Annotated in this window: 50 protein-coding genes (1 of these 50 cut by a window edge); 20 read left to right on the top strand and 30 right to left on the bottom strand. The window is 66.5% G+C overall.

Annotation, left to right across the window (positions count from 1 at the left end; genetic code table 11):
- From ABQ137_RS18600 to ABQ137_RS18580, 5 genes are all read right to left on the bottom strand, one after another.
- Nucleotides 1–189, bottom strand: partial view of a response regulator transcription factor gene (locus ABQ137_RS18600; protein WP_016902656.1) — the beginning only. The gene continues 477 nt to the left of window position 1, outside the view; 189 of the gene's 666 nt are visible here — the first part of the coding sequence; the start codon lies at nt 187–189; its stop codon lies beyond the left edge, outside the window.
- Between the two features lie 146 nt (nt 190–335).
- On the bottom strand, nt 336–1,223 hold the full coding sequence (locus ABQ137_RS18595) for a TIGR01777 family oxidoreductase (protein WP_054591253.1): 888 nt from the start codon (nt 1,221–1,223) through the stop codon (nt 336–338).
- A 211-nt stretch (nt 1,224–1,434) separates the two neighbouring features.
- A complete protein-coding gene (locus ABQ137_RS18590; RefSeq protein WP_349783346.1) occupies nt 1,435–2,028 on the bottom strand; it encodes a DUF4142 domain-containing protein in 594 nt (197 codons plus the stop codon).
- A 94-nt stretch (nt 2,029–2,122) separates the two neighbouring features.
- Nucleotides 2,123–2,389, bottom strand: a complete 267-nt coding sequence (locus ABQ137_RS18585; RefSeq protein WP_184551812.1) for a hypothetical protein — start codon at nt 2,387–2,389, stop codon at nt 2,123–2,125.
- Between the two features lie 42 nt (nt 2,390–2,431).
- Nucleotides 2,432–2,713 (bottom strand): hypothetical protein, encoded by a 282-nt coding sequence (locus ABQ137_RS18580; RefSeq protein ID WP_003486531.1) that lies wholly within the window; start codon nt 2,711–2,713, stop codon nt 2,432–2,434.
- 683 nt (nt 2,714–3,396) lie between these two features.
- On the opposite strand from ABQ137_RS18580, the gene ABQ137_RS18575 reads away from it, so the two are divergent.
- Nucleotides 3,397–4,497 carry a DUF3182 family protein gene (locus ABQ137_RS18575; protein ID WP_349783345.1) on the top strand — a complete coding sequence of 367 codons (1,101 nt, stop codon included), beginning with the start codon at nt 3,397–3,399 and terminating at the stop codon, nt 4,495–4,497.
- Nucleotides 4,497–5,363, top strand: a complete 867-nt coding sequence (locus ABQ137_RS18570) for an alpha/beta hydrolase family protein (protein WP_046344865.1) — start codon at nt 4,497–4,499, stop codon at nt 5,361–5,363. Before ABQ137_RS18575 ends, ABQ137_RS18570 begins: the two co-directional genes overlap by 1 nt.
- Before the next feature lie 118 nt (nt 5,364–5,481).
- Here the strand turns inward: ABQ137_RS18570 and ABQ137_RS18565 are convergent, their stop codons facing one another.
- Both ABQ137_RS18565 and fabR read right to left on the bottom strand, forming a co-directional pair.
- Entirely contained in the window at nt 5,482–6,294 is an 813-nt protein-coding gene (locus ABQ137_RS18565; RefSeq protein ID WP_102251070.1) for a hypothetical protein, read from the bottom strand.
- Between the two features lie 618 nt (nt 6,295–6,912).
- On the bottom strand, nt 6,913–7,560 hold the full coding sequence (fabR, locus tag ABQ137_RS18560) for an HTH-type transcriptional repressor FabR (protein WP_016902665.1): 648 nt from the start codon (nt 7,558–7,560) through the stop codon (nt 6,913–6,915).
- 93 nt (nt 7,561–7,653) lie between these two features.
- Here fabR and ABQ137_RS18555 point away from each other — a divergent pair, with 93 nt between their 5' ends.
- Nucleotides 7,654–8,730: a ferredoxin reductase gene (locus tag ABQ137_RS18555; protein ID WP_349783344.1), complete on the top strand. Its 1,077-nt coding sequence runs from the start codon at nt 7,654–7,656 to the stop codon at nt 8,728–8,730.
- A 9-nt stretch (nt 8,731–8,739) separates the two neighbouring features.
- Nucleotides 8,740–9,864 (top strand): fatty acid desaturase family protein, encoded by a 1,125-nt coding sequence (locus tag ABQ137_RS18550; RefSeq protein WP_024939708.1) that lies wholly within the window; start codon nt 8,740–8,742, stop codon nt 9,862–9,864.
- 314 nt (nt 9,865–10,178) lie between these two features.
- On the opposite strand, the gene ABQ137_RS18545 is transcribed toward ABQ137_RS18550, so the two are convergent.
- Nucleotides 10,179–11,738: an EAL domain-containing protein gene (locus ABQ137_RS18545; RefSeq protein WP_349783343.1), complete on the bottom strand. Its 1,560-nt coding sequence runs from the start codon at nt 11,736–11,738 to the stop codon at nt 10,179–10,181.
- A 383-nt stretch (nt 11,739–12,121) separates the two neighbouring features.
- Here ABQ137_RS18545 and ABQ137_RS18540 point away from each other — a divergent pair, with 383 nt between their 5' ends.
- Nucleotides 12,122–12,298: a hypothetical protein gene (locus tag ABQ137_RS18540; RefSeq protein ID WP_046344854.1), complete on the top strand. Its 177-nt coding sequence runs from the start codon at nt 12,122–12,124 to the stop codon at nt 12,296–12,298.
- A gap of 622 nt (nt 12,299–12,920) precedes the next feature.
- On the opposite strand, the gene ABQ137_RS18535 is transcribed toward ABQ137_RS18540, so the two are convergent.
- The 3 genes from ABQ137_RS18535 to ubiK form a co-directional block, all read right to left on the bottom strand.
- On the bottom strand, nt 12,921–13,430 hold the full coding sequence (locus ABQ137_RS18535) for a lipocalin family protein (protein ID WP_046344852.1): 510 nt from the start codon (nt 13,428–13,430) through the stop codon (nt 12,921–12,923).
- Nucleotides 13,431–13,705: 275 nt separating this feature from the next.
- Complete coding sequence (locus ABQ137_RS18530) at nt 13,706–15,226, bottom strand: YifB family Mg chelatase-like AAA ATPase (RefSeq protein WP_349783342.1); 1,521 nt, start codon at nt 15,224–15,226, stop codon at nt 13,706–13,708.
- Between the two features lie 15 nt (nt 15,227–15,241).
- Nucleotides 15,242–15,520, bottom strand: a complete 279-nt coding sequence (gene ubiK / locus ABQ137_RS18525; protein WP_016904462.1) for a ubiquinone biosynthesis accessory factor UbiK — start codon at nt 15,518–15,520, stop codon at nt 15,242–15,244.
- A gap of 191 nt (nt 15,521–15,711) precedes the next feature.
- Between ubiK and ABQ137_RS18520 the strand changes: the two genes are divergently transcribed.
- Complete coding sequence (locus ABQ137_RS18520) at nt 15,712–16,050, top strand: P-II family nitrogen regulator (protein ID WP_016904463.1); 339 nt, start codon at nt 15,712–15,714, stop codon at nt 16,048–16,050.
- A 442-nt stretch (nt 16,051–16,492) separates the two neighbouring features.
- A complete protein-coding gene (locus ABQ137_RS18515) occupies nt 16,493–18,475 on the top strand; it encodes a glycoside hydrolase family 84 protein (protein WP_349783341.1) in 1,983 nt (660 codons plus the stop codon).
- 351 nt (nt 18,476–18,826) lie between these two features.
- Here ABQ137_RS18515 and ABQ137_RS18510 read toward each other — a convergent pair whose 3' ends face one another.
- Nucleotides 18,827–19,501, bottom strand: coding sequence for an RIO1 family regulatory kinase/ATPase domain-containing protein (locus ABQ137_RS18510; protein WP_046344826.1), 675 nt, complete (start codon nt 19,499–19,501; stop codon nt 18,827–18,829).
- Between the two features lie 563 nt (nt 19,502–20,064).
- On the opposite strand from ABQ137_RS18510, the gene ABQ137_RS18505 reads away from it, so the two are divergent.
- Entirely contained in the window at nt 20,065–20,874 is an 810-nt protein-coding gene (locus ABQ137_RS18505) for an outer membrane beta-barrel protein (protein ID WP_102582064.1), read from the top strand.
- Between the two features lie 196 nt (nt 20,875–21,070).
- Nucleotides 21,071–21,682 carry a PH domain-containing protein gene (locus tag ABQ137_RS18500; RefSeq protein WP_046344822.1) on the top strand — a complete coding sequence of 204 codons (612 nt, stop codon included), beginning with the start codon at nt 21,071–21,073 and terminating at the stop codon, nt 21,680–21,682.
- 94 nt (nt 21,683–21,776) lie between these two features.
- On the opposite strand, the gene speE is transcribed toward ABQ137_RS18500, so the two are convergent.
- Nucleotides 21,777–22,634, bottom strand: a complete 858-nt coding sequence (gene speE, locus ABQ137_RS18495; RefSeq protein ID WP_024939717.1) for a polyamine aminopropyltransferase — start codon at nt 22,632–22,634, stop codon at nt 21,777–21,779.
- Nucleotides 22,635–22,868: 234 nt separating this feature from the next.
- On the opposite strand from speE, the gene speA reads away from it, so the two are divergent.
- The 4 genes from speA to ABQ137_RS18475 all read left to right on the top strand — a co-directional run bounded on the left by speA (nt 22,869) and on the right by ABQ137_RS18475 (nt 32,378).
- Nucleotides 22,869–24,755, top strand: a complete 1,887-nt coding sequence (speA, locus tag ABQ137_RS18490) for an arginine decarboxylase (protein ID WP_046344820.1) — start codon at nt 22,869–22,871, stop codon at nt 24,753–24,755.
- An 892-nt stretch (nt 24,756–25,647) separates the two neighbouring features.
- Complete coding sequence (locus ABQ137_RS18485) at nt 25,648–29,631, top strand: non-ribosomal peptide synthetase (protein WP_349783340.1); 3,984 nt, start codon at nt 25,648–25,650, stop codon at nt 29,629–29,631.
- Nucleotides 29,624–30,961, top strand: coding sequence for a glycosyltransferase (locus ABQ137_RS18480; protein ID WP_349783339.1), 1,338 nt, complete (start codon nt 29,624–29,626; stop codon nt 30,959–30,961). Before ABQ137_RS18485 ends, ABQ137_RS18480 begins: the two co-directional genes overlap by 8 nt.
- A 289-nt stretch (nt 30,962–31,250) precedes the next feature.
- The gene (locus ABQ137_RS18475; RefSeq protein ID WP_349783338.1) at nt 31,251–32,378 is read left to right on the top strand and encodes an acyltransferase family protein; all 1,128 of its coding nucleotides are present in this window, start codon (nt 31,251–31,253) and stop codon (nt 32,376–32,378) included.
- Between the two features lie 165 nt (nt 32,379–32,543).
- Here ABQ137_RS18475 and ABQ137_RS18470 read toward each other — a convergent pair whose 3' ends face one another.
- The 5 genes from ABQ137_RS18470 to radC all read right to left on the bottom strand — a co-directional run bounded on the left by ABQ137_RS18470 (nt 32,544) and on the right by radC (nt 37,273).
- Nucleotides 32,544–33,299, bottom strand: coding sequence for an SDR family NAD(P)-dependent oxidoreductase (locus ABQ137_RS18470; protein ID WP_349783337.1), 756 nt, complete (start codon nt 33,297–33,299; stop codon nt 32,544–32,546).
- A 40-nt stretch (nt 33,300–33,339) separates the two neighbouring features.
- The gene (locus ABQ137_RS18465; protein WP_349783336.1) at nt 33,340–33,888 is read right to left on the bottom strand and encodes a hypothetical protein; all 549 of its coding nucleotides are present in this window, start codon (nt 33,886–33,888) and stop codon (nt 33,340–33,342) included.
- A 5-nt stretch (nt 33,889–33,893) separates the two neighbouring features.
- Nucleotides 33,894–34,775, bottom strand: a complete 882-nt coding sequence (locus ABQ137_RS18460; RefSeq protein ID WP_039524849.1) for an SPOR domain-containing protein — start codon at nt 34,773–34,775, stop codon at nt 33,894–33,896.
- Between the two features lie 45 nt (nt 34,776–34,820).
- Nucleotides 34,821–36,509, bottom strand: coding sequence for an arginine--tRNA ligase (gene argS, locus ABQ137_RS18455; RefSeq protein WP_349783335.1), 1,689 nt, complete (start codon nt 36,507–36,509; stop codon nt 34,821–34,823).
- A gap of 86 nt (nt 36,510–36,595) precedes the next feature.
- On the bottom strand, nt 36,596–37,273 hold the full coding sequence (radC, locus tag ABQ137_RS18450) for a RadC family protein (RefSeq protein ID WP_049818219.1): 678 nt from the start codon (nt 37,271–37,273) through the stop codon (nt 36,596–36,598).
- A gap of 96 nt (nt 37,274–37,369) precedes the next feature.
- Between radC and coaBC the strand changes: the two genes are divergently transcribed.
- Genes coaBC through ABQ137_RS18435 form a run of 3 tightly spaced genes read left to right on the top strand, consistent with a single transcriptional unit; the run spans nt 37,370 to nt 41,461 of the window.
- A complete protein-coding gene (gene coaBC, locus ABQ137_RS18445; RefSeq protein ID WP_024940449.1) occupies nt 37,370–38,638 on the top strand; it encodes a bifunctional phosphopantothenoylcysteine decarboxylase/phosphopantothenate--cysteine ligase CoaBC in 1,269 nt (422 codons plus the stop codon).
- Nucleotides 38,635–39,102 (top strand): dUTP diphosphatase, encoded by a 468-nt coding sequence (gene dut, locus ABQ137_RS18440; RefSeq protein WP_016901966.1) that lies wholly within the window; start codon nt 38,635–38,637, stop codon nt 39,100–39,102. The genes coaBC and dut overlap by 4 nt, the downstream gene beginning before the upstream one ends.
- Nucleotides 39,103–39,115: 13 nt before the next feature.
- Nucleotides 39,116–41,461 (top strand): phosphomannomutase/phosphoglucomutase, encoded by a 2,346-nt coding sequence (locus ABQ137_RS18435; RefSeq protein WP_349783334.1) that lies wholly within the window; start codon nt 39,116–39,118, stop codon nt 41,459–41,461.
- A 325-nt stretch (nt 41,462–41,786) separates the two neighbouring features.
- Here the strand turns inward: ABQ137_RS18435 and ABQ137_RS18430 are convergent, their stop codons facing one another.
- The 10 genes from ABQ137_RS18430 to pyrE form a co-directional block, all read right to left on the bottom strand.
- The gene (locus ABQ137_RS18430; RefSeq protein WP_503021237.1) at nt 41,787–42,320 is read right to left on the bottom strand and encodes a hypothetical protein; all 534 of its coding nucleotides are present in this window, start codon (nt 42,318–42,320) and stop codon (nt 41,787–41,789) included.
- Nucleotides 42,321–42,578: 258 nt separating this feature from the next.
- Nucleotides 42,579–42,920: a lipid-A-disaccharide synthase N-terminal domain-containing protein gene (locus tag ABQ137_RS18425; protein WP_016901963.1), complete on the bottom strand. Its 342-nt coding sequence runs from the start codon at nt 42,918–42,920 to the stop codon at nt 42,579–42,581.
- The gene (locus ABQ137_RS18420) at nt 42,920–43,642 is read right to left on the bottom strand and encodes a glycosyltransferase family 2 protein (protein ID WP_024940453.1); all 723 of its coding nucleotides are present in this window, start codon (nt 43,640–43,642) and stop codon (nt 42,920–42,922) included. The genes ABQ137_RS18425 and ABQ137_RS18420 overlap by 1 nt, the downstream gene beginning before the upstream one ends.
- Nucleotides 43,643–43,730: 88 nt before the next feature.
- Nucleotides 43,731–44,696 carry an SDR family NAD(P)-dependent oxidoreductase gene (locus tag ABQ137_RS18415; protein WP_349783332.1) on the bottom strand — a complete coding sequence of 322 codons (966 nt, stop codon included), beginning with the start codon at nt 44,694–44,696 and terminating at the stop codon, nt 43,731–43,733.
- Nucleotides 44,697–44,740: 44 nt separating this feature from the next.
- Nucleotides 44,741–45,466 carry a suppressor of fused domain protein gene (locus ABQ137_RS18410; protein WP_228912382.1) on the bottom strand — a complete coding sequence of 242 codons (726 nt, stop codon included), beginning with the start codon at nt 45,464–45,466 and terminating at the stop codon, nt 44,741–44,743.
- Between the two features lie 43 nt (nt 45,467–45,509).
- Nucleotides 45,510–45,818 (bottom strand): helix-hairpin-helix domain-containing protein, encoded by a 309-nt coding sequence (locus tag ABQ137_RS18405; protein ID WP_024940456.1) that lies wholly within the window; start codon nt 45,816–45,818, stop codon nt 45,510–45,512.
- Between the two features lie 33 nt (nt 45,819–45,851).
- On the bottom strand, nt 45,852–46,781 hold the full coding sequence (locus tag ABQ137_RS18400; protein ID WP_024940457.1) for a ParB/RepB/Spo0J family partition protein: 930 nt from the start codon (nt 46,779–46,781) through the stop codon (nt 45,852–45,854).
- Entirely contained in the window at nt 46,781–47,578 is a 798-nt protein-coding gene (locus ABQ137_RS18395; protein WP_016901957.1) for a ParA family protein, read from the bottom strand. Before ABQ137_RS18395 ends, ABQ137_RS18400 begins: the two co-directional genes overlap by 1 nt.
- Nucleotides 47,579–47,693: 115 nt before the next feature.
- The gene (locus ABQ137_RS18390; protein WP_102251044.1) at nt 47,694–48,359 is read right to left on the bottom strand and encodes a hypothetical protein; all 666 of its coding nucleotides are present in this window, start codon (nt 48,357–48,359) and stop codon (nt 47,694–47,696) included.
- A gap of 22 nt (nt 48,360–48,381) precedes the next feature.
- The gene (pyrE, locus tag ABQ137_RS18385; RefSeq protein WP_024940459.1) at nt 48,382–49,041 is read right to left on the bottom strand and encodes an orotate phosphoribosyltransferase; all 660 of its coding nucleotides are present in this window, start codon (nt 49,039–49,041) and stop codon (nt 48,382–48,384) included.
- 127 nt (nt 49,042–49,168) lie between these two features.
- Between pyrE and ABQ137_RS18380 the strand changes: the two genes are divergently transcribed.
- The 3 genes from ABQ137_RS18380 to ABQ137_RS18370 all read left to right on the top strand — a co-directional run bounded on the left by ABQ137_RS18380 (nt 49,169) and on the right by ABQ137_RS18370 (nt 51,792).
- Nucleotides 49,169–49,969 carry an exodeoxyribonuclease III gene (locus ABQ137_RS18380; RefSeq protein WP_349783331.1) on the top strand — a complete coding sequence of 267 codons (801 nt, stop codon included), beginning with the start codon at nt 49,169–49,171 and terminating at the stop codon, nt 49,967–49,969.
- A 241-nt stretch (nt 49,970–50,210) separates the two neighbouring features.
- Entirely contained in the window at nt 50,211–51,506 is a 1,296-nt protein-coding gene (locus ABQ137_RS18375) for an AmpG family muropeptide MFS transporter (RefSeq protein ID WP_016901953.1), read from the top strand.
- 58 nt (nt 51,507–51,564) lie between these two features.
- The gene (locus ABQ137_RS18370; protein WP_016901952.1) at nt 51,565–51,792 is read left to right on the top strand and encodes a hypothetical protein; all 228 of its coding nucleotides are present in this window, start codon (nt 51,565–51,567) and stop codon (nt 51,790–51,792) included.
- 91 nt (nt 51,793–51,883) lie between these two features.
- Here ABQ137_RS18370 and ABQ137_RS18365 read toward each other — a convergent pair whose 3' ends face one another.
- Nucleotides 51,884–53,026, bottom strand: a complete 1,143-nt coding sequence (locus ABQ137_RS18365) for an anhydro-N-acetylmuramic acid kinase (RefSeq protein ID WP_349783330.1) — start codon at nt 53,024–53,026, stop codon at nt 51,884–51,886.
- A gap of 280 nt (nt 53,027–53,306) precedes the next feature.
- On the bottom strand, nt 53,307–54,725 hold the full coding sequence (locus ABQ137_RS18360) for a M23 family metallopeptidase (RefSeq protein ID WP_024940463.1): 1,419 nt from the start codon (nt 54,723–54,725) through the stop codon (nt 53,307–53,309).
- Between the two features lie 170 nt (nt 54,726–54,895).
- On the opposite strand from ABQ137_RS18360, the gene tyrS reads away from it, so the two are divergent.
- On the top strand, nt 54,896–56,107 hold the full coding sequence (tyrS, locus tag ABQ137_RS18355; RefSeq protein WP_054591282.1) for a tyrosine--tRNA ligase: 1,212 nt from the start codon (nt 54,896–54,898) through the stop codon (nt 56,105–56,107).
- Nucleotides 56,108–56,515: the final 408 nt, after the last annotated feature.

The following is a 56,515-nucleotide window of genomic DNA, read 5'->3' as shown; positions in this document are numbered from 1 at the left end:
GATCACCGTCAGCCCGGACTCGCCCGGCAGGCCGATATCCAGCAGCACCGCGGTGTAGCGGTGGTCCACCAGCACGGTCTTGGCGGCATTGGCGCTGCCGACGTGGTCGATGGTCCAGGACTGCTGGCGCACGCCATCGCAGATCGCGTTGGCCAGCATGGTGTCGTCTTCGACAAGCAGCAGGTGCATAGGTATTCCGCCGGGCCCAGGGCCAGTCCGAGATCGGCAGCACTGTCGGAGATGGTCGTTAGGCAAATATTAGTGCATGGCCCTCCGAGCCGTTACAGGCGGCCGGCAGCCCTGCCATTGCGCAGGGCCCCAGGGCCACGCAGGCGCTAGCGCTGCAGGATGGCGCGCAACGCCGCTTCCAGATGGACATACTGGAAGCGGAAGCCGGCATCCAGCGCGCGTTGCGGCAGCACGCGCTGGCTGATCAGCAGCAGCTCGGCCATCTCGCCGAAGCCCAGCCGCAGCAGGCCGGCTGGCAGCGCCAGCAGTGTCGGACGATGCAGCACGTGGGCCAGGGTGCGCGCGAACTCGGCATTGGTGACCGGGGTCGGTGCGGTGGCGTTGTAGGCGCCGGGCTGGCCGTGTTCCAGCAACCACAGCAGCAAAGCCACCATGTCGGCGCGATGGATCCAGCTCATCCAGTGGCGGCCATCGCCGAACGGGCCGCCGCCGCCGAAGCGGAACGCCGGCAGCATGCGGGCCAGGGCGCCGCCGTCGCGGTCGAGCACGATGCCGGTGCGGACCCAGCTCACGCGCGGGCCGAGTGCGCCGATCTTTGCCGCTTCGGCTTCCCAGTCGCGGCACAGCTGCGCAGAGAAATCGTTGCCGGCGTGGTCCGCCTCGGTCAGGACGCTGTCGCCCCGCTCGCCGTAATAGCCCACCGCCGAGCCGGAAATCAGCACCGCCGGGCGCCGTTCGGCCGGCTGCTGCGCGATCCAGGCATGCAGCTGGCCGGTGATGCCCAGGCGCGACGCGCGGAAGCGCTGCTTGCGCGCATCGGTCCAGCGGCCGGCCGCCAGCGGCTCGCCCGCCAGATTGATGACCGCATCGGCCTGCACCCCGTCCAGCGTGTCCACCACGGTCATGCCGGGCAGGCGACGCGCTGCGCGCCGCAGGTCGCGGGTCAGCACGCTGACCTGGTGCCCGGCCTGCACCAGTGCTGGACACAAGGCTTGGCCGATGAACCCGGTGCCGCCGGTGATGAGCAACTGCATGGGACATTCCTGCGCCGAATCGATGCGGCACGATAGGCCAGCGCTGCCTGCTGCAAAGTGAAGTCGCTGCTGCACCCGCTGCGATGGCCGCGTGCGGCACCAGGACGGCGGCCGGGCTCAGCGCGCGTCCACCAATAAAGACCGGCAAGGCCCAAACGCCAACGCGCCGGACAGGCCGGCGCGTTGGGTGCTTGCAGACGCTGCAACGGGCTCAGCGCGAGGAGGACACCGCGTGGGCACGCTCGAAGTGCGCCGACACCACGCGCCGGCTTTCTTCCAGATGCTGCTTGACCGGCGCGCTTTCGGCGGCGGGCAGCAGTTCGGCGTCGATGATCTTGATGGTGTCGCCGTGGTCGCTGACCATCGTGCGCAGGAAGGCATTGCGGTAGGCGTCCTTGCCATCGGGCAGGGTCGCTGTCTTTGCCAGTGCGTCCACCGCTGCCTTGCCCTTGGCGCGCATTGCATCGGCGCGCGGGCTGTCGGTGGCACCCAGTGCCTTGCTCTTTTCCAGGTTGGCTTCGTGGTCGTGCAGCAACTGCTTGGCGAAGGTGTCGGTCGCACCGCCCAGATCCTGGGAGATGGCCTGCTTGGCCAGCGCGATCTCGTTTTCATCCAGCGCCGCCAGCACGCCGAGCACGGCGGGATCGCCCTTGGCCAGTTCGGCAGCGCCGGTGCCGCTGACCGGTGCGGCAATCGGTTCGGGCGATACTGCCGGCGCAGTCCGCGAGGCATCGCCGCCGGGGCGATCGCAAGCGGTCAGGAAGAGCACGGCAAGGAGCGATGTCGCGACAAGAAGGGATTTCATGGAGGTCCTAAAAGAATGCGGCCAATACTGCCGACGGTGAAATGCAAAGGAGCCGCTACGCGGCTCCGGTGATGCGTGGATCGGCGCCTGTCGGTCAGGCCAGCTGCGCCTGGGCGGTTGTGCCAAGGCCCAACGATCTGGCTGGCGGACGCACGCTGTCCTGTGCGGTGCGGCACACGCGCGCCATGCGTGCGGTGCGCTCACGAATCAGCGCGTGTTCGCTGGCCGGGGCACTGCCCAGCAAGCTGGCGACATGGAAGCCTAGGATGTCCTCCGCGCGGTCGCCCTGGTCGCTGACGATGTGCGGAACCAACCGCTCCAATCGTTCCAGCTCCTGCTGCACTTGATACGGGGTTTTCATGATGCTCTCCAATGAGTAACGGTCTTGCTCAATACATACTGCTCAACTATTGCGTGCACCCAGCCGCTGCCAGCAGTCGGTGGCCAATTGCTCGTAATTGGACTGGGTGCTGGATGAAATGAAGTGATGTTCCAGGCGGTCGCGAAACAGGCGCAGACGTTCCTGATCGCTCGAACGCGGTGCCTGCAGGTAGATATCGCAGGCCATTTTCACCACCGGGGACAATTCGCTGAACTTGCCTGCACCCAGGTTGCCCTGCGCGTGCCGCGCCTGCCAATGCGCGATTTCGGCTTGTACATCGATGACGGATGGGTCTCTGCTCATGACTTCGCGTGGTCCGGGTTAAACAAACTTGACATGCAGGGTAACTGCGGCTGTGTCAACGAATGATCATCGAACCCGACTATTCAACGCACTGCAGTGGTGCGTGCTTAACTGGTCAGCTTGCAGTTGCGCCTCTACACGCTACGTATGCAGGCAATGTCTCGCGAGAACTGCAGTTGTGATCGAAGCCGTAGCGTCGTGCTGAGCAATAGCCAGCAATCGATTGCATTGGCTGCAATGTCGGCAATCGAGGTGTGAGGCTTGCCATCGCGCATCGGCTGGTAGCTGCGTTGGTGAGCGAGAAAACCCCTGCGCAATGCCGCAATTTACGGAAGATTCTGAATCGTTCCACACTTGTGTAACGTCTGATGCTTAGGATGTGGGATGACTTTAGGGAGATGAGAGTACTCAGGATGCAGGACAGCGAAAGCAGCCGTAAGCCGCAAGCCGCCAGCGGTACCTCCGAAGCACGCGTGTGGTGGCATGCCTTGGTGGAGCTACGAGGGGGACGTGTCGCCATCAGCTTGATCGTCGTCCTTGTGATCGTATTCGCGTTCTATCTGACGCTGAAATAAGCCGGTTCTCCCGGGCATCGCGTAGCGATACATCAATGCCTGCGTGCGTCTCAACTGTTTGAACAAGCCAGCAACGGCACTCGGCTCGATGCTGCGAGGGGAGACGTGATGGCGCACAAGCAGTACTGCCAGGTCGTGGGGCATGTCACGCGTCCGGTGCCCGAGGACGGCCAAGAGCGTGCCACGCATGCCTGGGTCTGCGGTGAAATCGCACGGTTGCTGGGCGTTCGCGGCGCAGGGCACGCCAGTGACTTCAAGCATGCTGTCCCTGAGACCGTGTTTCATGTGCCCGATGAGACCTTGACCTCGGAACAGGCGCATGGACTCGGTATCGATGATGCGGCGGATTTGCTAGGCGGCATCGTGCCGCATGCCTTCCTGGCGACCAAGGTGATCGGCCACCCGCTCATTGCCGACCATGCAGCCAGCATCACCGGATGGAACAAGGCACTGGCCACCGCGCTGATCCCGGCAACATTGGCGGGCTATACGGTGTTTTCGCGCATCGATGCCCTGCGTGCATTGGAGCTCCTGCTTCCGGATGGCGGTGTGCGACTGAAGCTGCCGACCGGCGTGGGTGGCAACGGCCAATGGCGTATCGCCGGTGCAGCGCACCTCGCGCAGGTGCTGGACAGCCTGCCGGAGCATTATTTGCGCACGCATGGCGCGGTGCTGGAGCGCAACATCCTGCAGCCCGTGACGCATAGCGTGGGCGAGCTCTGCCTTGCGGGTGTCCAGATTGCGTATTACGGCACGCAATGCAGCGTGCGCAACATGCAGGATGAAGAGGTCTACGGCGGCTCGTCGCTGCATGTGTATCGCGGATCGCTCGAGGCACTGGCCGCGACCGCGCTTCCGTCGCTGCAACAGCGGGTGGTCGAGCAGGCCTGCAGATACGATCGATTCATCACCGCCGCCTATCCTGGGTTGCACATCTCGCGGCGCAACTACGACGTGGTCAGTGGCGACGATGGGCAGGCCGGTCCGGTCTGCGGTGTGCTGGAGCAATCCTGGCGGGTCGGCGGCGCGACACCGGCCGAGCTTGCCGCGATCTCCAGCTTCCAGGACGACGCCAGCCTGCAGTGGGTGCATGCATCCACGCATGAGATCTATCAGGGCGAACCGCCCGCGGATGCGCAGATCTACTACCGCGCGGAGCGCGCCGGGCCGGGTCCGCGCTTCAAATACAGGAGGGTATCCACCCCATAATGGAAGCCAAACTTTCCAGCATTCAGATCCCGGTCGACCAGGACGAACTCAGCGGCACCTTGCTGACGCCCACCGGCATTCCCGCGGTGTTGTTCGTCCATGGTTGGGGCGGCAGCCAGCATCACAGCCTGGTGCGTGCGCGCGAAGCGGTCGGCCTTGGCTGCATCTGCATGACCTTCGATCTGCGCGGTCACGAAGGCTATGCATCGATGCGCCAGAGCGTGACACGCGCGCAGAACCTGGACGACATCAAGGCCGCCTACGATCAGCTCGCTGGCCTGCCGTACGTCGATCCGCAGTCGATTGCGGTGGTCGGGCTCAGTTACGGCGGCTACCTGTCGGCATTGCTGACGCGCGAACGCCCGGTGGAATGGCTGGCGTTACGCTCGCCCGCGCTCTACAAGGACGAGCACTGGGATCACCCCAAGGTGAGCCTCAACGCCGATCCGGAGTTGATGGACTATCGGCAACGCGTGCTGACCCCCGACGACAATATCGCCCTGGCCGCCTGTGCCGATTACAAAGGCGATGTGCTGTTGGTGGAGGCGCAACACGATGTGATCGTGCCGCATCCGGTATTGCGCAACTACGCCAATGCCTTCGTCAATGCGCGCTCGCTGAGTGCACGCGTGATTGCTGGTGCCGATCACGCATTGAGCGTCAAGGAACACCAGCAGGAATATACGCGCACGCTGATCGACTGGCTGACCGAGATGGTGGTCGGCCGGCGCATCGCCCTGGCCAAGGAAGTGGTGGCCGCGCGCAAGCACAGGCTCAAGCAGCAGAGCGATGCGCTCTCCTCGCCGGGGCAGGGCACGAACGAATTCCGTGGCGATATCCGTGCGGTGGAGAACAGTTCCAGCTGATTCGCGCGTTCGCTAGAACGCCTCGTGCATGGCAGTGCTTTCCACAAGGAAGAACGGGCCCGTGGGGCCCGTTCTTTTTCCAAGACTTCAACCTGGCTCGGCGCCAGGCCGTATGGGCTTAGACGCGCGGGTCGGTCGGGTTGCGACGTGCCGCATCACCGTGATGCTCGGAATCGAAGGCTTCGCGCACTGCATGCTTGGCCTTTTCCCAGCTCAGGCGCGAGTTGGACTTGAACCGGTCCCAGCCGTCGCCCAGGTCGCGTTCCAGATGGTCGTCCCACTGGCGGCCGGCGTGTTGCTGACGCGCCTGCATGCCATAACGATAGGCCGGACGATAATCGTCATAGGAATACTCGGCATCGCGATAGCTCGCGCTGTCGAAGCGGCCTTCGTAATGCGTGTCGCCCTCGCGATAGACGCTATGGGTGCGATCGGCGCGCTCCCAGGCATCGCGCGCAGCAAGGCGCGCTTCTTCCCATTCCAGTCGTGATTCCCCGCGATTGCGCGGCCACTCGCCGGCCAGGGTCGCTTCGGTTTCTTCCCAGGTGCTGGTTGGGCGCGTTTCGCGCGCCTGCAGGCCGAAGCCGTACACGGTGGCGTAATCGCGATCGTAATCGGTGCCTTCCTTGTAGTAAGGACGGTTCTGATATTCCTGGCGCCAGTATTCGGTTTCCACTGTCGGGTCCAGGCGCTCGGCCACGCCCTTGCCGGCTGCAGCGCCGGCCACCACGCCCACCGCAGCGCCGATCAGGGTGCCCAGCGGGCCGAACACCGTACCGGCCAGCGCGCCTGCGGCAGCGCCGCCTGCAACGCCGCCCACACCCACGCCTACCGGATGCGAACCGGGTGCGCCGGAGATCGGATCACGATTCAAATCCTGCGCTTCGGCCTTGCGTTCCTGCTTGTCGAGAGGGGTATCGTGGTTGCTCATGTCGTCTCCGGGGTGGCTGTAGGTGCGTCTGTCGAGCAGATCGCGAACGTGGCGCCACCTTGGCCAGCGAGGAGTGAAACGCGTGTGCTTGGACGTGAGTGCCGTCGCGACAAGACTGAACTGTGCATCTGTCGGTATGGATGAGGTTGCTGACGCCAGCCTGCAACATCGCGCTCAAGCAAGCTTGCACTGCAGGTGTATTGATTTATCGAATGGCCTTACGTGGCTGGTGTGTACGGATAATCTGTACCAAGACGTCAGCCGATAACGCCAAGCGTATTTCCACAAGGCGGTGGCCTTCAGAAGATGCGGCCATATTGCCCTGCAGGTCATCGAAATGCCTTCGAACGCAGGCACTACAGATGTTTCAGCGATCGCTATTTCTGGCTGGCTGTGCGAAACGCAGTACCTGCGGCCATGTCGATGCACGGGCGCTTGAACGATGCTCGACGCGGCAACGCAGGTGGACGACGCCAGCATGACCACAAGGTCATTGACGCGATGGCAGTGCAGACGCGCGATGCAATCCATCCGCAGCCAGCCGGGCTGCAGCGCTCAACGATCAAGCGTCATCGATGAAAGCAGGGCAGGCACGCCGCTTCCAACGTCAAACCACGCTCACCCGCCGTGCGTGCCCAAGGTACGTGCGCCGGTCAAGATCATGCGCAGCATCTGCGAGATCTGTTCGATCAATTCGGGATCTTTTTCCGGCGGCGAGTCCATCGCCACCGCGCCCATCGCAAACACCAGCCGGGTGATCGCCTTGGACACCAGCGCCGGTGCATGCAGCTTGGCGTTGTCGGCGGCGGCCAGGCGGATCAGGTCCACCCGCAGCTCGTCTTCGAAATAGCTGAGCTCGCGCTCCACTGCCTGCTTGAATGCATCCGAGCCCACTGCGCCCTCGCGCAGCAGCACATGCAGCAACTTATCGTCGGCGCGCAGCTGCTCCATGAAAGCTTCGACCGACACGCGGATGACGCTGCGGTCGGTGGAGGTGGCGCGCTGGCGGGCCTGGCCGATGATGGTGCGCAACGAACGCCCGGCCAGATCGATCAAGGCCACCGCCAGCTCGTCCATGTCGCGGAACTGGCGATAGAAGCTGTTCGGCGCGATGCCGGCTTCGCGTGCCACCTCGCGCAGGCTCAGCGTGGACAGGCTGCGATGCGGTCCGATCAGCGACAGCGCCGCGGCGATCAGGTCCTCGCGTGAAATCGCCGGCTTGCGTGACGGCGGCGCGTCTTGGGAAGGCAGGGCGATGGAGGTCATGAGGCAGCAGCTAGGCGTGGGCCTGAATCATAGCTCCTCTGATCGATATACAACTGTATACACGGCTGTGCATGCATGCGTATAGTGCAATCCATGAACCTGGCATCTCCTCCCAAGTCCAAGTCCCCATTGCCGACGCGTCTGGCGCGCCGGCTGGTGTCGCCGCAGCTGTTCGACTTCTGGGCGACCCGGCTCAACCCGCTGTGGACGCTGGAACGGCCGATGGCCCGCCTGGTCGCGCGCACGGCCGCCAGCCGCGACGCGGTGACCCTGGTGCTGCGGCCCAATGGCCACTGGCAGGGCCTGCAGGCCGGCCAGCACGTGAGCCTGGGCGTGGAGATCGACGGCCGCCGCCTGCTGCGCAGCTATAGCCCGACCGTGCTGGCCGATGGCCGCCTGGCGATCACCGTCAAGGCGATCGAGGGCGGGCTGGTCAGCCGCTACCTGGCCGGCGCTGCGCCGATCGGGACGGTGGTGTCGCTGGATCCGGCCTTCGGCGACATGCTGCTGCCGACCATCCCGACGCCGCTGTTGCTGCTTGCTGCCGGCTCGGGCATCACCCCGATGCGCGCGCTGCTGCAGGCCGCCGCGCAGGCCGGCATGCCGATGGACGTGGACCTGCTGTATTGGGTGCGCCAGCGCGACGAAGCCTGCTTCGTCGACGAATTCGAGGCGATGGCCGCCGCCCATCCGCGCTTGCGCGTACGGCTGCTGACCACCCGCGAAGGCGCCACGCCGGCGGCGCGCATCGATACCTATCCGTTGGAGCAGATTGCCGATCTCTCCAGCCGTCACGTCATGGTCTGCGGGCCGGGCGGTTTCGTGCAGGCGGCGCGTGCGCGCCTGCAGGGCCGCGTGGCCGCGTTCCAGGCCGAAGCCTTCAGCGTGCCGACGCTGGAAGACGGCGAAACCGGTGATGTGCAGGTCCAGCTGTCACGCAGTGGCCGTACGCTCAGCCTGCCGCGCGGCCAGTCGCTGCTGGAAGGGCTGGAAGCGCACGGCCTGCGCCCGAAATACGGCTGCCGCATGGGCATCTGCAACAGCTGCGCCTGCGCGCGCCAGTCCGGCACCACGCGCCACCTGTTGACCGGTGAGCGCAGCAATGAACCCACCGCACAGGTCCGCCTGTGCATCAGTGCCCCGAGCACTGACCTGATCCTGGATCTGTAAGGAATCTTCATGAGCCGAGTCCATAACCGCGCCCTGTCCGCTGCCGAACTGCAGTCCTTCGGCGACGAGCTCGATGCCATCCGCGCCCGCGTGCAGAGCCAGGTCGGCGCCGCCGATGCGCGTTACATCCGCCGCATCGTGGCGGCGGTGCGCTGGACCGGCGTGGCCGGTCGCGCGCTGCTGTTCCTGGGCGCGTTCGTGCACAGCGTGCTGATCCCGGCCTGGATCGCCGGCGTGGTGCTGCTGACCCTGTCCAAGATCCTGGAGAACATGGAGCTGGGCCACAACGTCATGCACGGCCAGTACGACTGGATGGGCGACCCGCAGCTCAACGGCAACACCTACGAGTGGGACATCGTTGCCACCGGCGACAACTGGCGCAAGACGCACAACTTCAAGCACCACACCTATACCAACGTGCGCGGCATGGACGACGACATCGGCTACGGCCTGCTGCGCATCTTTCCCGAACAGCGCTGGCGCCCGTTCTACCTGCTGCAGCCGTTCGTGGCGGTGTTCTTTGCGCTGCTGTTCGAATGGGGCGTGGCCATCCAGGACCTGCGCCTGGGCCGCTGGTTCGCCGGCAAGATGAAGGCGGCCGAATTGCGCGCCTCGTTCCTGCCGGTCGGCCGCAAGATGGGCCGCCAGATGCTCAAGGACTACATCGTGTTCCCGCTGCTGGCCGGCCCGTTCTTCCTGACCGTGCTGCTGGGTAACCTGGCCGCCAACGTGCTGCGCAGCATCTGGACCTTCGTGATCATCTTCTGCGGCCACTTCACCGCCGATGCGGAAGTGTTCCCGAAGGAGTCGATCCGCAACGAGTCGCGCGGCCATTGGTATCTGCGTCAGCTGCGGGGTTCCTCGAACCTCACCGGTGGCAAGCTGATGAACGTGCTGTCGGGCAATCTGAGCCACCAGATCGAGCATCACTTCTATCCGGACCTGCCGGCCAATCGCTACGCGCAGATTGCGGTCGAGGTGAAGCAGGTCTGTGCGCGTTACGGCCAGCACTACAACACCGGCTCGCTGCCGCGTCAGTTCGGCCAGGTGATGTGGCGGATCGTGCGGCATGCGTTCCCGAGCCGGCCCAAGCCGGTACGCCGCCAACGCGAAGGCGCCTTGCAAAGCGCCTGATCGAAAGGGCCGCCATTGGCGGCCTTTTTTTTTTGGTGCAGTCAGTCCCAGTAGGATCGCCACACGAGATTGCACCTTGCCGGGTGCTCGGCATCGGTGCTTGCGGCAGGGGTGAACGCAAAGCGGTAGCGCCAGCTCGGGCAGCACGCGTTCGGGCAATTTGAGCTTGCGTGCGGGCGAGATCAGTACCTGTGCTGCGATTCGAGCATGCCGTGCGCGCACAACGTTTATCTAGGTGCCTGGATCGCCGTGGCCGTTGGTCGACTACGCGTCCTGACGGTCCAGGTCAGTGCAGGGCGCCGTCCCGGCGCCGGTCAGTGCGCAGCGCCGCGCATCAGTGCGTGGTAGGCGATGAAGCCGGTAGCCGGCAGCGCGCGCGAGAACAGCCAGCCCTGCGCCAGATCCACGCCGTGCGCGCGCAGATAGTCCAGCTGCTCCTGCCGTTCCACGCCTTCGGCAATGGTGCGTAACTGCAGCGTCTTGGCCATGTCGATGATGTGCGAGGTCACCGCGCTGGTGGCCGAATGGGTGCCGATGGTATCCACGAACGACTTGTCGATCTTCAGCGCATCCAGCGGCAATCCCTGCAGGTACTGCAGGCTCGAGTACCCGGTGCCGAAGTCGTCGATCGACACCGTGTGGCCGGCACCGCGCAAATGGGTGATGGTGGTGCGTGCCGCTTCGATGTCCATCAGGCTGCGTTCGGTCGCCTCCACCCACAACTGCCCGCTGTCCACACTAGTGCCATGCAGCACCTGGGCAAGCACGGTCTGCACACGGCCGCTCTTGATGTCCTCGGCAGAGACATTGATGGCCACGTGCAGGGAGGGGTCAGCCGCCAGGGTGGGGCCGAGGTCGCGGATGACTTCGGCCACCACCAGGTCGGTGATCGGCAGGATCAAGCCGCTTTCTTCGGCCAGCGGGATAAAGGCATCGGGCGGGATCAGCACGCCATCGGGTTGCTGCCAGCGTACCAGCGCCTCGGCACCGACGCAGGCGCCGGTGTCGAGCGCGATGATCGGCTGGTAATGCACGACGAACTCGTTGCGCTGGACGGCGATTTCCAGCCGTGCCAGCGGCGACAACCGCCGCCGCGACACCCAGATCACCAGGCTGACCAACAGCAGCGCCAGCGCAATGCCGACCGGCACCACCTGCAGCCGTGCGGCTGCCAGCGGCCCGCGCAGATAGGCCGCCGGCTCGGTGACGACCGCGGCCCAGTCGCCGCGGCGGTCGCGGCCGGACAACACCTGGGCATCTGCGCCGGTGCCGGAGGCGTCGGTCGGCGCTGCGATCAGCAGCCGCTCGGCGGCAGTGCCGGTACTGCTCAGTATCTGTCCGTCCGGCGTGCCGATCGCCAACTGCAGGCCGGGCGGCAGATTGATGTCGGTCAGCGTGGTCGGATTGATCAGGACGTTGTAGTCGCGCAGTTGCAGGGCCATCAGCGGGTGTTGCGGATTGGCCAGCGGACGCAGCCGCGTGGTGACCGCAATGCCACGCTTGACCACGAAGTCGGCAGCGGTGTGCGCAACCGCCTGCGGCGATGGCCCCCATGAGGTACAGCGCAACCGGCCCTGCTGCATGTAGCCGAGTTCGACGATGTAGTGACTGGCCAGTACCAGTGCGCGCATCTGCGCCAGATGCGACTGCGAGCAGGGCGGCAGCTGCGATGCGCCCATACTCAGGAGCGCGCCATGGGCCTCGTCGAAGGCAGTGTCGGTGCGCCGGATCGACAGCGCCGCGAGCTGCGCGAGTTTGCTCTCCTCGCGGTCCAGCGCCAGCCGCCATGCCAGATAGTAGGACAGGCTGATCGGAAGCATTGCGCCCAGCAATACCAGCAGCACGGTCAGACTGATGATGCGTTGACGCTTCACCTCACCACCCACATCTGCGTGGAGGGGTGCTCACGCACGACAGCCCGTGCAGAGCGACGCTGACGCGTATCGCCCCGCCACTGGCGCAGCATGCCGGTGCCGCACGCGGACGTGCCGCGCGAGGACGCTGGAGACAGTGACGGTGGACTGATGAGGCTGCACGTCGCGAATGTACGACAGACGCGCGGGTTGCGCGCGTCCGCGGAGCGAAGCAGACGTGATTTTCTGCAAACGACGATGCCGGCAAGTGTGGCAATCGGCCTCGTCAACGGATTCACGCGCCTGCACCAGGCGGCGCGCTAGGGTCGAAGTGTCTGTGCTCCCAAGCGGGAGCCACGGCGCCACCCGGCCCCGTGCAAGGCACTCTCCCTGGAGGAATCACCATGACAACGCAGAAAGAACGCGTCGGCGGCACCGATGCGGTGCCGATCTTCAAGATGCAGGAAACCACCCGCGATGGCGAACTGACCAAGTACGTGGTCGGCGACACCGGCGTCGCCTTCGACAGCCTGGAAGGCGCGCAGGCTGCGGCCAAGGATCTGGGTGCGCTCGACGGTTGAGTCGGGCTGCAGTCCGGTCGCCAGTCGTCCAATATCAGATAGGCGAGGGGGTAGGTCGAGGGTGCGGCGCCCTCACCGCTTGCGGGACACGCCGTGAATCCGTCCGTATAGGCTCCTTGGCGGCACTGATGCCGCCAAGGGTCCCGCAACCGGCGGGGGTCCCGCACTAGCGAGTTGGTCGGCCGCTTTCTCGAAAGCGTGTTCCTGAGCTTGCGGCGGGCAGACGAGACATTTGTCGGTTGTGTGTTGAACACCTGTGTGCTGCGCGGCTTGGGATGGGAAGCCGGGGGCACATGCAGTGATCCGACCAACCATGTCTTGCCCTGCTTGCCCCATGCACACCGACCATCTCGACTGGTCCTTGGCTGCCTACCGTCGCGGGACCTTACGCGGCATGGATGCCGCGTAAGAGCCTACACGGACTTACTTGGGGCCTGTCCCGCGATGGTGGGCGGGCAAGGGCCCTGCAGCCAGGCCGCAGATCAGCCGTTCTAGAGTTGGTCTGGCTCTACGGTCGAGCTGCCCGCAATCCCGATCCCCAAAGACACAAGCCATTCGCTGGCCGAGGAAGCGTGCCCAGGCGAGAAACGTTGAAGGCTGCTTTGTCGGCTTGGCGTCGCTGTCAGGGAAGTGGCTGCTCGGTCAGTCGCCCGGTGTGCGGGGTGTGGATCAGCGGGGCCAGATCGAAGCCCTGCTCGCGCGCATGCGCCAGATAGGCCTGGGTGGTGTTTTCGTCCAGTTGCGGCAGCCTTGCCAGCAGCCACAGGTACTTGCGGTCGGGTCCGCCGACCAGCGCGGCGGTGTAGTCCGCATCGATGCGCATCACCCAGTAATCGCCTTTGGTGAACGGAATCCAGCGCAGGCCTTCGGGCAGGAAGGTGACCTCCAGTCGTGCATTGCTGTCGTCGATGGCGCGCGCTTCGCCGATCGCTTCTTCCAGCTCGCCCTCGGCGGTCAGGCAGCGGTTCTGCACCCGCACCGTGCCATCGTCCTGCAACGAATAGTGCGCCGACACATCGGTGCAATCGGCATCCTCGAAGCGAATCGGCAGCCGTGCGATTTCGTACCAGGTGCCCAGATAACGATTCAGATCCAGGGACGGGACGGTGACTAGGTCGGGAAGTCGGCTCATGACGGCCTCTGCGCAATGGGAAGGCGGACGTTGTACGTGCATCGCCATGAAATGGATGTTGCGACGCTGGAGAGAGCGTGTGGACGTATCGGCGAATGCTGTGCCGCCGGATGGAAGCACGCGCCCTGCCGACGAACCGGCAGCAGACAACCCTTCGATGGAGACAGCGATCGATCGCATTGCCGTCTGGAATTCCTTAGCGTCCTAACGAAACTGCGCGGCATCGTCGTACGGTGGACCACTGCCACCACGTTGAGGCGTTTGGATCGGCGCTGCTACGCCGCGCTCGCCGTGCCGATGGCGCGATCCAGTTTGCGGTAACCAATGGCCTCGGTCAGATGCCGGGTGGCAATGGCTGCACTGCCGTCGAGATCGGCAATGGTGCGGGCCACGCGCAGGATGCGATGCATCGAGCGTGCGGAGAGCTGCAAGTGTTCGATGGCGCGTTCCAGCAGCACCTGATCGTCGCCTTCCAGGCGGCAGTGGTCATCGGTCTGTGCCTGATCCAGGTGAGCGTTGGGTGCGCCGGCACGCGCAAGTTGCCGTTGGCGTGCGGCGACCACGCGGGCACGCATGCTGGTGCTGTCTTCGCCGGGATCGCCGCTGCGCAAGGCCTGCGGAGGCAGTCGCGGCACTTCGACATGCAGGTCGATCCGGTCCAGCAACGGGCCGGAGATGCGGCTGCGATAGCGGCGGATGCTGTCGCTGCTGCAGCGGCAACGCCCGCTGCCATCGCCGGCCCATCCGCACGGGCATGGGTTCATGGCAGCAACCAGCTGGAAGCGTGCCGGGAAATCCACGCTGCGCGCGGCGCGCGAGATCGTCACCAGGCCGGATTCCAGGGGCTCGCGCAACACTTCCAGCGTCTGCCGTTGCCATTCGGGCAATTCGTCCAGAAACAGCACGCCGTTGTGGGCCAGCGAGATCTCGCCCGGGCGCGGATGCGTGCCGCCCCCGACCAATGCGACCGCGCTGGCGGTGTGATGCGGGGCCCGGTAGGGCCGCTGCCGCCAGCGCGCAAGATCCAGCCCGCGGCCGCTTACCGAGGTAATGGCGGCGGTTTCCAGTGCCTCGGCCTCGCTGGATTCCGGCAACAGGCCGGGCAGGCGCGAGGCAAGCAAAGTCTTGCCGCAGCCAGGGCTGCCGACCAGCAATAAATGGTGACCACCGGCAGCGGCGATCTCCAGCGCGCGACGCGCGTGCGGCTGGCCGCGCACATCGGCCATGTCGGGCAACGCACGCGCGCCGAGCGCCGGGATCGCCACCTCGGCAGCGGGCGCCCGTCGGCTGCCGTTGAGCGCGGCGCAGACTTCCAGCAGCGTGCGCGCGGTGAAGGCCTCGACATGCCCGGCGACAGCCGCTTCGGCACCATTGACCAGCGGCACGATCAACCGTCGCCCGGCCTGCGCGGCAGCCAGCGCGGCCGGCAGCACGCCGTCGACGCCACGCAACTCGCCGGTCAACGCCAGCTCGCCAAGAAACTCGTAGTCGGCAAGGGTTTGACGATCGATCTGCCCGCTGGCGGCCAGGATGCCGAGGGCGATCGGCAGGTCGAAGCGGCCGCCTTCCTTCGGCAAGTCGGCCGGGGCCAGGTTGATGGTGATGCGCCGGGCGGGAAATTCGAATTGTGCGCACAGCAGCGCCGCACGCACCCGTTCGCGCGATTCGCGCACCGCGGCCTCGGGCAGGCCCACGATCTGGGTGGAGGGAAGCCCGCCGGAGAGATGCACTTCCACCCGAACCTCAGGCGCATGCACCCCCACGCGGGCACGGCTGTGCACCAGCGCCAGACTCATGGTGGAAGGCCCTGGTCAGGGAGCGGCAGGCGGCGCTGTGGGCGTCGTCGCAGGCGCGCGGGCTTCCAGCGCGGCCACGGCCTGTTCCAGCGCGTCGAGTTTTTCGCGCGTGCGCAGCAGCACCGCGCGCTGCACGTCGAACTCTTCGCGGGTGACCAGGTCCAGCTTGCCCAGGCCGGCCTGCAGCGCGCCCTTGAAGGTGCTCTGCAGTTCTTCGCGCGATTGGCGCAGGCCCGGCGGCACCAGGTCGCTGAGGCGGCGGGCGAGGTCGTCGAGCTGGTTGAAATCGATCATGGGTGTTCTCCGCAGGTCCGTAGGAAGCCTAGTGCAGGCCGGGACACGCGGGACATCGGCAAGGCAGTCGGCAGGCGGTAAGGATAGTCCCATTTGACTGTCGGCCGCGGTGACGGGCGCACGCTGCTGGGTGAGTGTTACGGCCGTCCACGGTATGCTGCGCGCCCTGTCATGCCGCTGGATCCGCACCGATGAAAATGATCATGGCCATCGTCAAACCGTTCAAGCTCGACGATGTGCGCGAAGCGCTCGCCGGCTGCGGGGTGGCAGGCATCACGGTCACCGAGGTCAAGGGCTTCGGGCGGCAGAAGGGGCATACCGAGCTGTATCGCGGTGCCGAATACGTGGTCGATTTCCTGCCCAAGGTGAAGATCGAAGTGGCGGTGACCGACGACCAGGCCGAGCGCGTGGTCGAAGCCATCGTGACCGCGGCCGGGACCGGCAAGATCGGCGACGGCAAGGTGTTCGTCTACGACCTGGGCAGCGTGGTGCGCATCCGCACCGGCGAACTGGACAGCGACGCGCTGTAAGGCGTCAGCGGGCAGCGCCTTCGGCCGATATCGCGCCGTTGGTGCTCAGGTAATTGGCCGGTTGCTGAGATACCGCATCCGTCATCGGCGGATTGCCGCGACGCAGCGCCATGGCGTCCACAATCGCATCTTGGCTAAATAGTCACTCGTGGGCGAGCGGCCTCTGGCTGTCGACGGGCGAAGCCTTGAGCCGGCTCGATTTCACCCGAGCAGCTGGCCTGGTATACGACCCGAGCGGTGCCATGCCACGCAGCCTACTCATACCATTTCAATACCGAAGAGTGGATCCAGCACCTGGGGCCAGCCGCGGCACAGGCGCCATGCCCGCGACCAAGCTTTCGGCTTCCGGCATGATTTGAATGTCCAAGATCGGTCCGCTTGTCGCCACGCGACGACTTGCCTACTCTAGGGCCTAATACCATTTCAATACCGGAGTTCGGGGATGAAGCGACGCGATAGGAAGTCGGGCTTGCGCCCGCTCTCGCTCTGGCTGGCAGCAGGCCTGGCAGCGGCAACAGTCCCCGCGCTGGCACAGCCGGTCACCCAGCCGGCGATCTTCCCCGCCCCGGTCTCGATCACGCTGGAGGGTGGCACCGTCACGCTGGGGCAATCAGTGGTGCTGGTGGTGGCGCCGGGCGCAGATCCGGAGTCGATCGCGTTGGTACGCCGCATTCTCGGTACGGCCGGCGTCACCAAGATCGCCACCGCGGCGCGTCTGCCGGCCACGCTCGACCGCCCGCACATCGTGCTCGGCACCGGCGAGGCGGCAGTGGTGCGCGATGCGCTGACCCGCAGCAAGGCGATGCAGGACACCCACAAGGAGGGCTATACGCTCGCCAGCGTGGCGCTCGGCACCGGCAGCCTGATCACGCTGGCTGGTCATGACAACGACGGGCTGTTCCATGCGGCGCAGACGCTGCGCCAGCTGGTCGAGCGTCCGGCCATTCCGACCCTGGCGATCCAGGATCATCCGGCGATGCCGATCCGCGGCACCATCGAAGGCTTCTACGGCGCGCCATGGTCGATGGCCGACCGCAGCAAGCACATCGCGTTTCTCGCCCGCAGCAAGGCCAATACCTTCATCTACAGCCCCAAGGACGACCCGTACGCGCGTGATCGCTGGCGCGACGCATATCCGGCCGCGACGCTGAAGGCACTGGGCAAGCTGGCGGCCACCGCCAAGCGCAACCATGTCGACTTCGTCTATGCGATCTCGCCGGGGCCGACGGTGTGCTTCTCCGATCCGGCCGATGCCAAGGCGCTGCTGCGCAAGTTCGATGCCTTCCGTGCGCTGGGCGTCCGCAGCTTCTACGTGGCGCTGGACGATATCGAATACACCAAGTGGAACTGCGAGCGCGACAAGACCACCTTCGGCGCGTCCGGCGCGCAGGCGGCCGGTATCGCGCAGTCGCATCTGCTCAACCTGGTGCAGGCCGATCTGGTCGCCCGCCACGATGCAGCGTCGGAACTGATCATGGTGCCGACCGAGTATTACGACGCCAAGGAAAGCCCGTACAAGGAAGCGCTGCGCAAGCATCTGGACCCGAAGATCGTGGTGCAGTGGACCGGCACCGACGTGGTGCCGCCGGCCATTTCCATTCCCGATGCACGCGCGGCGACCAAGGCGTTCGGCCGCAAGACGCTGCTGTGGGACAACTACCCGGTCAACGATTTCGAAACCTCGGCCGGGCGCCTGCTGATGGCGCCGTATGCGCGGCGCGAGGCCGGCCTATCGGCGGAGTTGTCCGGCATCGTCTCCAACCCGATGAATCAGGAAGTGCCCAGCCGGGTGGCGGTGATGGGGCTGACCGCCTTCGCCTGGAACGACAGCGGCTACGACGCCCAGCGCACCTGGCATGCGGCCGCACGCGACCTGGCCGGTGGCGACGCGCAGGTGACCGCCGCGCTGCTGACCTTCTTCGATACCCAGCATCTGGCGCCGACCTTCGGCAGCCAGCCGTGGCAGGAACAGGCACCGCGGCTGAAGGCCGTGCTCGACCATGTGCGCGAGGCGATTGCGCTCGGCGATGCGGCAGCGCGCAGCCAGGCCATCGCCGAGCTGGCGCGCACGGCCGATGCATTCGCGGCCGCGCCGCAGACCATTCGTGCAGGCGTGGCCGACAAGGGCTTTGCGGAACAATCGCGCCCCTGGCTAGAGGCGATGGAAGGCTGGGGCCGCGCGCTGCAGCAGACCGCAGCCGGGCTGGATGCCGCCAATCGCGGTGCCGCGCAGGCGGCAGTTGCGTTTGCCGATGCCAAGCGCATCGCCGCCGAAGCCGCGGCGATCCCCTCGATCCCCGGCGCCACGCGCTTCGGTGGTCCGGTCAAGATCGCCGATGGCGTACTGGACCGCTTCGTCGCCGACGCGCCGCAATTGATCGCCTACCGCGCGCCGCCGGCAGGCGAAGCGGCAAGCGCGCAGTGAGGAGCCGGGGCGGCGACCGGACGACCGGCTAGCCGCCTGGAGGGCGCCGCCGGTGCACGGCATCGGCGCGTACCCCTGTCCACTGTGGTTTCCCCGCGCCGTTGCGCACGAGCTGGCGATTGCTCGCCAGGAAGATCGGTGCACCGTTGGCGTGGCATCGGGATGGCCAGACTTGCAGCCCGGCGAACGTGGCCCGCGACGCCGGACCAGCATGTGGCATGCGGATCGATATGCGTTGTTGCGCAGGTGCCGGTGCTGGATGCAGGGCGCGGTTGCGCGTCACCGATCAGGCATCACGCCGGCGCGCGCTGCCTTGGCGGCGGTTGGCCGCGGCCTGCCGGTCAGCGGGTTTCAGTCGGCACTGGTTGGCTGCGCATCGCGCTTCAGGTGCCGATACAGCCGCTTCCAGCTGCCGCGGATGGTGCGTACCCAGCGCGGCTCGGCGCTGCGTGCGGCCTCGTCGGCGGTCGGCGCGATCCCGGCCAGGCGCTGGCGCATCTTCTGGAAATTGGCCAGGTCGCTGCGCTGCAGTTGCCGCGCCAGCGTGCCGCGCCGCAACCAGCGCGGGAAGCGCCAGGCCGAGGTGAAATCGATCAGCACCGGCACGCCGGCACTGATCACCACATTGGTGCCGTGCAGATCGTTGTGGGTGATGCCGACGGCGTGCAGGCGGCGCAGCGCCTGCTGCAATTGTTGGAACACTTCCTGGCCGACCACCGCACTGGCGCTGAGGGTGTCGCCGGGGATGAACTCCATGCCCAACGCTAGCCCGCCCAGCGTGCCGAGCAGGGCCGGCGCGTGCCGCCAGCCGTGCAGGCGGGCCAGCATCTTGGCCTCGTGCCGCACCATCAGCCGCGCGATCGGCGCCAGCAGCGTACGGCGGTAGCGGCTGTAGTCCTTGACCACCGCCAGCTGCCCATCCAGATGCGTGCGATAGACGTTGGGCTCGAGCAGCCGGGTGCCCTGCTTGAGCAGCACGGGCGTGACGATTTGCAGGCTGGAGGTGTCCAGCGGCTGGTAATGCATGGCAAGTCTCCGGACCTTGGCGGCGCGGAGGAATCACGCGTCTGGCAGGTTCACGATGATCGCGGGGGATCGGTCCGGTGAATTTTAGAACTTGCGAGTATTGAAATTACATTTGTTTAACAAATGAAATGTTCCGGGAGTGGAACGGCTCAAAGAATCAATAGGTTGCCGCGTCAGCTGCGGTCAATCTTGTCGATATGTCCATACGACGCGCTGCCTGCAGCGGGCGTGCGTGGAGCGCAGCGCACGCCGTACCCGTCGGCAGCAGCGCTTCTCGGGGCAGCTGGCCGCGCATTGTGCGCACCGATGGTCAGCGATCACAGCCCTTCTTGACAGCTGCTGAGACTCGATTCACTGTGCCGGCTGCGGTCAGGGGGCTGCATCACACGTCAGGACCGGCACGTCCACGCGGACGATGCCTGAAGCCGAGTACGCGCACGATCCGGTGATGCTGGGAAAGCCCCCGAATGAGACAGCAACTGCGCCACTTCCGGACGCCGCCAGGTCATGCCTGCGTGCGCATGGATGCGGGGACGATGGAGGACGACTCATTGGGGAATGCAATGAAAAGGACCGCAACATGGCTGTTGGCCTGCACGGCGCTGGGCTGCGTTTCCGACGCGGCCGCACAGTCGTTGTCGCGTGGCTGGGACACCTATCGGCAACAGCAAAAGCAGCAGGCTGGCACCCAGGGGGCCACCGCACCGGCAGCGCCACCGTCCGGCCCGTCGCAGGACGGTACCGCCGCAGGACAGACGGCAGTGCAAGCCAGTGCAGCCGGCGAAACCGGCGGATTCACCACGGTGACGGCACAGACGCCTGCAGTGGCGGCACCGCCCGCACCGGCGCCTGCCTACGTTGCGCCTGCACCACGCGAACAAGAGCCGCGCCTCAAGAGCGGCATGTTCTTGGGCGCGCAGGCCGGCGACGCCAAGGTGTTCGAGGGCAACAAGCAGGACATGGCAGGTTTCAACGTCGGTTACCGCTGGCGTGCTGGTCCGGTCACGCTGGTGGGCATTGAAGTGGCCACCGGAAAGGTCGACGGTTCGAAGGATGCGGATGGCTTTGTCGTCATTCCGACAGTGGACTTCGGCAGCATCGGTGCAACGGCGCGCTTCAACTTCGGCAATACCCCCGTGTTCGCCTTGGTACGCGCGGGCTATTGGGGCGGCGAGGCAAAAGGCGAGGATTACACCGAGCGTGTCTACGGCGCATATCTGGGTGCGGGCCTCGGTGTGGATATCGGCAAGCATTTCAGTCTGAGCGCCCTCTATACCAACTACCTGTACGCCGACGAGTACTACGACGACTACGAAGACATCACCATCAATCGTGCCGAAGTGCTGAGCGTCGGCGCCGAAATCCGCTTCTGAGTCGGCGATAAAAACAGCGTTGTGCACACAGCAAGGCGGATGGCGACATCCGCCTTGCTTCCGTTGGGGCTGTATGAAGCGCTCAGTGATCCGGTACTGCGCACGCTTGGTCGGAACGCTGATCGGGACCACGAAGGCACGGATGTGGTGTCATACAAGACAACGCTGCGGCGCAGGCGATCACGACGAGGAAGGTATGGAGGTCTTTACGCAATTCCTGACCGATGAGCAGGATCCGGTGGCCGTGGGCAAGATCCTGCCCAAGGTGAACGAGCTGCTGACGCGGGACGAGCAGGTCGAGTACATCGCAGTGCAGAAGAAAATGGTGGTGAACCTGTCGCCGGCCGCGGTGGTGCTGACCACTCGCAGATTCATCGTGGTGCACCCCACGCTGTTCGGGATGACGTTTCGCGATGTCCCCTGGCGCGAGGTGCTCGACGTGCACATGAGCGAGCAGATGTTGGGAGCGACGATCATGTGCCGCACCACGCAAGGCGGCTACCTGTCCATCGACAGCCTGCCCAAGAAGCAGGCCCGGCGGGTCTACGCCTATGCGCAGCAGGTGGAGGAATCGGCCTACGAAAAGCGCCAGCAGCTGGAGTTCGACAAGTTGCGCGCATCGGCAGGTGGCGTGGTGGTGCACGCACCCACCGCGCAGGGCAGCGCGTCCTCGTCACCGCAGAGCACGGCAGCGGCCGCGGACGATCCGATCCAGGTGCTGAGCAAGCTCAAGCAACTGCTGGATGCGGGACTGGTGACCCAGGAAGAGTTCGACGCCAAGAAAGCCGAGGTGCTGGCGCGGTTGTAGCGCGCTCTGCACGGTTGCCTGGTCACGGCCTGGCCGTGATTACTGGCGCGCCGCCCGCATCCGCTGGCGGCGCGCTACGGTGCGTGAGCCGTGCTTACTCGCCCAGTGCCTTGGCCACGAACGGCGGTGCGACCAGCACGCCGGTATGCAGGTGCGCGGTGTAGTACAGCGTCTCGAAGCCCTTGGCCTGCGCAGCGTCCTGGCGGAAGGCGAAATCGGCGTTGGCCTGCTTGCTGGCCATGGTCACGCTCCACCAGCCGGTCGGGTAGCACGGCTGCGGGAACGGCAGGGTCTTGAACGACTGGAAGCCGGCCTTGCCCATTTCGGTACGCATTTCCTTGATCAGCTCGAGCAGCGCCAGCGGCGATTCGGACTGCTGCACCAGGATGCCGTCGTCCTTCAATGCCTTGAAGCAGCTCTCGTAGAAGGCCTTGTTGAACAGGCCCTCGGCCGGACCGACCGGGTCGGTGGAATCGACGATCACGATGTCCACGCTGCCGGCCGGGCAGTTGGCCATGTAGGCCACGCCGTCGTCGAACAGCAGCTCGGCACGCGCATCGTGGTTGGAATCGCACAGCTCGGGAAAATACTTCTCCGACATGCGGGTGACCTGCTCGTCGATGTCGCACTGGGTGGCGCTTTCCACGCCCGGGTGCTTGAGCACCTCGCGCAGGGTGCCGCAGTCGCCGCCGCCGATGATCACCACGCGCTTGGGCGCGGCGTGGGTGAACAGCGCCGGATGGCTGATCATCTCGTGATAGAAGAAATTGTCGCGGCTGGTCAGCATCACCGCGCCGTCGATCAGCATCAGCTTGCCCCAGTCGGTGGTCTGGTAGATCTCGATCTTCTGGAACGGGGACTGCACCTCGTCCAGCTTGCCGCTGATGCGGAAGCCGATCGCCGAGCCGGTCGGCTGGAAATGTTCGATGTACCAGTTGTCGTTGGCGCTCATGCAAGGTCCTGAAAGATGGGGCTGTTCCTTCTCCCACTTGGGAGAAGGTGGCGCGAAGCGCCGGATGAGGGTCGGGCGCAGCCGCGCACAGGCAAGCTGCTGGCGGCCATCCCGAACCCCCGCCAACCCCGCTCCAATCAGGAGCAGGGCGTGAAGTCGGCGCGGATTGTAACGGACCCTGCGCGTGCCAGGCGTTACACTTCACGCCCTTTTTGCCCCAGCCGAGTCAGCGAAATGAGCGATTGGTCCCTCGACCAAGCCCGCAAGACCTATTCGATCCCGCATTGGGCCGACGGGTATTTCGATGTGAACGACGCCGGACATGTGGTGGTCACGCCGACCAGCGACGGTCCGTCGGTGTCGTTGCCCGAGGTGGTGGACGCCGCGCGCGCAGCTGGCGCCAAGCTGCCGCTGCTGGTGCGTTTCCCGGACATCCTGGGCCAGCGCCTGGGCAAGCTGCAGGCGGCGTTCGCGCAGGCGCAATCCGAATGGGACTACGCCGGCGGCTACACGGCCGTCTACCCGATCAAGGTCAACCAGCATCGCGGCGTGGCCGGCACGCTGGCCAGCCACCACGGCGACGGCTTCGGCCTGGAAGCGGGCAGCAAGCCGGAGCTGATGGCGGTGCTGGCGCTGTCGCGTCCGGGCGGGCTGATCGTCTGCAATGGCTACAAGGACCGCGAATACATCCGCCTGGCGCTGATCGGTCGCAAGCTCGGCCTGCAGACCTTCATCGTCATCGAAAAGCCCTCCGAGCTGAAGCTGGTGCTGGAGGAGGCGCGCGCGCTGGACGTCAAGCCGGGTCTGGGCGTGCGCATGCGCCTGGCCTCGCTTGGCGCGGGCAAGTGGCAGAACAGCGGTGGCGACAAGGCCAAGTTCGGGCTGTCGCCACGGCAGGTGCTGGACCTGTGGAAGACCCTGCGCGACACCGAGTACGCCGACAGCCTGCAGCTGCTGCATTTCCACATGGGCTCGCAGATCTCCAATGTGCGCGACATCGCCAACGGCATGCGCGAGGCCACGCGCTACTTCGTGGAGCTGTCGCGGCTGGGCGCCAGGATCAGCCATGTGGACGTCGGCGGCGGCCTGGGCATCGATTACGAAGGCACGCGCTCGCGCAGCTATTGCTCGATCAACTACGGCCTGCATTCCTACGCCAGCAACATCGTGCAGCCGCTGGCCAGCGCCTGCGAAGAGCACGGCCTGACCCCGCCGCGCATCGTCACCGAATGCGGCCGCGCGATGACCGCCCACCATGCGGTGCTGATCGCCAACGTGTCCGAAGTGGAGCAGGCGCCGGAAGGCCGCGTGCCGGACGCGCACGACGACGAGCCGGCAGCGATCCGCCACCTGCGCGAGATCCACGACGAGCTCGATGTGCGCCCGGCGGTGGAACTGTTCCAGGAGGCGCAGCACTTCCATGCCGAAGGCTTGAGTGCGTATGCACTGGGCCAGATCGACCTGACCCACCGCGCGCGTATCGACGACCTGTTCTATGCGATTGCGCATGGCGTGCGTGCACGCCTGAGCTTCGACGAGAAGAGCCATCGCCCGGTGCTGGACGAGCTCAACGAGCGGCTGGTCGACAAGTACTTCGTCAACTTCAGCGTGTTCGAGTCGATTCCGGATGTGTGGGCGATCGACCAGGTGTTCCCGATCGTGCCGATCGAGCGCTTGAACGAAGCGCCGCAGCGGCGCGGCATCATCGCCGACATGACCTGCGACTCCGACGGCATGGTCAAGACCTACGTCGAGAACGAAAGCCTGGACAGCTCGATGCCGCTGCACACGCTGAATCCGGGCGAGAGTTATCGCATCGGTTTCTTCCTGGTCGGTGCCTACCAGGAAATCCTGGGCGATATCCATAACCTGTTCGGCGATACCGATGCGGTGGAAGTGGCCGTGGACGGCGATGGCTATCGCATCGCGCAGCAGCGCCGCGGCGATACCACCGATGTGATGCTGGACTACGTGGGCTATCAGCTGGACACGTTGCGTGCGACCTATGCCGAGCGCATCGCCGCCGCGCAGCTGTCGCCCGAGCGCGCACAGGAATTGAGCGATGCGCTGGAAGCAGGGTTGACCGGTTACACCTATCTGTCCGACGAACCGTTGGGCTGAGGCACTGCGCGCTGCGGGGGCCGTGGCGCGCCATGCTGTTTTCACCCTGGCGCGCACTGCATTGACGCGACGGCCCGCAGCATCGCTGCGCGGCCGTCATGTGGCGTAACTCATGTTCATGATCCGGTGCCATCGCCGGACGCCATGGTTTCTACGCGCCCTGGCCGAGCCCGGTAAGGCATTGCCTGCAACGACGGCGTGCCACGATCAACGCCATCGGCCCAGCCAGGGCCAGGCAATCACCAGCAACAGCTGTGCATACGTGATCGCCTCAGCATGGCAATGACAATCAAGTAACCGTGGCGTGACCGCACAGTTGCAGACTGCATTGCAAAAAATCACTGTATTTTGCGAAGTGGTTGCGCCGGCAATGCAATAGCGTCAACGCCGTTGCACACAATGGTCTTAGTGCATGCGGCCATGGGCGCGGCGCAGGCCATGCAAAATTCCCGGAAAAAAAGCCTTCACCGGCTCCGGTGCGATGCATGGCCGTCGGTTCGGTAGCGCGCAACCGCCGCAAAACGCGCGCTGTGGGCGTATGCATCCAGAACATTAGTTGAAATCACACTTCGGCAAAAAATTTTCGCAGGCGACGCGGATTTCGTGATTTTTGCACGGTTTATCGCGGTGGCTAATTGTTAGTGTTTGTTTAACTTGTCGGGAAACAAGTGCTTTTAGCAATGTCGTTGCACGTCGTGGTAGCGACGCTGCACGTCGCTTCGTGGTGCGTTCCCATTGTGCGTTTCCATCGTATATCGCCGGCATGCGTTGGCGGTCGTCGGTGTCTCTTACCTCACGTTCTCAAGGCCAGGTGCTGATCCGGCGTTCCACTGACCGCATTGCGGACATGGCGCACCGGGCGACTGCGCGCCACACAAGAAGGATGCACGCAATGCACACTGACGACTCTCCGGTGTTTCCCCTGACCAAAGCGCAACGCGGCCTGTGGGTGGCCAGCAAGTTGCATACCGACAACACCTTGATGTTGTCCGAAGCCCTGGAAATGTTCGGCCCGCTGGATCCGCAGCTGCTGATCCGCGCCAGCATGCAGCTGACGCGCGAATTCGACACGCTGCGGCTATGCATCGCCGAGCACGACGGCGTGCCGCATCAGGTGGTCCTGCCCGAATACACCGCCGCGATCCCGTATTTCAACGTCAGCGAAGATCCTTCCCCGCGCAACGCCGCCGAGCATTGGGTCGACGAAGAAATCCGCAAGCCGGAAGATCTGCAGAACGGGCCGTTATGGCATTGCGCGGTGTTTCGCCTTGGCGAAGACCACCATATGTGGGTGCAATGCGTGAGCCATCTGGTGATGGATGGCTATTGCGCCTCGATCATGATGCAGCGCATGGCGGTGCTGTATAACGCCTACGCAGAAAATCGCGAGCCGGAGCCCGCGCAATACGGTAGCGCGCTGTCGCTGATCGAGCTGGAACAGCAGTATCGCGAGTCCGATCGTTTTCAGCGCGACCGCAGCTACTGGATGCAGCAGCTGGCCGACCTGCCGCCGCCGGCGACCCTGGCGCGTCCGGGCAATCACCTGTCGACCGGCTTGTTGCGTGGCACCGGACAGTTCTCGCCGCAGCAGGTGGTGCGGCTGCGCGCGCTCGGCAAGGACTATGGCGCCAGCCTGCCGCAGATGCTGATTTCGCTGATTGCCGCGTATTACTACCGTTGCACCGGTGCCGAAGATCTGGTGCTGGCCATGCCGGTGACCGGCCGCATCAATGCGCGCTACCGGCAGACCGCAGGCCTGGTGGCCAATGTGATTTCGCTGCGCCTGAAAATGGATCCGCAGCAGCCGGTGCATGCGCTGTTCGCGCAGGTGTCCTCGGTGGTCAGGCATGCGCTGCGCCACCAGCAATACCGCTTCGAGGACGTGCGCCGCGATCTGGGCATGTTCGGGATCGATCAGAAGTTCGCACGCCTGGCAGTGAACATCGAAGCCTTCGACTACGCACTGCGCTTTGGCCAGGCCTATGCGATGCCGCATAACCTGTCCAACGGCCCGGCCGACGATCTGACCATCTTCTGCTACGAGCGCGGCGACGGTGCCGCGTTGCGCTTCGATCTGGATGCCAATCCGGCGCTGTACGACAGCGACGAGCTGGCCGAGCACTGCCGCCGGCTGACCCATCTGGCCGATGCGGTGCTGGCCGATCCGGAATGCGCGCTGGGCCAGATCGATGTGCTGGGCGATGCGGAACGCCGCCGCCTGTTGCAGACCTGGAACGCCACCGCCGCAGCGCTGCCGGAACCGGCCACGCTGCTGCACGGCATGCTGCAGCGTGCCGAGCTGATGCCGGCGGCAGTGGTGGTGCAATACGACAACCGCACCCTGGACTACGCCACGCTGTGCGAACTGGCCTCGCGCATCGCCGCGCAATGGGTGGCCGATGGTGTCCGCCCTGGCGACGTGGTCGCCATCGCGCTGCCGCGCAGCGAGCAATTGCTGGTGGCCCTGCTGGCGGTGATGTGGAGCGGGGCGGCGTATCTGCCGCTGGACCCGGAAAGCCCGGCCGCACGCAACCGGCAGATGCTCAACGATTCCGGTGCCATCGCGCTGGTCTGCGAGCCGGCGTTGTGCGAGCGCTATCTGCTCGGCGGCATGGTCTGGCTGGATCCGCGCCCGGCGGTGTTGCCGGCGGCGATCGCGCCGCTGGCCACGCCGGACGGTACGGCCTATGTGCTGTACACCTCCGGCTCGACCGGCGCGCCCAAGGGTGTGGAAATCAGCCATCGCAACCTGTTCAATTTCCTGCATGCGATGGAGCATGAGCTTGCGTTGCGTCCGCGCGACCGCGTGCTGGCGGTCACCACCATCACCTTCGATATCGCCGGGCTGGAGCTGTATCTGCCGTTGCTGGTGGGTGCGCGCGTGGTCATCGCACCGGCCGGCATCACCCACGATCCACGCAGCCTGTCGCGGCTGATCGCGCAGGAGCAGATCAGCATGGTGCAGGCGACCCCGTCGCTGTGGCGCATCCTGCTGGCCAATCAGGATCTGGCGCTGGACCGTATCCACGCCCTGGTCGGCGGCGAAGCCCTGGTGCCGGAACTGGCGACCCAGTTGCTGAGCCGGGTCGGGCGCCTGACCCAGTTGTACGGGCCGACCGAAACCACGATCTGGTCGACCATCATGCCGTTGCAGCTCACCGACGCTGCCGCCCCGCCGATCGGCAGGCCGCTGCTCAATACCCGCGTCTATGTGCTCGATGCGCAGCGGCAACCGCTGCCGACCGGCGCGATCGGTGAGTTGTACATCGGTGGCGCGGGCGTGGCCAAGGGCTATCGCGGCAAGCGCCAGCTGACCAGCGAGCGCTTTGTGCGCGACCCGTTCGCCGACGACGGCAGCAACATGTACCGCACCGGCGACCGCGTGCGTCAGCGCCGCGACGGCATGCTGGAATTCATCGGCCGCGCCGATGCGCAATTGAAGATCCGCGGCCATCGCGTGGAGCCGGCCGAAATCGAAAACGCCTTGCTGCTCCACTCGCAGGTGGCGCAGGCGGTGGTGGTCGGTCATCGCGATGGCGACCACGACGCGCTGCAGTTGCTGGCGTATGTGGTGGGCAAGCACGGCGCAACGCCGTCGCCCGAGCTGTTGCGCGCCCATCTGCAGCAGCGCCTGCCGGCGTCGATGATTCCCACCTTGTGGGTGCCGTTGCAGGCACTGCCGCTGACATCCAATGGCAAGCTGGATCGCCGCGCCTTGCCGTCGCCGGGTGCGTTACCGCAGCGCGCGCATGTGGCGCCGCGCGATGCGCTCGAACATCAGCTGGCAGCGATGCTGCAGGACGTGCTGGGCATCGAAGTGGTGGGTGTGGAAGACAACTTCTTCGAGCTCGGCGGCGACTCGCTGCGCGCGGCGGAAATGGCCGCACGCTTCCCGCAGACGTTTGGTGTCGAACTGCCATTGGGCACCCTGTTCCATGCGCCGACGATCGCCGGCCTGGCCGAGGTGATCAAGCGCAACGCGCAGATCCCGAACGACCCGCTTGGCGTGCTGTTGCCGTTGCGTGCGGGCACCCCGGGTACGCCGCCGCTGTTCTGCATCCACCCGGTGGTCGGTCTGGGCTGGTCGTATCTCACCTTGCTCGGTCAGCTGGATCCGCAGTGGCCGGTGTATGCCTTGCAGTCGCCCGGCTTGAGCGACCCGCAGCATCGCCCGGAAAGCATCGAGGCGATCGCGCGCGACTATCTGGCGCGGCTGCGCACGGTACAGCCGCAGGGGCCGTATCGATTGATCGGCTGGTCGCTGGGCGGCTTGATCGCGCATGCCATCACTGCCGAACTGCACGCGCTGGGCGAAGAAGTCGAATTGCTGGCGATGCTCGACAGCTACCCGCACCTGGAGCAGGCCGCGTCGCTGCCGGAATCGGAAAACGTGCGTGCATCGGTGCATGCGCTGGGCCTGCATCTGGCACACGGCCAGCCGATGCCGACCACGGTGGCCGAACTGGCCAGCCTGCTGTGCGATCACTACGGCTTGAACGACCTGCCCGCAGTGCGCCAGCTGCTCGAGCAACGCCCCACGTTGCTGGACGACATGGGCGGCATGACCCAGCACCACCTGCATCTGGCGCGGCGTCATCGTCCCAAGCCGCTGGACCAGGATGTGGTGTTCGTCGAAGCGAGCGTGCGCATGACCTCCGGCGGCGACGATACGGTGTGGGTGGATTACCGGCCGCAGGCCTGGCGCCCGTATGTGCGCAACCTGCAACTGCATGTGCTCGACAGCGACCACCACTCGATGCTGTCGTCCACGCATTCGGCCACGCTCAGCGCACTGCTGCACGCGGCCACCACGAAAGCCGCACAACGCGATGGCAGCATCGCCACCGCCAGCGACGGGGTGGCCGAATATGCCTGAGTCTTCCTTCAATGCGGGACGCCAGCGCCCGGTGCTGATCGCCACCCTGGGCACGCATGGTGATGTGCGCCCGATCATCGCGCTGGGCCGTGGCTTGCAGGCGCGCGGTTACCCGGTGCGGGTGCTGACCAGCGCCAACTTCGAAGCGCTGATCCGCGCCAATGGGCTGGACTTCTTTCCGCTCAGCGGCGACCACCAGAAACTGCTGCAGGGCCATCCGGATGTCGCCGAGATGCGTGGTGGCTGGCGTGGCATCTGGGGCACCTTGCGTGCGCAGCTGCTGGAGTGGGCGCGCGACTGGGCCGAGCAGGGCCGCGCGGCCTGTGCCGATGCCGGGCTGATTCTCGGCGTCGGCAGCGCCAGCCTGCTGGCGCATAGCCTGGGCCAGGCCTACGGCCTGCCGGTGGTATTCACGCAATTGCAGCCGCTGACCGCCTCGCGGCATGTACCGTTGATGGTGATGCCCACCGTGCGCCTGCCCGGGCTGGTGAGCGTGGCGTTGCATCACGCGGTGCGCTTTGCCGGCTGGCAGCTGATGCGCCCGGCGCTCAACGGCATCGTGCGCCCGGCCTTGGGGCTGCCGGCATATCCGTGGAGCGGGCCCGATCGCAGCGCGCAGCGCGTGGTGTATGGCTACAGCGAGCATCTGTGCCCACGTCCGCCGGACTGGCCGGACCGGGCCCAGGTCAGCGGATTCTGGCAGTTGCCGCAGCCGCAGTGGCAGCCGCCGGCCGCGCTGCAGGCGTTTCTGCAGGCCGGTCCGCCGCCGCTGTATATCGGCTTCGGCAGCATGATCAGCAGCGATGCGGCCCAGCTCACCGCCATCGTCAAGGCGGCGGTGCGTCTGACCGGTCAACGTGCGCTGCTGGCCAGCGGCTGGGGCGGGCTGGCGGCCGCGGAAGACGCATCCGACGATGCCGAGCGCTTCTTCCAGCTGGAGCAGGCACCGCACGATTGGCTGTTTCCGCGGGTGGCGGTGGCGGTGCATCACGGCGGTGCCGGCACCACCGGTGCGGCGCTGGCTGCGGGGATTCCGTCGGTGGTGCTGCCGTTCGGCTATGACCAGCCGTTCTGGGCGCACTGCCTGGCCCAACGCGGCGTCGCCCCGCCGGCGCTCGCACGGGTCGGATTACAGCCGGAGACCCTGGCCGATGCCATCAGCCAGGCCAGCGCGCCGAGCATGCGCGCAGCGGCACGCGCGCTGGGGCAGCGCATCCGCGAGGAAGACGGAATCGGCCGCGCGGTGGAGCAGTTGGAAGCCTGGGGATTGCTGCAACCGGCGCTGTCGATGGCGCCGGCCGTGCGGATCGAGCAGCAGGCCGTCGCGTGACACAGGCCGATGCGTGATGGTTGACGCTGTGGGGGGAGCCACGGCGTCAACATTGGATTGGCTGCGGCAATGCGGCTGGCCTCACCGAAGCCCCTTGGCTGCTGCACGGGCGGGGCGCTGGCGTGTTGCTGTCGCCGATGGGTGGTCGGCCGGACCATGCCTGCATGACGGAGTGAGGTGGAAACAGCGTCTGCATTGCTGATCCGAGCTGGCGAATGCGGCCAGCGCCGGCATCGTCGCATCGGTAGGATGCGGCACAATCGGGCTCCCTCGGCTTTGCATCGCCCGCATGCGCTACCCCGCTCTCGATCTGCTGCGTGGCCTCGCCATTGTCTGGGTGATGCTGTTCCATTCCTTCGTGGTCGGCGGTCTGGGGCCGGACTGGGCGTGGTTGTCGCGCTACGGCTGGATGGGCGTGGACCTGTTCTTCGTCCTGAGCGGCTTTCTGATCGGCACGCAGGTGCTGAGGCCGCTGGCGCGCGGGCAACGCCTGGACTTCAAGGAGTTCTATCTGCGCCGCGCGTTTCGCATCCTGCCGGCGTTCTTGCTGGTGCTGGTGATCTACATGGCGTGGCCGGATTTTCGCGAGTCGCCCGGGCTGGCGCCGTGGTGGATGTTCGTCACCTTCACCCTGAACCTGTTCGTCGACTACGGCCGTGATGCCGCGTTCTCGCACGCCTGGTCGTTGTGCGTGGAAGAACATTTCTATCTGGTGTTTCCGTTGCTGGCGACGCTGCTGCTGCGTCGGCCCTCGGCTACACGCTTTGGCGTGCTCTGCGTGCTGGTCGTGGTTGCAGGCATCGCGCTGCGTGCCGGCATCTGGTGGCACAACACCGCCCTGGACAGCGCTGGCGTCGGTCTGCAGCGCAACTGGTTTATCGAAGACATCTACTACCCGACCTGGAATCGTCTGGATGGTCTGCTGGCCGGTGTCGTGCTGGCGGTGCTGAAGGTGTTTCGTCCCATGACGTGGCAACGGCTGCAGCAGCACGGCAACGCCATCCTGTGTGCCGGCGTGGCGATTCTGGCGCTGGCACTGTGGCTGTTCCGCGAGCGCACCGGCCTGCTCGGCAATGCGGTGGGCTGGCCGGTGCTGTCGCTGGGGCTGGCTTTGCTGGTGCTCGCCGGCACCGCCAGCAGCGGTGTGCTTGGCGGTTTGCGCGTGCCGGGCGCGGCATGGCTGGCGGCCATCTCCTACAGCCTGTATCTGACCCACAAGGCCGTCTTCCATCTCACCCAGGACTGGTTCGGCCCGGCGCTGGAGGGGCGGGGCGTGCTGGCATTTGCGGTGTATGGTCTGGTGGCGGTGCTGGGTGGCGCGCTGTTGCACTACGCGGTGGAGCGCCCGTTCCTGCAACTGCGCGACAGGATGCTGCGGCCAGGCGCGCAGCCGTTGGCTGCCGCCGATCGCGGCTGACCGGGTAAAGCAAAACGCCGCGCAATGCGCGGCGTTTTCGTCATCCCTGGCGGTGCGCCGGTTGCCGCGCCGCACCCAGCTTGGATGCGGCGCGATCTGCTCGCGCGCCGACCGCCACACCATCGGATCGCGGCGCGACCGAGGCACTGGCGTTGCAGGCCATCGTCACTGCGCGTCGCGCGCCACCTGGAAACCGGCGAACGACTGCGTGACCGGCATGATTTCCAGCCGATTGATGTTCAGATGCGCCGGCAGGCTGGCGACGTAGAAGATCTGCTCGGCGATGTCCTCGGCGGTCATCGGGGTGGCGCCGCGGTACAGCGTGTCCGAGGCGGCCTGGTTGCCGCCGGTGCGCACCAGGGTGAATTCGGTTTCGGCCATGCCCGGTTCGATCGAGGTCACGCGTACGCCGGTGCCGTGCAGGTCCGCGCGCAGGCCCAGCGAAAACTGCTGCACGAACGCCTTGGTGCCGCCGTACACGTTGCCGCCGGTGTAGGGGTAGGTTGCCGCGACCGAGGCGATGTTGATGATGGCGCCACGGCGTGCGATCAGCGCCGGCAGCAGGCGGTGGGTGAGGGTGACCAGCGCGGTGACATTGGTGTCGATCATCTGCTGCCACTGGGCCAGGTCGGCCTGCTGCGCGGGCGCGGTGCCCAGCGCCAGCCCGGCGTTGTTGACCAGCACATCGATGTCGGCAAACTCGGCCGGCAATGCGTCGATCGCTGCCGACAAGGCCTGCGCATCGCGCATGTCGAAGGCAGCGGTGTGCACCTGGCCGGCGGGCAGCTCGGCCGCCAACGCATCCAGGCGCTCGGCGCGGCGGCCGGTGGCGATGATCTTCCAGCCGGCGGCGGCAAAACGGCGCACGGCGGCGCTGCCGAATCCGGAGGTGGCACCGGTGATCAGAACAGTCTTGGACATGGGGGATAACTCCTGCGAACGAGGGGGTCAGGCAAAGGGATCAGGGTGTGGTGGCAGGACCAGGTGCGTTGGCCTGGGCGCGAAGCGCGCGCAGCTCGGCCTCACTGAGCGGCTCGCGCGTCACCACGCGGCCGTGTTGCACCTGCAGGAGCAGATACGGTGCTTCTGCGGCGCCGGGTGCGGTGTCGCCGGTGCTCGTGGCGGTTGGCAGGGCGATCACCAGCTCGCCATCGATCCAGTCCGCGGCGACCGGGGCGGTTCGTCCGGGGAACAACACCTCGAGCGGTAACGCCGGCGGCGCGGTGTCGCAGGCACCGATGACGATGCGATCCAGCAGCACTTGCGTCTGCTCCACGCGCCAATCGGCCTGGTAGCCGCGCCAGTTTGCACTGCAACTGCCCAGCGCCGGCCGCGCATGCGCCACGAACCGTTGCCAGGTGGCCTGGTCGTCCAGCACCGGCGCCAATGGCTCGGCCAGCAGCACCGCGTCCTGCCCGTCGATCCGGATGCGGTCGGGAATCTGCTCGGTGGCGTGCGCCGCGCCGATCAGTCCCCACCACAACCACAGGCCGGCGGTGCGCTGCAGCACGGCGGCTACTGCGCCTTGATCGCAATGGCGGGCAAGCCGCTACCGGTCAGTTTCTGCTTGGCTTCTGCCAGTTCGCTGGCGCTGCCGTACGGCCCCATGCGCACGCGGTAGACGGTCTTGCCGCTGATGTCGGCCGACTCCACGCGTGCGGCCAGGCCCATCATCGCCAGCTTGGCCTTGGTCGATTCGGCATCGCCGGAGGCGCCGAACGAGCCGGCCTGCAGGATGTAGCGGGTGTTGTCGGTCACTGCAGAGGCAGCTGCTGGGGTGGCAGCTGCTGCCGTCGCTGCCGGCTTCGGCGCAGCGGTTGCAGCCGGCGTGCTCAGTGCCGCAGTGCTGGCCGGGGCCGGGGTGGCGGCCGGGCGTGCCGGGGCGGTCTCGGCCAATGGCTTCGGCGCGCTGGCGGCAGTTTCGGTCAACGGGACCGGCACGCTGGCGGCCGGCGTGGCTGCCGCCACACTCGCACCCGGTGCAGGCGCGACCGGCTTGCCTTCCAATGCGGCGCGCGCACGTGCAGCTTCCTCGGCGCGCGCGCTGGCCGCCAGTTCGGCATCGGACATCTGCACTTCCTTGCCGGGCAGCAAGGTATAGAAGTCGTACTGGGTCTGCGCATCGCCCGGCTTGGCCTGCGGCTTGGGCGGTTGCGCGCTGGGCTTGGGCAGCTCGGCCGGCGTATCCACGTCGGCATCGGCCACCGGCTCGGGCTGTGCGTCGGGGTTGGCGCGCGGGCCTACGCGCAGGAAGCCGTCGCCGTCCTTCTTGAACAGGTTGGGCGCGGCCAGAAAGATTACTGCCGCAATCGCAGCGCCCGCCACCAACCACACCCAACCGGGGGTGCCATTGCTGGTGTTGCGTCGCGCCTGACTCTTACCGCGTCGTGCTGCCATCTACCACTTCTCCGAATCACGTCGTTGCGGGCCATGCGGCCCGGCTTACATCTTTTCTGGGGCGCTGACGCCAAGCAGTTCCAGGCCGTTGGCGAGCACCTGTTGCGTGGCGACGGCGAGGGTGAGCTTGGCGTCGCGCTCTGCGGCATCGTCCACCAGCAGTTTGGTGTTGTGATACCACGTGTGGAAGGCGTGCGCCAATTCACGCAGGTATTGCGCGATCTGGTACGGCTCCAGCGTCTGCCCGGCGATTTCCACCACCTCCGTATAGCGCGACAGCTCGACCATGACGTTGAGCGAATGCTCGTCGTCCAGGCGCGCCAGCTCGGCCAGTCCATGCGCCTGCTCGTACTTGTAGCCCTTCTCCTGCGCCTGCCGCAGCACGCTGCAGACGCGGGCATGCGCGTACTGCACGTAGAACACCGGGTTGTCGTTGCTCTGCTGACGGGCCAGGTCGATGTCGAAGGTGAGCTGCGAGTCGGGCTTGCGCGCGATCAGGAACCAGCGCACCGCATCGGCGCTGGTTTCCTCAATCAGATCGCGCAGGGTGACGTAGCTGCCGGCACGCTTGGACAGTTTCACTTCCTCGCCGCCGCGCATCACCGTGACCATCTGGTGCAGCACGTATTCCGGCCAGCCTTGCGGGATGCCCAGTTCCAGCGCCTGCAGGCCGGCGCGCACGCGCGTCAGCGAGCCGTGGTGATCGGCCCCCAGCTCGGTGATCGCGCGCTCGTAGCCGCGCTGCCACTTGGTCAGGTGGTAGGCCACGTCCGGCACGAAGTAGGTGTAGGTGCCGTCGGACTTGCGCATCACCCGGTCCTTGTCGTCGCCGAAGTCGGTGGACTTCAACCACAACGCACCGCCTTCCTCGTAGGTATGGCCGGAGGCGATCAGCTTCTGCACCGCTTCTTCGACCTTGCCATCCTTGTACAGCGAGCTTTCCAGGAAATAGATATCGAAATCGACGCGGAACGCGGCCAGGTCGTGGTTCTGCTCGTTACGCAGGTAGGCCACGGCGAAGCGGCGGATCGCGTCGAAATCGGCAGGGTCCTTGCCGCCGGTGACCAGGTGGCCTTCCAGGTCGACGGTGTCGCCAGCCAGGTAGGCGGTGGCCACATCGGCGATGTAGTCGCCGCGGTAGCCGTTCTCCGGCCAGCCGTCGCTGTCGGGGGTGAGCCCCTGCGCGCGCGCCTGCACCGACAGGGCCAGGTTCTCGATCTGCACGCCGGCATCGTTGTAGTAGAACTCGCGCTTGACGTTCCAGCCGTTGGCATCGAGCACGCGCGCCAGGCTGTCGCCGATCGCCGCGGCGCGGCCGTGGCCGACGTGCAGCGGGCCGGTCGGGTTGGCCGAGACATATTCCACGCCCACCGAGCGGCCGTTGCCGGCCAGCCCGCGGCCGTAGTCGTGGCCCTGCTTGAGCACATGCGCCACTTCGCGCTGGTAGGCGGTGGGGGCGAGGTGGAAGTTGATGAAGCCCGGGCCGGCGATCTCCACCTTGGCCACGTCGTCGCTGGCCGGCAATGCGGCGACCAGCGCCTGGGCCAGCGCGCGCGGGTTGCTGCGCGCCGGCTTGGCCAGCAGCATCGCGGCATTGGTGGCGAAGTCGCCGTGCTCGCGCGTCTTGGGCCGCTCGACCACAAAATCCGGCGGCAGGGTGTCGGCAGGCAGGGTGCCGTTGGCGCGCAAGGCTTCAATGCCTTGGCCGATCAGTGCGCGGAGTTGGGCTTTCACGTGGGATCTGCTTGGAACGAAACCACCGATTTTACCCGACCGCGCGCCCCGGGGTCGGGCCGACGGTTCAGGTCACCGCCGCGCGCTCATCCCAGCCAGCCGCGCTCGGCCAGCGAGACCGGACGCCCGTCGCCGATCACGAAGTGGTCCAGCAGGCGGATATCCACCAGCTCAAACGCATCCAGCAGGCGCCGGGTGACCGCGCGGTCGGCCTCGGACGGCTCCGGATTGCCTGAAGGGTGGTTGTGCCCGACGATCACCGCCGCGGCATTGTGCAGTAGCGCCCGCCGCACCACTTCGCGCGTGTGGATGTCGGCCCCGTCGATGGTGCCGGTGAACACTTCCTCGAAGGCGATGGCGTGATGGCGAGTGTCCAGGTACAGCACCGCGAACACCTCGTAGGGGCGCGCACGCAGCCGCTGCGAAAAGTAGCGGCCGACGCTGGGCGGGTCGCTGAGCGCGTCGCCGCGTTCCAGTGCGCTCAGCAGGTGGCGGTGCGCCAGTTCCAGCGCCGCACTGAGCTTGCAGGCCGAGGCCGGACCCAGGCCGGGCAGGCGCGCCAGGGCGGGCGCCGTGTGATCCAGCAGCACGCGCAGCGGGCCGTGGCGCAGCAGCAGATTGCGTCCGGTCTGGACGGCGTCCTGGCCGCGCAGGCCGGAGCCGACAAAGATCGCCAGCAGCTCGGCATCGGACAGGGCAGGTGCCCCGCGCGCCAGCAGTTTCTCGCGCGGGCGTTCGTGGGTGGGCCAGTCGTGAATGTGCATATGGCGAGATTGCCGGTGCTCATCGCTCACGCCTATCAGGCCGGACGGGGGCATCGGCTAATCTAGTTGTCCTTGTAACCGTAGGACGACTCCGACGTGATCGGCTCCACTCAGGCCCGCCCCCTGGACGGACAGCGCTTGCTGCTGTGCGTCGGCGGAGGCATTGCCGCTTACAAATCGCTCGAACTGGTCCGTCGCCTGCGCGACGCCGGTGCGCAGGTGCAGGTCGCCATGACCAGCGGCGCGCAACAATTCGTCACCCCGCTCAGCTTCCAGGCACTGTCCGGGCAGCCCACCCGCACCACGCTGTGGGACAGTGCCGCCGAGCAGGCGATGGGACATATCGAACTGGCGCGCTGGGCCGATCAGGTGATCGTCGCCCCGGCCACCGCCGACCTGCTGGCGCGGCTGGCGCACGGCCTGGCCGACGATCTGGTCAGCACGCTGTGCCTGGCCACCACCGCGCCGCTGACCGTGGCCCCGGCAATGAACCACCGCATGTGGCTGCACCCGGCCACGCAGGCGAACGTGGCGACCCTGTCCGCGCGCGGCGTGCGCGTGGTCGGTCCCGAGGACGGCCCGCTGGCCGAAGGCGAGTCCGGCCCCGGCCGGCTGGCCGAGCCGGCGGCGATCATCGCCGCCCTGGCCGGCGGTGCCGGCAGCGCCGCGCCGCTCGCCTCCAAGGCTGCTGCCGCCCCGGCGTTCGTGCCCAGCAGCGCGCAACTGGACGGCCTGCGCATCGTGATCAGCGCCGGCCCCACCTTCGAGGACCTGGACCCGGTGCGCTACGTGGGCAACCGCAGCAGCGGCAAGATGGGCTATGCCCTGGCCGCTGCCGCTGCCAGCCAGGGCGCCGACGTGGTACTGGTCAGCGGCCCGGTGCACCAGACCACCCCGGCCGGGGTGCGGCGGATCGACGTGCGCTCGGCTGCGCAGATGCGCGATGCGGTGCTGGGCGCGTTCCCGGCCGACATCTACATCGGCGCCGCCGCAGTGGCCGACTACACCCCCAAGCGGGTGGTCGCGCAGAAGATCAAGAAGACCGGCGAGACGCTGACCCTGGAGCTGGTGCGCACCCCGGACATCCTGGCCGAGGTCGCCGCGCAGACCGGCGCGCTGAAGCTGGTGGTCGGCTTTGCCGCCGAAACGCACGACGTGGAGCATTACGCGCGTGGCAAGCTGGCCGCCAAGCGGCTGGACCTGATCATCGCCAACCAGGTGGGGATCGAGGGCGGCGGCTTCGAAAGCGACAACAACGCCGCCACCGCCTACTGGCAGGGCGGCGAGCGCGCCTTCCCCAGCAGCAGCAAGACCGAATTGGCCGACCAGCTGTTGGCCCTGATCGCGGAGAGATTGCAGGCATGAGCACCCCGACCCAGTCCCTGCAGGTGAAGCTGCTCGACCCGCGCTTTGGCGATCTGTGGCCGCTGCCGGCCTACGCCACCGACGCCAGCGCCGGCATGGACCTGCGCGCCGCGCTGGAAGCGCCGATGACGCTGGAACCGGGCGATGCGGCGCTGATTCCCAGCGGCATCGCCATCCATCTGGCCGACCCGCAGCTGTGCGCGGTGATCCTGCCGCGCTCGGGCCTGGGCCATCGCCACGGCATCGTGCTCGGCAACGGCACCGGGCTCATCGATGCCGATTACCAGGGGCCGCTGCTGATCAGCACCTGGAATCGCGGCCGTGAGGCCTTCACCATCGAGCCGGGCGACCGCATCGCACAGCTGGTGATCCTGCCGATCGTGCGCGTGGGCTTGCAAGTGGTGGATACTTTCGTCGACAGCGCGCGGGGAGCGGGTGGATTCGGCCACACCGGCGTGCGCTGACGGGGGACGTCACATGAGCAAGGCGAACGAGCGCAGGCAGTCGATGTCCAGCGTGCGTACGAGTGGTCCGGTGTTGGGGGGGGTGTTGGTGCTGCTGGCTGCCTGGTTCGGCTGGAGCAGCTACACGCAATGGCGCCAGGATGCGGTTGCGCAGGAGCTGGAACAGGCGCGCGACCGCGCCGTACAGGACATCAGCCGGGCCATGGCCCAGCAGGCCAGCCAGCTCGACGCCGTGCTCAAGCAGCCACAGGTCATCGCCGCGTTGGCCAATGGCGACGCGCTGGCGGCCGCTTCGAGCATCCGCGAGCGCTTCAAGGGCGCCGAGGATGTGCAGGTCCTGTCCGGCGACCTCGCTGCCGCCTACGACAATCCCAAGGACTTCGGCTACGCGCGGCTGAGCCTGCTCGAGTCGGCACTGGTGGCCGAGCGTGCGCAGGTGCACGTGGTGCGCGATGCCAAGCAGGTCCGTCTCGGCGTAGCGGCAGCGGTGCGCCTGGGCGCGCAACCGGCGGTGGCGTACGCGCGGCTGCCGTTGTTACGTCTGACCGGCCCGCTGGATGCGATCGCAGTGCCCGGCAGCGCGTACCTGGCCTTGCGCCAGGGCAGCTACAACGTTGCCCAGCAGGGCGATCTGGTGCTGGCCGATGCTGCCGAGACTTTGGCCAGGCCCCTGGGTAACAGCGGCCTGCGCGTGGCCGCCGCGGTACCACAACGCGATGACGGCCCGCTGGGTCTGGGCGCCGTGGGCTGCGCGATCGTGGCCGCGCTGCTGCTCGTCATCGCCGTGCTGTTGGTGCTGGCCAGCCGTGGCCGCGTCGCCTTGCCGCGTCGCCGCGTGGCCGGCGAGCCAACCGCCGACGAACCCACCTTCAGCCAGAGCCTGCAGCACGACGCCAGCCTCGCCAGCCAGGCGCGCCCGCTGGACGCAGATGCGCCGCCCTCACCGCCAGCGCTGGTGCCGGCCGTGCAGGTCGCCAGCGAGATGTTCCGCGCTTACGACATCCGTGGCGTGGTCGGCAAGGATCTCAATCCCGGCGTCGCCGCGTTGATCGGCCAGGCCATCGGCAGCGTGATGCAGGCGCAGGGCCTGCGTGAGGTGGTGGTCGGCCGCGATGGGCGGCTGTCGGGCCCGGAGCTCGCCAATGGCCTGATCGACGGCCTGCGCCGCGCCGGCTGCCAGGTGATCGACATCGGCCTGGCGCCCACCCCGGTGGTGTACTTCGGCGCCTACGAACTACGCGCCGGCAGCTGCGTGGCGGTCACCGGCAGCCACAATCCGCCCGACTACAACGGCTTCAAGATCGTGATCGGTGGCGAGACCCTGTCCGGAGCGGCGATCGCCGAACTGCACCAGCGCATCAACGAAGGCCGCCTGCACACCGCGGCAACGCCTGGCGATCTGGAACAGCGCGACATCAGCGACGCCTACATCCAGCGCATCGCCGACGACGTGCAGCTGGACCGCCCGATCAAGGTGGTGGTGGATGCCGGCAACGGCGTGGCCGGCGATATCGCACCGCGCCTGCTAGAAGCGATCGGCGCCGAGGTCATCCCGCTGTACTGCGAGATCGACGGCACCTTCCCCAATCATCATCCCGACCCGAGCGAGCCGCACAACCTCGACGACCTGGTCAAGATGGTGCAGCGCTTCGATGCCGATATCGGCGTGGCCTTCGATGGCGATGCCGATCGTCTGGGCGTGGTCACCAAGCAGGGTGCCATGGTGTTCCCGGACCGTCTGCTGATGCTGTTCGCCGCCGATGTGCTGCAGCGCAATCCCGGCGCGCTGGTGATCTACGACGTCAAGTGCACCGGCAAGTTGTCCGATCACGTGCTGCGCAACGGCGGCAGCCCGTTGATGTGGAAGACCGGGCATTCGTTGATCAAGGCCAAGATGCGCGAGACCGACGCCGAACTGGCCGGCGAGATGAGCGGGCACTTCTTCTTCAAAGAGCGCTGGTACGGCTTCGACGACGGCATCTATGCGGCCGCACGCCTGCTGGAAATCCTGGCCCAGCGCGAGGAAACCCCGTCGGAGGTGTTGGACGCCCTGCCCGAAAGCGTGTCCACGCCTGAAATCAAGGTGCCGGTGGACGGCGATGCGCACGCGCTGGTCGCGCGCTTTGTCGAGCGTGCCCAGGCTGGCGAGGAATCTCCGTTCGAATCGGCGCGGCTGTCGACGATCGACGGGCTGCGTGCGGACTTCGCCGACGGCTGGGGCCTGGTGCGTGCCTCAAACACCACGCCGATCCTGGTGCTGCGCTTCGAGGCCGATACCGAAGCCGCACTGCAGCGGATTCGCGGGTTGTTCCGCAGCCAGTTGCAGGCCCTGCTGCCGGATCATCCACTGGAATTTTGACCGGCCGGTGCGTCACGGGCGACTGCCCTGCCGGCGTACCGGCAGGGCAGGTCGCGTCGCCACAGCTGCCGACCACACCGTGCTCGGCGCAGGCAGATGCAGGCCATCACCGCAGCGCGCGGCCCGCTCCGACAGGCGTAGGCGGTCGACGTCAGGCGTCGCCCGAACAGACGCCGCTCGACGTCAGACGTTGATCGAGCAGGCGCCGCTGGACGTCAAATGTTGATCGAGCAGACATCGCTCGCACAGATATCCCGCAAGGCTGACAGGCGAAGACGCGGGTCAGTCTTTCCGGCTCAAGCCAGACGAATGCACGCGATCACGGTCACCTGCCTCCCGGAGCCGGCGTACGTGCGCGATCATCCGGCGCTGCAATCGCGGCGCCGTGTGCAGCGTGGTCATGCAACAGCCAGACCGCATCCCAGTACGGATACCCACCGATCCGCGCGGCCAGCCCTGCGCGTAATGGCAACGCCACCAGCGCGCGCGCGAACTGTCGATGGTCCTCAGTCGGTGCAAGCGCCGACGCCTGCATCTGCGGCTGCCACACCGTCCCACCACGGCCGCGCGCGCGATTGACCGCCTCGGCAGCCGCCTGTCGTGCGACCGCAGCCAGTTGCAGCAGCGCAGCCTTGCCCGGCGCCTGCAACAGCGCACACCAACTGTCCGGCAGCAGCACCCAGCACAGCAACTGCGCACCCTGCCAATGACCGGCCGCCGCAAGATTGGCCGCGGCCGCTCGCGCGCAACGCCAGTCGGCAAACAACGGCACCTGCTGATGCGTGTCCAGCCGCAGGTGCCAATGCGCCGCAAGCGGCGCCGACCCGGACAACGGACGATGGAGGAGCGCGCTGGACATAGGCACAGCATGCCGATGAGCAAACAGCCGCGGCATTGGCCACGCGCCTCATTCCAGGTCGGTAACCAGCGCATCGCGACGTACGAAAAAACGCGTTGACCCCAGCTAGCGAGCCCCTGCCGTTATCCACTGAAAGCAGAGCCAGTGCAGCACGCTCAATCCAGCTCAGCTACGCAGCCAGCATCGCCTCAAAGCCCGGAAACGTGGAGCGGGAGTGCCGCACTTACGAATCCCCACTCCCCACTCCCCAATCCCAGCTCAATGCACCGCCCGATCCCGCCTCCAGCCGCGATGCTTCACATCCAGATACAGGCTGTAGAACGCGGTGAACGCCGGAAACAGGTTCTGCAGCACGCCCACCGAATCCTGCTTGGCCGAGAACACGAAGTAGCTCAGCGTCATCAGGCTGCCGACCACGCTCATGTACCAGAACATGCGCGGGATCACCGGCTTGCCGGCGCGCTTGGAAGCGACGAATTGCACCAGCCAGCGGCCGCCGAACATCAGTGCGCCCACATAGCCGATCAGCTTCCAGCCGGTGACATGCAGCCCGGTCCAGTACAGCCAGGTCAGCGGTTGATCCAGCCAATGCAGTTCCATCAGCGCTCCTGCACCACGGTGCGCTTGCTGCGGGTGATCAACCAGGCCACGCCGCGCAGGTCGCGGATGCCGACCAGCGCGCGATTGAGGTTGTTGTACTTGGACACGCCGGCGGTGCGATGGCGGTGATGCACCGGCACGCTCACCGTGCGCCAGCCGGCGCGCTGCATCAACGCCGGCAGATAGCGGTGCATATGATCGAAGTAGGGCAGGTCCAGGAACGCCTCGCGCTCGAACAGCTTGATGCCACAGCCGGTATCGGGGGTGTTGTCGTGCAGCATGCGCGAACGGATCGCGTTGGCCCACTTGCTGGCCCAGCGCTTGGACCCCGAATCCTGGCGGTTGACCCGCCAGCCGGCGAACAGCTTCACCTGCGGCTCGGCACTGGCGCGGGCGGTCAGCAGCTTGGGAATGTCGGCTGGGTCGTTCTGGCCGTCGCCGTCGAGCGTGGCGATCCAGCTCGCACGCGCGGCCTTGACGCCGTTGCGCACCGCCGTGCTCTGGCCGCTCTGGGTGACGTGATGCAACACGCGCAGTTCCGGCGTGGTGGTCTTCAGGCCTTGCAGCACCGCCAGGGTGTCGTCGCGCGAGTGGTCGTCGACATAGACGATCTCGAACGCCACCAGCCCGCGCAAGGCGGCGACGATTTCGCCGACCAGGGCGGCGACGTTGTCGCGCTCGTTGAACACCGGGACGACGACGGAAAGCTGGGGTTGGCTCATGGATTCGTGGTGCCAGATGAAGGCTGAGCGAAAAAGATCGCGCATTGTGCCCTGACTGTCTGAGTCAGGCATGAAGCGAACCTGTGCCTTAGGCGCGCTCACCGAAATAACTGCGGCACCAGTCCACCACCTGCGGCAGGCCGTGCTCGACCGGGGTGGCCGGCTCGAAGCCGAAGGCGGCGTGTGCGCGCTGCGTATCGGCCATGGTGCGGATCATGTCGCCCGGCTGCATTGGCCGGTAGACCTTCTCGGCCGGGCGCCCGGCGGCCTGGGCGATCACGTCGATGAAGTATTCCAGCTCCACCGGGGTGTGGTTGCCCAGGTTGAACACCCGGTGCGGCACTGGCTCGCCGCTGGGCGCGTCCAGCGCGCCCAGCACGCCGGCCACGATGTCGTCGACGAAGGTGAAGTCGCGCTGCATCCTGCCGTGGTTGAACACCTCGATCGGCCGCCCCGCCAGCACCGCGCGGCTGAAGATCAGCGGCGCCATGTCCGGCCGGCCCCACGGCCCGTACACGGTGAAGAACCGCAGCCCGGTCGCGCGCAGGCCGTACAGCTGCGCATAGGTGTAGCCCATCAGTTCGTTGGCGGCCTTGGTCGCCGCATACAGCGAGCGCGGCTGGTCCACGCGCTGGTCTTCGGAAAACGGCGGGGTGGCCGAGTCGCCGTACACCGAACTGCTCGAGGCATACACCAGGTGCTGCACGCCCCGATGCCGGCACAGTTCGAGCATGTTGACGAAGCCGACCAGGTTGCTGTCGACGTAGGCGGACGGGTTTTCCAACGAGTAACGCACCCCCGCCTGCGCGGCCAGATGCACCACGCGCGTGGGCCGGATCTGGTCGAACAACGCGGCCAGACCGTCGCGGTCGGTCAGGTCCAGCGTGCGGATGTCGATGCCCGGGCACAGCGCCGCCACCCGGTCGCGTTTGAGCTGCGGGTCGTAATAGCTGTTGTAGTTGTCCAGGCCCACCACCGATTCACCGCGCGCAGCCAGCGCGCGGCAGGTGTAGGCCCCGATGAAACCGGCGGCGCCGGTGACGAGAATGGTCATTGCAGTGGTCCTGGAGATATCGGAAGCGGGCGGGCAGGTGGCGCTCAGAACAGCCCGAAGCGCTTTTTGGCGACGTTGACGCGATCGAGCGCAATGATGTCCCCAATCCCCTTGGCATCGAAGCGATCCAGCAGCGCATCGCTGCCGTCCTTCAGTTTCAGCGCCATCTCCTCCGGATACAGCGGCACCACCGTCATGAACACGATGGTCTTGTCGGCATCGATGGCCAGGCGCGCAAATCCCTCGGGCGTGCTCACCGGCGGCAGCACGATGGCGCCATCGAAGCGCACGCCGGGTGCGTAGGGTTCGGCCGGGTGGCCATTGGGAATGGTGTGGCCGAAGCCCAGCCAGGTCTCGAACTTGTGCGGCAGCCGGGCCAGGGTCTTGAGCAGGCGGACCGGCCAGTAGTGGCGCGGGTCTTCGAAGTCGCGCTGGTCCATCGGCCAATCGGCGGGCAGGCTCAGCATCAGCTCCATGTACTGCGGCGCTTCCACGCCCTCGGGCAGGGTCATCGGCCGGTCGCTCATGCCCGAGGTCACCAGCCGCAGGTACGGGACATCCGCGGTGGCGGGCACCACATGTACGTCCAGATGCACGGCGTCGGAAATGATTTCGTGCAGCACGGCCGAGATCGGCCCCAGGTGCTGCTCGATATGTGCGCTGATCTGCTCGATGCAGTCGCCGCCGTGTGCCGGCTCGAATGCCTTTTCCTGCGCGTGCAGCATCAGCGTGCTGCCGCCGGGGCTGATCTGGCCGTCTTCAGTGCTCATGGGTTGCTCCGGTTGATGGCCGCACCTGATCGCATGCGCGCACTCACCCCAGACTGAGCGGTGCTTCGCTGGCCAGGGTTGCCTTGCGTTCGGCGCTGAACGCCCACCAGGGCCGTGGCGCCTCGCCTTGCATGAAGCGCGTGATCGACAGGAACACGTCGATCACGCAGGGGTCGTGCAGCACGCCGGTGCACAGACACAGCTGCGCATACATGTCGTAGGCATCGCGACCGCGCAGTTGCGCGGCAACCCGGATGCCGATCCGCTGCAGATCCTTTTCGCAGGCCGGCCCCACGTTCGGCAGGTCGGTCAGATGCAGCAGGTGCTTGCGATCGACCTTGGCGGGATTCATTGCCGGGGATGCTCCTGGTGCGGGTGCACAGGCTCAGCTGCGCTGCAGGCGCAGGCGTTCGAGCACGCCGTCCAGCGTGTCCAGGTCGGTGTAGTGGATCACCAGCTTGCCCTTGCCGCCTCGGCCGTGGTTGAACACCACCTTGGTACCCAGCGATTCGGACAGTTCGGTCTCCAGCGAGGCGATATCGGCCTGCGGCGCAGCGGCGGCCGGCTTGCCCTTGCGCAGGGCACCGGGCACCTTGCCGGCGGCAAACTGCTGCGCACGGTGTTCGACCTCGCGCACCGACCAGCCCTGGTCGGCCGCTTCTTGCGCCAGCTTGCTGGCCAGCTCCGGCGCCAGGGTGAGCAGCGCCCGCGCATGGCCCATTTCCAGGCGGCGGGTTTCCAGCAGCACGCGGATCGCCACCGGCAACTCCAGCAGCCGCAGCAGGTTGGACACCGATGCGCGCGAGCGGCCCACCGCACCGGCGGCCTCGGCGTGGGTCAGCGAAAATTCGTCGATCAAGCGCTGCAGCGCCTGCGCTTCTTCCAGCGGGTTGAGGTCTTCGCGCTGGATGTTCTCGATCAGCGCCATCGCGATGACGGTGCGGTCGTCCAGCTCGCGCACCACCACCGGGACTTCGCTCAGCCCGGCCAGCTGCGAGGCGCGCCAGCGACGTTCACCGGCCACGATCTCGAATTGCCCCGGTGCCAGCTCGCGCGCCACGATCGGCTGGATCACCCCCTGCGCCTTGATCGACTCCGCCAGCTCGGCCAGCTTGACCTCGTCCATCTCCTTGCGCGGCTGGTACTTGCCCGGCTGCAACTGGGTGACTGGCAACCGGCGCAGGCTGTCGCCCGGCTGCAAGGCCTCCTCGCTGGCCACGCTCGGCGCCGCGGCGGCGGCCGCGCCCTTCGGCCCCAACAGCGCTTCCAGGCCACGGCCCAGGCCGCGCTTCTTTGCGGGGATCGGCTTATTCATCAGACGGTCTCCACGGGCCGGTAGGCCTTGTTGCGGTCGTTCTGGCGGCGCACGATTTCGCCGGCCAGCCCCAGGTAGGCCACGCCACCGCGCGAGGTGCGGTCGTAACCGACGATGCTCTGGCCATGGCTGGGCGCCTCGGCCAGGCGCACGTTGCGCGGCACGATGGTGCGGAACACCTTGTCGCCGAAATGCTCGGTCAGCTCGGCCGACACCGCATTGGCCAGGTTGTTGCGGATATCGAACATCGTGCGCAGCACGCCTTCGATTTCCAGCGCCGGATTGAGGTTGGCGCGCAACGCCTCGATGGTTTCCAGCAGCGCGGTCAGTCCTTCCAGCGCGTAGTACTCGCACTGCATCGGCACGATGATCGAATCGGCCGCGGTCAGGGCATTGAGCGTCAGCAGCGACAACGCCGGCGGGCAGTCGATCAGGATGAAGTCGTACTCGTCGCGGATCGGCGCCAGGGCGCGCTTGAGCCGCTGCTCGCGCTCGCCCTGATCCATCAGCTGGATCTCGGCCGCGGTCAGGTCGATGTTGCCCGGCAGCAGGTCGAAGCCTTCCGGCGCGGTGACGCGGATTTCGGCGGCGGTGTTTTCGCCCAGCAACAGGTCGCAGGTCGAGGCGGCCACGTCGCGCTTGTCGATGCCGCTGCCCATGGTCGCGTTGCCCTGCGAGTCCAGATCCACCAGCAACACACGCTTGGGCGCGCGCGCCAGGCCGGCCGCCAGATTGACCGCGGTCGTGGTCTTGCCGACGCCGCCTTTCTGGTTGGCAATGGCGATGATCCGGGCCATGCGGGAGAGCCTCGTGGGCAGGGAGTAAGACCGGCCATTATGCGGGCAGGGCGTCGGATCGGGAAATGCCGCCCGCCGCAGTGCGCTGCACGGGCGGGAATGACGGCTGCGCCGGTCAGCCGGTTGGCGCCGCGCCGGCCGGCGGCTCCTTCATCGCCCGATAGCGCTGCAGGATGTCGGCGATCTCGCCGTCCAGCGCCACCCGTTGCTGCTCGAAGCTGGTCTGCAGACGCAATTGCGCCATCAGTTCGCGATGGCGTTGCTGGATGTCGGCGGCCAGCTTGTCGGCCACCGCCTGGCCGGCCAGTTCGCGGTCGCCGGCGCTGCGCAGCATGCTGGCCAGCCCTTCGCGCAGGCTGGTCACGTTGAAGCGCGCGGTGTGGATGTTGTTGTCGACGATGGCGATGCGCTCGTTGAAGACCCGGCGCAGGTCGTCCTCGCTCTGGTAGGACATCAACATCGCTTGGTCGGTGCGCTGGCGCATCTGCTCGGCGGCCAGGTCGGCCTGGCGTTGCTGCTCGCTGGCGGCTGCTGCGGCGCGCTCGTCGCTGCTCATGGCGCGCTGCACCTCGGCGCTGCGCAGGCCGCTCTTGGCGTTGAATTCGTCACGCGCCTGATTGACCGCCTCCGGCGGCAGCGTATCGCTGCACACCCGGGCGCCGTTTTGGTTCCAGCAATACAGCTTCTTCGCGGCCGGCTTGTCCTGCGCGATGGCAGGCGCGGCGGCCACGGCTGCCGCAACGGCGGCGAGTAACGCCAAACGGGTGTGTCTCGGCATCATCGCAGCCCCCTGTCGCCTGCCGTCAGCCTGTGGTGTCGGTGCCGTAGCGGCCACGATAGGCCAGCAGCGGTTCCCGGAAGCCGACAAGGTCGGCGTTTCCTGCCGCAAAAGCAAGCAGGTCGCCCAGGTTGGCCACCGCGATCACCGGGATGCCGGCCTCGGCCGCCACCGCCTGCGCAGCCGAGCGGCGATCCTGCTCGGAGGCGATCTCCTGCCGGTCCAGCGCCACCACGATCCCGGACGGAATGCCGCCGGCGCCACGGATGATGCCCAGCGCCTCGCGGATCGCGGTGCCGGCGGTGATCACGTCGTCGACGATCAACACCTTGCGGCCCTCAAGCGGCGCACCGATCAGGCTGCCGCCCTCGCCATGGTCCTTGGCTTCCTTGCGGTTGAACGCCAGCGGCAGGTCGCGCCCGCGCCCGGCATAGGCGCAGGCCAGCGCGGTCGCCAGCGGGATGCCCTTGTAGGCCGGCCCGAACAACAGGTCGAACTCCACCCCAGCCGCGTCGATCGCATCGGCGTAGCACTGCGCCAGCTGCGCAGTCTTGGCGCCCGAATCGAAGCGCCCGGCATTGAAGAAATACGGGCTGAGCCGCCCGGACTTGAGCGTGAACTCGCCAAAGCGCAGGGCATCGGCGCCCAGGGCCAGCTGCAGGAAACGGGTGCGGTGGTCGGTCATGGTGACGAGATTGGGGAATGGGGATTCGGGATTGGAAAGCATAGCCGGTCGCGCCTTGCGGCATCCGCTGATGCGGTACGCTTTCCCGAATCTCCAATCCCCATTCCCGAATCCCGGCTCTTCATTCATGCGCATCATCAGTTTCAACGCCAACGGCCTGCGCTCGGCCGTCACCAAGGGTTTCTTCGAGTGGTTCGCCGACCAGGACGCCGACGTGCTGTGCGTGCAGGAGACCAAGGCCCAGGAGCATCAGCTGGCCGGTCCCAAGTTCCTGCCCAGCGGCTACAAGGCCTGGTTCCGCGACGCCAGCACCAAGAAGGGCTACAGCGGCGTGGCCATCTACAGCAGGCACGAGCCCGATGAAGTGCGCACCGCGCTGGGCTGGCCCGAGTTCGACGAAGAAGGCCGCTATGTCGAAGCGCGCTTCGGCAACCTCAGCGTGGTGTCCTTCTATATTCCATCCGGCTCCTCAGGCGAGTTGCGCCAGGGCTACAAGTTCCAGGTGATGGAATGGCTGCGGCCGATCCTGGAACAGTGGCTGGCCAGTGGCCGGCAGTACGTGCTGTGCGGCGACTGGAACATCGTGCGCTCGGCGCTGGATATCAAGAACTGGAAGTCCAACCAGAAGAATTCCGGCTGCCTGCCGCCCGAGCGCGACTGGCTCAACGGCCTGTGTGCCGATGCGCTGGAAGACGCCAACGCCGCCAGCGGCCGCGGCTGGGTCGATACCTACCGCGTGCTGCATCCCCAGGGCCAGGAATACACCTGGTGGAGCAACCGCGGCGCGGCGCGCACCAACAACGTCGGTTGGCGCATCGACTACCAACTGGTCACCCCCGGCCTGCGCGACAAGGTGAAGGCCTGCTCCATCTACCGCGAGCAGCGCTTCTCCGACCACGCGCCGTACATCGTGGATTACGCGGAGTGAGTGAGGGCGCGCGGCTGGCAGAGACGAGCATGGGGACGGTTGGCCAGGCCCCCCAGCGGTGTGCTTCTAGCCACCCCATGGAGATCAACGTCGAGTGCGTGCAGGCTGTGCCTGGCCGCGGCCTGATGGCGATGGATCCTTCATGGAGCCAATCATGCGTTTCCGGCAGGTCAATCCGTGCAGCGGCTAGCGATACTGCCCGCCCGGCAACAATCAGCACCCGTTCCCAGCGGCCACGCGCATGACCAAGCCTGTACCCAACTACAAAGGACTGCGCGGCATCCGGCAGGCCTTCGCCACGCCATCGGCGGCAACCATGGCACTGCTGGGTTTCGGCAGCGGTCTGCCGTTTCTGTTGATCGCCTCGCAGACCCTGTCCACCCGGCTGCGCGACGTCGGGCTGGATCTGGGCAGCATCGGTCTGATCAGCCTGGCAAGCTTTTTTTACCTGCTCAAGTTCCTGTGGGCTCCGCTGATCGACCGCTATGCGTTCCCGATCACCGCGTTTCTGGGCCGCCGGCGTTCCTGGCTGCTGGTCTCGCAACTCGGCGTCACTGCCGGCCTGTTCGCACTGGCGTTTTCGCGCCCGGACATGAGTGTCACCGGCCTGGTCGCCTGGGTGCTGTTCGCCTCGTTCTGGGGCGCCACGCAGGATTCGGTGGTGGATGCCTACCGCATCGAAATTGCCCCAGATACCGCGCAGGCCGCCTTGGCGGCGACCTACACTCTGGGCTATCGGATCGGCCTGATCCTCGGTGGCGCCGGGGCGCTGTATCTGGCCGAATACCTCAACTGGACTTCGGCGTACCTGGCCATGTCGGCGCTGATGCTGCTGCCGATCATCACCACCCTGGTATGCCGCGAGCCGGACCGGCCGCTGGTCACGGTGGTGCGTCGCATCGACGTAGCCGGCGCATTCTGGCAGCCCATTTCCAGTTTCTTCTCCAGCAATGGGCTGGCGCTGGGCATCGTCCTGCTGGCATTTGTCGGCCTGTTCAAGTTCCCGGATCAGGTGATCGGCGTGATGGCCGGGCCGTTCTATCTGGATTCGGGCTACACCAAGGCCGACATCGCCACGGTGTCCAAGCTGTTCGGCGTGTGGATGGGCATCGTCGGCGCGTTCGCCGGCGGTGCGGCGGTGGCGGCGTTCGGCTTCCGTCGCATGCTGCTGGTGGCCGCCCTGGGCGTGGCGCTGTCCAACCTGGCGTTTTTGTTGATGGCGCAGAACCCTGGCAAATTGTGGGCGTTCTACGCCGCACTCAGTGCCGACAATCTGTTCCAGGGGTTCGCCGGTACCGTGCTGGTGGCCTTCATGTCATCGCTGACAAATCGCAATTTCACCGCCACCCAGTACGCCTTGCTGGTGTCGCTGGCCAATTTGCCGGGTAAATTCGCCGGCGGTGTGTCCGGGTTCCTGGTCGAGGCCACCTCCTACAGCACCTTCTTCATCCTCAGCGCCCTAACCGTGGTTCCCACGCTGGCCCTGCTCGCCTGGCTGTGGCCGCGGCTGGATGCCCGCGATGGGCGCCCGGATTGAAACGGCCGCCAAGGTTGCCGATGATGCAGGCGGGGCAGCGCAGTGCACGAGGCAGGGCATGACCGATCTGGTGTTGCGGGACATCGATCCATTGCTGGTGGACAGGATCCGTCGCATCTCCGTCGCTCGCGGCTGGACCCAGCACCAGACCGTGATGCATCTGCTCGAACAGGGCCTGTTCGCCAGCGAATACGAAGTCACCGGCGGCCTGCAACACCCGGAAGTCGATGCCCTGGCCGAAGCGATTGCCGCGCTCAAGGCGCTGCCGGCGGGGAATAGTCCGTAGCTGCAAACGGTCAGCCAGCGCTGCCTCGCGTGCGAATCCATCCGGCGCGAGGATGCTGCGACTGCGGGCGCTCGCAACTGATCCAGGCCTGTCACGCCGGATGGATCGCCCCCAGCAACCGCGGCCCGGCCGCCCCGGTCACCGACGGCAGATTGGCGGCCCGGCCTGCGAGCAGCTCCGCGGCCAACCATGCGAACCCCATCGCCTCCAGATAGTCCGGATCCAGCCCATGCCGCGCGCTGGATTCCACCACCACGCCCGGCAGTCGCGCCGCCAGTCGTGCCATCAATACCGGATTGCGCACCCCGCCACCGCACACCAGCACCCGGCGGGTATCGGGCTGCAGCCGCAGCAACGCGTCTGCGACACTGGCCGCGGTCAGTTCGAGCAGGGTCGCCTGCACATCGGCCGCAGACAGCGCCACGTCTCCCAGCGACCGCATCGCCTGCATCGCCCAGTCCAGATGGAACTGCTCGCGCCCGGTGCTCTTGGGCGGCGCCAGCGCAAACCACGGGTCGGCCAGCAACGCCTGCAGCAGTGGGGTATCGACGCGCCCGCTGGCGGCGAACGCACCGTCGGCATCGAACGCCGTGCCGCGATGCTGCTGGCACCAGCTGTCCAGCAATGCATTGGCCGGCCCGGTATCGAAGCCCAGCACCGCGCCATCGCGCGGGATCAGCGTCAGGTTACCGATGCCGCCCAGATTGAGCACCGCGCGGTCTTCATCGCCCGTGCCCAGCATGGCCAGATGAAAGGCCGGCATCAGCGGCGCGCCCTGACCGCCGGCAGCCACATCGCGACGGCGGAAATCGGCCACCGTGGTAATGCCGGTGTGCTCGGCAATCCGGCTGGCATCGCCGATCTGCCAGGTAAAGGCCGGATCGGCCTTGGGGCGATGCCGAATGGTCTGCCCATGCGAGCCGATCGCGCGAACGCGCCCACGCGCGACGCCGCTGTCGCGGATCAGTTGATTGGCCGCGGCCGCAAACGCCAGCCCCACCTGCGCATCTAGGTGTCCAAGCGCATCGATGGCGATCACGTCGGCGCCCTGGCCCAGCATCACCAGCGTGTCGCGCAGTTGCGGCTCCCAGGCCACGGTGGTGCCGGCAACCAGTTCGCAGCGGCGATGGCTGTCATCGGCAAAGCGCACCAGTGCGGCATCGATGCCATCGGCGCTGGTGCCCGACATCAGGCCCAGGTAGATCGGGGATTCCAGGTGTTCCGGAGCAGACATGCCAGAGCCAGTTGCGCAGTGGTCATGCAGCTTGTGCAGCCGGGGTGGGAGAGTCAACCGCCCCGGCATGCCTCGCGGTGAGGCCAATCGGCTCTACGCTCGTCAGTCAGCGCTGCACCGGCAGCGCCGACTGTCGCATCGGCGTCCGGGTTCTCACTTGTAGGCAGCCTTACCCCGGCGCTGGCCGGGATATCGCGTGAGCTCAACCCTTCGCGAACCGCTCCGCAGCCATCCGACCGGCGATGGCCATGTCGGCGGCTGAGGAGTCAGCCGCCGCCACTCAACCGCGCGGCTTGCCCTTGGCGGGCTTGCCGGCGTCGGCGTAGATCAACTTCTCCATGCCTTCGATACGCGCCAGCGCCGGCGCCGTCTGCGCGCGGAAGGCGGCCAGCTCGGCACCCTGCAAGGGCTCGGGCGGCGGCATGGTCACCGACATCGGGTTGCGCTGCTGCCCGGCAACGCGGAATTCGTAATGCAGATGCGGGCCGGTCGCCAGGCCGGTCATGCCGACATAGCCGATCACCGTGCCCTGGTTGATGCGCTGGCCGGCCTTGATCTTGCCGAAGCGCGACATATGCCCATACAGCGTGCTGAAGTTCCTGCCGTGGTCCAGGATCACCACATTGCCGTAGCCGCGCTGGGTGCCGACGAACACCACCCGCGCATCGCCGGCAGCCATGATCGGCGTGCCCGAGGCTGCCGCGTAGTCCACGCCCTTGTGCATGCGCATGGTGCCCAGCACCGGATGCTTGCGTGCGCCAAAGGTCGAGCTGATGCGGCTGTAGGCCACCGGCATGCGGATGAAGCTCTTCTTCAACGGCCGGCCGGTGATGTCGAAATACTCGGCCGGCTTGCCGGCACGCTCGAAGCGGAAGCCGGTGTAGGTCTTGCCGCCGGTGGTAAAGGTCGCTGCCAGGATGTCGCCGGTATTGATCCGCTCGCCCTCGCGCCAGGTTTCGTCCATCACCACGCTGAAACGATCGCCCGGCTGCAGATCCTTGTCGAAGTCGATGTCGTACTTGAAGATCTCGTCGGTCATGACCGCCACCGCTGCCGGCGACAACCCCGACTTGCCGGCCGAGGCGTACAGCGAGCTGCTGATTTCCCCACTCGCCACCACCGTGCGCGTGGTGGTCGCCCGCTCGGTGACGTTCTCGCGCACGCTGTCGCCCAGCAGGCGCAGCTCCACGCGGTGGCTGTCGTCGCGGTCGAAGCGCAATGCGCGCAACTCGCCCGGCGTCGGCATATCGAAGGCAATCTCGGCGCCCGGACGCAGCTTGGTCAGCGCCTCCTTGGTGCCCGGATGCGCCAGTACCTGGTACATCACCGCGGTCGGGATTCCCAACTCGCCGAACAAGGTGCTCAGCGTCTGCCCGGACTTGACCTGCAGAATTTCCCAATCGGTGCTCGGCGCCAGTTGCTTGCGGCTCGGCACCAACGGCGGCAGCGGCAAGGCCAGCGTGGAATGGCTGGACAGCGGGGTATCGATGGCATTGGAGAAGCCCGGCACGATCGTGGCCACCAGCGCACCGATGGTCGCGAACAGGCTGGCATGGATCCAATGACGGCGTGTCCACCGGTCGTTGAACGCCGCCGGGAGATGCGCCTTGAGCTTGCGATGCAGGGCAGTGTCGTGAAGGACGTGGAGGCGTTCGTGAAAGCGCCGCTTGCGTGCACGGCCCTGCTCTGAGTTCTGCATCGTTCAAATTCCTCGCTGGCTCGAAGTGCGAGCCCAATCGCCGGTACCATAGACAGCCTGTAACAGCGCGTCAAACCATTGAGCCTGTTCAACATTTTCATTTGGCGCGGAATTAACCCGCGTTTAACATCGTTCACGTTGTTGACGGCAAACGCCGCTGGAGTCTGTGGTTGGCCACTATCGAAGAATCCCTCGCACTCATCGGTCGCGGCACCGAGGAGATCCTCAAGCTCGATCAGCTCGAAGCGCGACTGAAATCAGGTGTGCCCCTGCGGGTCAAGGCCGGTTTCGATCCCACCGCGCCGGATCTGCATCTGGGCCACACCGTGTTGCTCAACAAGATGCGGCAGTTCCAGCAGCTCGGGCACCAGGTGATCTTCCTGATCGGTGACTTCACCGGCATGATCGGCGACCCGAGCGGCAAGAACGTCACCCGCAAGCCGCTGAGCCGCGACGATGTGCTGGCCAACGCGCGTACCTATGAGGAGCAGGTCTTCAAGATCCTGGACCGCGAACGCACCGAGGTGCGCTTCAACTCCGAGTGGTTCGGCCAGATGAGCGCGGCGGACATGATCAAGCTGTCCGCGCAGCACACGGTGGCGCGCATGCTCGAGCGCGACGACTTCGCCAAGCGCTTCACTGGCCAGCAGCCGATCGCCATCCACGAATTCCTGTATCCGCTGGTGCAGGGCTACGACTCGGTCGCCCTGAAGGCGGACGTCGAACTGGGCGGTACCGACCAGAAGTTCAACCTGTTGATGGGCCGTGGCCTGCAGGAGCACTACGGCCAGGCTCCGCAGGTCGTGCTGACGATGCCGCTGCTGGAAGGCCTGGACGGCGTGGCCAAGATGTCCAAGTCGCTGGGCAACTACATCGGCATCAACGAGCCGGCCATCGACATCGTCACCAAGACCATGAAGATCGGCGACGAGCTGACCTGGCGCTGGATCGATCTGCTGTCTTTCGACATCAGCGTGGCCGAAGCAGAGCGCCTGAAGGCGCAGGTCGCCTCGGGTGAACTGCACCCGCGTGAGGTCAAATTGCGGCTGGCACGCGAACTCACCGCACGTTTCCACGACGCTGCTACCGCAGAGCAGGCCATTGCCGGCTGGCACGCGGTAGTGACAGGGCAGGGCGACACCAGTCTGTTGCCGCTGCAGCAGGTCGCTGTACCGGCCGAAGGTCTGCGCATCGCAAGCCTGCTCACCGCAGCCGGCCTGACGCCGAGTAATTCGGAAGCTACGCGCAAGCTCAAGGAGCGAGCGGTCAAGATCGATGGCGAAGTGGTCGAAGATCCGGCACGCCAGTTCGGGCCAGGTTTCGAAGGCGTCATCCAGGTAGGTAAACGCAATTTCGCCCGTGTGGCGCTGGTCGGCGGCTGAGCTGCCGCGAGGTTGCTGCATAGCGGCAACCCCGCTGCGCGGTGACCTCTATATAAAGAGGGGTGTAACGCCTGAGTCGGATCGGCGGCTTGCCATAACGCACTACCAGGGCGTGCCGTTGCAGCAGAGAAGCAGATCGTGAAATTTTTTTCACAAAACCCTTCCCAAATGCTCCGCTTGGGCCTATAGTTCGCCTCCCCCGACGCAACGGACCCGCAAACGCGGAACCAGAGCGGAAAGGGTTCGAAAATTCCCTGATTTAGGGTGTTGACGAAACGGAAAAGCCGGCTATGATGGGCGGCTCGCTACACGGAAAGACGCTACGGCGGATTGAAGTGCAGCGGCGGCAACTTCCTCTTCACGAGGGGTTGACGAAGATGAAAAGCCTGCTAATATGGCCGGCTCGCT

It is taken from the genome of Xanthomonas sp. WHRI 8393 (assembly GCF_040203315.1).
GTDB lineage: Bacteria > Pseudomonadota > Gammaproteobacteria > Xanthomonadales > Xanthomonadaceae > Xanthomonas > Xanthomonas arboricola.
The sequence above is the reverse complement of the archived record's forward strand: the minus strand, read 5'-3'. Positions and strand labels throughout refer to the sequence as shown.

What these genes read in the sequence shown, in the direction of transcription:
- ubiK (WP_016904462.1), bottom strand. Translation starts at nt 15,520, where the DNA reads ATGATCGATTTCAACCAGCTCGACGACCTCGCCCGCCGCCTCAGCGAC.
- ABQ137_RS18550 (WP_024939708.1), top strand. Translation starts at nt 8,740, where the DNA reads ATGAGCCGAGTCCATAACCGCGCCCTGTCCGCTGCCGAACTGCAGTCC.
- ABQ137_RS18480 (WP_349783339.1), top strand. Translation starts at nt 29,624, where the DNA reads ATGCCTGAGTCTTCCTTCAATGCGGGACGCCAGCGCCCGGTGCTGATC.
- ABQ137_RS18360 (WP_024940463.1), bottom strand. Translation starts at nt 54,725, where the DNA reads ATGCAGAACTCAGAGCAGGGCCGTGCACGCAAGCGGCGCTTTCACGAA.
- ABQ137_RS18370 (WP_016901952.1), top strand. Translation starts at nt 51,565, where the DNA reads ATGACCGATCTGGTGTTGCGGGACATCGATCCATTGCTGGTGGACAGG.
- ABQ137_RS18470 (WP_349783337.1), bottom strand. Translation starts at nt 33,299, where the DNA reads ATGTCCAAGACTGTTCTGATCACCGGTGCCACCTCCGGATTCGGCAGC.
- radC (WP_049818219.1), bottom strand. Translation starts at nt 37,273, where the DNA reads ATGCACATTCACGACTGGCCCACCCACGAACGCCCGCGCGAGAAACTG.
- ABQ137_RS18410 (WP_228912382.1), bottom strand. Translation starts at nt 45,466, where the DNA reads ATGAGCACTGAAGACGGCCAGATCAGCCCCGGCGGCAGCACGCTGATG.
- ABQ137_RS18505 (WP_102582064.1), top strand. Translation starts at nt 20,065, where the DNA reads ATGAAAAGGACCGCAACATGGCTGTTGGCCTGCACGGCGCTGGGCTGC.
- ABQ137_RS18535 (WP_046344852.1), bottom strand. Translation starts at nt 13,430, where the DNA reads ATGAGCCGACTTCCCGACCTAGTCACCGTCCCGTCCCTGGATCTGAAT.
- ABQ137_RS18510 (WP_046344826.1), bottom strand. Translation starts at nt 19,501, where the DNA reads ATGCATTACCAGCCGCTGGACACCTCCAGCCTGCAAATCGTCACGCCC.
- ABQ137_RS18595 (WP_054591253.1), bottom strand. Translation starts at nt 1,223, where the DNA reads ATGCAGTTGCTCATCACCGGCGGCACCGGGTTCATCGGCCAAGCCTTG.
- ABQ137_RS18425 (WP_016901963.1), bottom strand. Translation starts at nt 42,920, where the DNA reads ATGGAACTGCATTGGCTGGATCAACCGCTGACCTGGCTGTACTGGACC.
- ABQ137_RS18575 (WP_349783345.1), top strand. Translation starts at nt 3,397, where the DNA reads ATGGCGCACAAGCAGTACTGCCAGGTCGTGGGGCATGTCACGCGTCCG.
- ABQ137_RS18460 (WP_039524849.1), bottom strand. Translation starts at nt 34,775, where the DNA reads ATGGCAGCACGACGCGGTAAGAGTCAGGCGCGACGCAACACCAGCAAT.
- ABQ137_RS18530 (WP_349783342.1), bottom strand. Translation starts at nt 15,226, where the DNA reads ATGAGTCTGGCGCTGGTGCACAGCCGTGCCCGCGTGGGGGTGCATGCG.
- pyrE (WP_024940459.1), bottom strand. Translation starts at nt 49,041, where the DNA reads ATGACCGACCACCGCACCCGTTTCCTGCAGCTGGCCCTGGGCGCCGAT.
- ABQ137_RS18405 (WP_024940456.1), bottom strand. Translation starts at nt 45,818, where the DNA reads ATGAATCCCGCCAAGGTCGATCGCAAGCACCTGCTGCATCTGACCGAC.
- ABQ137_RS18375 (WP_016901953.1), top strand. Translation starts at nt 50,211, where the DNA reads ATGACCAAGCCTGTACCCAACTACAAAGGACTGCGCGGCATCCGGCAG.
- ABQ137_RS18555 (WP_349783344.1), top strand. Translation starts at nt 7,654, where the DNA reads ATGAACCTGGCATCTCCTCCCAAGTCCAAGTCCCCATTGCCGACGCGT.
- ABQ137_RS18420 (WP_024940453.1), bottom strand. Translation starts at nt 43,642, where the DNA reads ATGAGCCAACCCCAGCTTTCCGTCGTCGTCCCGGTGTTCAACGAGCGC.
- ABQ137_RS18430 (WP_503021237.1), bottom strand. Translation starts at nt 42,320, where the DNA reads ATGTCCAGCGCGCTCCTCCATCGTCCGTTGTCCGGGTCGGCGCCGCTT.
- ABQ137_RS18435 (WP_349783334.1), top strand. Translation starts at nt 39,116, where the DNA reads ATGAGCAAGGCGAACGAGCGCAGGCAGTCGATGTCCAGCGTGCGTACG.
- ABQ137_RS18485 (WP_349783340.1), top strand. Translation starts at nt 25,648, where the DNA reads ATGCACACTGACGACTCTCCGGTGTTTCCCCTGACCAAAGCGCAACGC.
- ABQ137_RS18365 (WP_349783330.1), bottom strand. Translation starts at nt 53,026, where the DNA reads ATGTCTGCTCCGGAACACCTGGAATCCCCGATCTACCTGGGCCTGATG.
- speA (WP_046344820.1), top strand. Translation starts at nt 22,869, where the DNA reads ATGAGCGATTGGTCCCTCGACCAAGCCCGCAAGACCTATTCGATCCCG.
- ABQ137_RS18540 (WP_046344854.1), top strand. Translation starts at nt 12,122, where the DNA reads ATGACAACGCAGAAAGAACGCGTCGGCGGCACCGATGCGGTGCCGATC.
- ABQ137_RS18570 (WP_046344865.1), top strand. Translation starts at nt 4,497, where the DNA reads ATGGAAGCCAAACTTTCCAGCATTCAGATCCCGGTCGACCAGGACGAA.
- dut (WP_016901966.1), top strand. Translation starts at nt 38,635, where the DNA reads ATGAGCACCCCGACCCAGTCCCTGCAGGTGAAGCTGCTCGACCCGCGC.
- ABQ137_RS18590 (WP_349783346.1), bottom strand. Translation starts at nt 2,028, where the DNA reads ATGAAATCCCTTCTTGTCGCGACATCGCTCCTTGCCGTGCTCTTCCTG.
- ABQ137_RS18565 (WP_102251070.1), bottom strand. Translation starts at nt 6,294, where the DNA reads ATGAGCAACCACGATACCCCTCTCGACAAGCAGGAACGCAAGGCCGAA.
- ABQ137_RS18500 (WP_046344822.1), top strand. Translation starts at nt 21,071, where the DNA reads ATGGAGGTCTTTACGCAATTCCTGACCGATGAGCAGGATCCGGTGGCC.
- ABQ137_RS18515 (WP_349783341.1), top strand. Translation starts at nt 16,493, where the DNA reads ATGAAGCGACGCGATAGGAAGTCGGGCTTGCGCCCGCTCTCGCTCTGG.
- ABQ137_RS18390 (WP_102251044.1), bottom strand. Translation starts at nt 48,359, where the DNA reads ATGATGCCGAGACACACCCGTTTGGCGTTACTCGCCGCCGTTGCGGCA.
- ABQ137_RS18400 (WP_024940457.1), bottom strand. Translation starts at nt 46,781, where the DNA reads ATGAATAAGCCGATCCCCGCAAAGAAGCGCGGCCTGGGCCGTGGCCTG.
- ABQ137_RS18475 (WP_349783338.1), top strand. Translation starts at nt 31,251, where the DNA reads ATGCGCTACCCCGCTCTCGATCTGCTGCGTGGCCTCGCCATTGTCTGG.
- ABQ137_RS18520 (WP_016904463.1), top strand. Translation starts at nt 15,712, where the DNA reads ATGAAAATGATCATGGCCATCGTCAAACCGTTCAAGCTCGACGATGTG.
- ABQ137_RS18415 (WP_349783332.1), bottom strand. Translation starts at nt 44,696, where the DNA reads ATGACCATTCTCGTCACCGGCGCCGCCGGTTTCATCGGGGCCTACACC.
- ABQ137_RS18380 (WP_349783331.1), top strand. Translation starts at nt 49,169, where the DNA reads ATGCGCATCATCAGTTTCAACGCCAACGGCCTGCGCTCGGCCGTCACC.
- speE (WP_024939717.1), bottom strand. Translation starts at nt 22,634, where the DNA reads ATGAGCGCCAACGACAACTGGTACATCGAACATTTCCAGCCGACCGGC.
- fabR (WP_016902665.1), bottom strand. Translation starts at nt 7,560, where the DNA reads ATGACCTCCATCGCCCTGCCTTCCCAAGACGCGCCGCCGTCACGCAAG.
- ABQ137_RS18580 (WP_003486531.1), bottom strand. Translation starts at nt 2,713, where the DNA reads ATGAGCAGAGACCCATCCGTCATCGATGTACAAGCCGAAATCGCGCAT.
- ABQ137_RS18585 (WP_184551812.1), bottom strand. Translation starts at nt 2,389, where the DNA reads ATGAAAACCCCGTATCAAGTGCAGCAGGAGCTGGAACGATTGGAGCGG.
- ABQ137_RS18395 (WP_016901957.1), bottom strand. Translation starts at nt 47,578, where the DNA reads ATGGCCCGGATCATCGCCATTGCCAACCAGAAAGGCGGCGTCGGCAAG.